Annotated in this window: 51 protein-coding genes and 1 riboswitch (1 of these 52 only partly in view); of the genes, 36 read left to right on the plus strand and 15 right to left on the minus strand. The window is 61.0% G+C overall.

Annotation, left to right across the window (positions count from 1 at the left end; translation table 11 throughout):
- The first annotated feature begins 276 nt into the window (after positions 1–276).
- Positions 277–2,754 carry an IPT/TIG domain-containing protein gene (locus tag CLU92_RS23375; RefSeq protein ID WP_101483800.1) on the plus strand — a complete coding sequence of 826 codons (2,478 nt, stop codon included), beginning with the start codon at positions 277–279 and terminating at the stop codon, positions 2,752–2,754.
- Positions 2,755–2,832: 78 nt separating this feature from the next.
- Here CLU92_RS23375 and fmt read toward each other — a convergent pair whose 3' ends face one another.
- Complete coding sequence (gene fmt, locus CLU92_RS23380; RefSeq protein WP_101483801.1) at positions 2,833–3,789, minus strand: methionyl-tRNA formyltransferase; 957 nt, start codon at positions 3,787–3,789, stop codon at positions 2,833–2,835.
- Between the two features lie 97 nt (positions 3,790–3,886).
- On the minus strand, positions 3,887–4,429 hold the full coding sequence (def, locus tag CLU92_RS23385) for a peptide deformylase (protein WP_101483802.1): 543 nt from the start codon (positions 4,427–4,429) through the stop codon (positions 3,887–3,889).
- A 302-nt stretch (positions 4,430–4,731) separates the two neighbouring features.
- On the opposite strand from def, the gene dprA reads away from it, so the two are divergent.
- The 3 genes from dprA to CLU92_RS23400 all read left to right on the plus strand — a co-directional run bounded on the left by dprA (position 4,732) and on the right by CLU92_RS23400 (position 9,433).
- Positions 4,732–5,835 (plus strand): DNA-processing protein DprA, encoded by a 1,104-nt coding sequence (gene dprA, locus CLU92_RS23390; protein WP_101483803.1) that lies wholly within the window; start codon positions 4,732–4,734, stop codon positions 5,833–5,835.
- A 94-nt stretch (positions 5,836–5,929) separates the two neighbouring features.
- Positions 5,930–6,394, plus strand: coding sequence for a DUF494 family protein (locus CLU92_RS23395; RefSeq protein WP_101483804.1), 465 nt, complete (start codon positions 5,930–5,932; stop codon positions 6,392–6,394).
- Between the two features lie 372 nt (positions 6,395–6,766).
- Positions 6,767–9,433, plus strand: a complete 2,667-nt coding sequence (locus CLU92_RS23400) for a DNA topoisomerase III (protein WP_101483805.1) — start codon at positions 6,767–6,769, stop codon at positions 9,431–9,433.
- Between the two features lie 80 nt (positions 9,434–9,513).
- Here CLU92_RS23400 and CLU92_RS23405 read toward each other — a convergent pair whose 3' ends face one another.
- From CLU92_RS23405 to CLU92_RS23415, 3 genes are all read right to left on the minus strand, one after another.
- Positions 9,514–10,239 (minus strand): hypothetical protein, encoded by a 726-nt coding sequence (locus CLU92_RS23405; RefSeq protein ID WP_101483806.1) that lies wholly within the window; start codon positions 10,237–10,239, stop codon positions 9,514–9,516.
- Positions 10,240–10,312: 73 nt separating this feature from the next.
- Positions 10,313–11,737, minus strand: coding sequence for an alkaline phosphatase (locus CLU92_RS23410; protein WP_243857859.1), 1,425 nt, complete (start codon positions 11,735–11,737; stop codon positions 10,313–10,315).
- 29 nt (positions 11,738–11,766) lie between these two features.
- Positions 11,767–13,218: an alkaline phosphatase gene (locus CLU92_RS23415; protein ID WP_180338577.1), complete on the minus strand. Its 1,452-nt coding sequence runs from the start codon at positions 13,216–13,218 to the stop codon at positions 11,767–11,769.
- A gap of 304 nt (positions 13,219–13,522) precedes the next feature.
- Between CLU92_RS23415 and CLU92_RS23420 the strand changes: the two genes are divergently transcribed.
- The 4 genes from CLU92_RS23420 (at position 13,523) to CLU92_RS23435 (ending at position 17,182) form a co-directional block, all read left to right on the plus strand.
- Entirely contained in the window at positions 13,523–14,392 is an 870-nt protein-coding gene (locus CLU92_RS23420) for an MBL fold metallo-hydrolase (RefSeq protein WP_166674643.1), read from the plus strand.
- A 20-nt stretch (positions 14,393–14,412) separates the two neighbouring features.
- Positions 14,413–15,069: a DsbA family protein gene (locus CLU92_RS23425; RefSeq protein WP_101483808.1), complete on the plus strand. Its 657-nt coding sequence runs from the start codon at positions 14,413–14,415 to the stop codon at positions 15,067–15,069.
- Between the two features lie 93 nt (positions 15,070–15,162).
- Positions 15,163–16,626, plus strand: coding sequence for a catalase (locus tag CLU92_RS23430; RefSeq protein WP_101483809.1), 1,464 nt, complete (start codon positions 15,163–15,165; stop codon positions 16,624–16,626).
- Positions 16,627–16,798: 172 nt separating this feature from the next.
- Positions 16,799–17,182: a hypothetical protein gene (locus CLU92_RS23435; RefSeq protein ID WP_101483810.1), complete on the plus strand. Its 384-nt coding sequence runs from the start codon at positions 16,799–16,801 to the stop codon at positions 17,180–17,182.
- 49 nt (positions 17,183–17,231) lie between these two features.
- Here CLU92_RS23435 and CLU92_RS23440 read toward each other — a convergent pair whose 3' ends face one another.
- From CLU92_RS23440 to CLU92_RS23455, 4 genes are all read right to left on the minus strand, one after another.
- On the minus strand, positions 17,232–20,810 hold the full coding sequence (locus CLU92_RS23440) for a M1 family aminopeptidase (RefSeq protein ID WP_101483811.1): 3,579 nt from the start codon (positions 20,808–20,810) through the stop codon (positions 17,232–17,234).
- Positions 20,811–20,820: 10 nt separating this feature from the next.
- Positions 20,821–21,714: an ABC transporter ATP-binding protein gene (locus CLU92_RS23445; protein ID WP_101483812.1), complete on the minus strand. Its 894-nt coding sequence runs from the start codon at positions 21,712–21,714 to the stop codon at positions 20,821–20,823.
- Between the two features lie 191 nt (positions 21,715–21,905).
- Positions 21,906–23,102: an ABC transporter permease gene (locus tag CLU92_RS23450; protein ID WP_101483813.1), complete on the minus strand. Its 1,197-nt coding sequence runs from the start codon at positions 23,100–23,102 to the stop codon at positions 21,906–21,908.
- 3 nt (positions 23,103–23,105) lie between these two features.
- A complete protein-coding gene (locus CLU92_RS23455) occupies positions 23,106–23,885 on the minus strand; it encodes an ATP-binding cassette domain-containing protein (RefSeq protein WP_101483814.1) in 780 nt (259 codons plus the stop codon).
- A gap of 148 nt (positions 23,886–24,033) precedes the next feature.
- On the opposite strand from CLU92_RS23455, the gene CLU92_RS23460 reads away from it, so the two are divergent.
- On the plus strand, positions 24,034–24,465 hold the full coding sequence (locus CLU92_RS23460) for a hypothetical protein (RefSeq protein ID WP_101483815.1): 432 nt from the start codon (positions 24,034–24,036) through the stop codon (positions 24,463–24,465).
- 85 nt (positions 24,466–24,550) lie between these two features.
- Positions 24,551–25,195 carry a 2-polyprenyl-3-methyl-6-methoxy-1,4-benzoquinone monooxygenase gene (coq7, locus tag CLU92_RS23465; RefSeq protein ID WP_101483816.1) on the plus strand — a complete coding sequence of 215 codons (645 nt, stop codon included), beginning with the start codon at positions 24,551–24,553 and terminating at the stop codon, positions 25,193–25,195.
- 75 nt (positions 25,196–25,270) lie between these two features.
- Here the strand turns inward: coq7 and CLU92_RS23470 are convergent, their stop codons facing one another.
- Positions 25,271–25,693 carry an OsmC family protein gene (locus CLU92_RS23470; RefSeq protein ID WP_101483817.1) on the minus strand — a complete coding sequence of 141 codons (423 nt, stop codon included), beginning with the start codon at positions 25,691–25,693 and terminating at the stop codon, positions 25,271–25,273.
- Between the two features lie 225 nt (positions 25,694–25,918).
- Here CLU92_RS23470 and rplM point away from each other — a divergent pair, with 225 nt between their 5' ends.
- From rplM to erpA, 5 genes are all read left to right on the plus strand, one after another.
- Positions 25,919–26,347 carry a 50S ribosomal protein L13 gene (rplM, locus tag CLU92_RS23475; RefSeq protein ID WP_010393282.1) on the plus strand — a complete coding sequence of 143 codons (429 nt, stop codon included), beginning with the start codon at positions 25,919–25,921 and terminating at the stop codon, positions 26,345–26,347.
- A gap of 9 nt (positions 26,348–26,356) precedes the next feature.
- Positions 26,357–26,749: a 30S ribosomal protein S9 gene (rpsI, locus tag CLU92_RS23480; RefSeq protein WP_010393285.1), complete on the plus strand. Its 393-nt coding sequence runs from the start codon at positions 26,357–26,359 to the stop codon at positions 26,747–26,749.
- A 168-nt stretch (positions 26,750–26,917) separates the two neighbouring features.
- On the plus strand, positions 26,918–27,955 hold the full coding sequence (gene argC, locus CLU92_RS23485; RefSeq protein ID WP_101483818.1) for an N-acetyl-gamma-glutamyl-phosphate reductase: 1,038 nt from the start codon (positions 26,918–26,920) through the stop codon (positions 27,953–27,955).
- 91 nt (positions 27,956–28,046) lie between these two features.
- Positions 28,047–28,436, plus strand: coding sequence for a polymer-forming cytoskeletal protein (locus CLU92_RS23490; protein ID WP_101484855.1), 390 nt, complete (start codon positions 28,047–28,049; stop codon positions 28,434–28,436).
- A 98-nt stretch (positions 28,437–28,534) separates the two neighbouring features.
- Complete coding sequence (gene erpA, locus CLU92_RS23495) at positions 28,535–28,897, plus strand: iron-sulfur cluster insertion protein ErpA (protein ID WP_029496047.1); 363 nt, start codon at positions 28,535–28,537, stop codon at positions 28,895–28,897.
- Positions 28,898–28,962: 65 nt separating this feature from the next.
- Here erpA and CLU92_RS23500 read toward each other — a convergent pair whose 3' ends face one another.
- Entirely contained in the window at positions 28,963–30,057 is a 1,095-nt protein-coding gene (locus CLU92_RS23500) for an anhydro-N-acetylmuramic acid kinase (protein WP_101483819.1), read from the minus strand.
- A gap of 146 nt (positions 30,058–30,203) precedes the next feature.
- Complete coding sequence (locus tag CLU92_RS23505) at positions 30,204–31,571, minus strand: M23 family metallopeptidase (protein WP_101483820.1); 1,368 nt, start codon at positions 31,569–31,571, stop codon at positions 30,204–30,206.
- A gap of 154 nt (positions 31,572–31,725) precedes the next feature.
- Between CLU92_RS23505 and tyrS the strand changes: the two genes are divergently transcribed.
- The 11 genes from tyrS (at position 31,726) to CLU92_RS23560 (ending at position 40,965) form a co-directional block, all read left to right on the plus strand.
- Positions 31,726–32,991, plus strand: coding sequence for a tyrosine--tRNA ligase (gene tyrS, locus CLU92_RS23510; RefSeq protein WP_076568307.1), 1,266 nt, complete (start codon positions 31,726–31,728; stop codon positions 32,989–32,991).
- Positions 32,988–33,437, plus strand: coding sequence for a D-aminoacyl-tRNA deacylase (gene dtd / locus CLU92_RS23515; RefSeq protein ID WP_101483821.1), 450 nt, complete (start codon positions 32,988–32,990; stop codon positions 33,435–33,437). The genes tyrS and dtd overlap by 4 nt, the downstream gene beginning before the upstream one ends.
- A gap of 25 nt (positions 33,438–33,462) precedes the next feature.
- Positions 33,463–34,095 carry a YbhB/YbcL family Raf kinase inhibitor-like protein gene (locus CLU92_RS23520; RefSeq protein WP_101483822.1) on the plus strand — a complete coding sequence of 211 codons (633 nt, stop codon included), beginning with the start codon at positions 33,463–33,465 and terminating at the stop codon, positions 34,093–34,095.
- Between the two features lie 3 nt (positions 34,096–34,098).
- On the plus strand, positions 34,099–34,743 hold the full coding sequence (locus CLU92_RS23525; protein ID WP_101483823.1) for a histidine phosphatase family protein: 645 nt from the start codon (positions 34,099–34,101) through the stop codon (positions 34,741–34,743).
- Positions 34,744–34,905: 162 nt separating this feature from the next.
- The gene (dusB, locus tag CLU92_RS23530) at positions 34,906–35,946 is read left to right on the plus strand and encodes a tRNA dihydrouridine synthase DusB (protein WP_101483824.1); all 1,041 of its coding nucleotides are present in this window, start codon (positions 34,906–34,908) and stop codon (positions 35,944–35,946) included.
- A 178-nt stretch (positions 35,947–36,124) separates the two neighbouring features.
- Positions 36,125–36,358, plus strand: coding sequence for a helix-turn-helix domain-containing protein (locus tag CLU92_RS23535; protein WP_008445162.1), 234 nt, complete (start codon positions 36,125–36,127; stop codon positions 36,356–36,358).
- Positions 36,359–36,464: 106 nt separating this feature from the next.
- Positions 36,465–38,051, plus strand: coding sequence for a bifunctional phosphoribosylaminoimidazolecarboxamide formyltransferase/IMP cyclohydrolase (gene purH / locus CLU92_RS23540; protein WP_101483825.1), 1,587 nt, complete (start codon positions 36,465–36,467; stop codon positions 38,049–38,051).
- A gap of 182 nt (positions 38,052–38,233) precedes the next feature.
- Positions 38,234–38,773 (plus strand): crossover junction endodeoxyribonuclease RuvC, encoded by a 540-nt coding sequence (gene ruvC / locus CLU92_RS23545; RefSeq protein WP_101483826.1) that lies wholly within the window; start codon positions 38,234–38,236, stop codon positions 38,771–38,773.
- Between the two features lie 42 nt (positions 38,774–38,815).
- Positions 38,816–39,394, plus strand: coding sequence for a Holliday junction branch migration protein RuvA (gene ruvA, locus CLU92_RS23550; protein ID WP_070222695.1), 579 nt, complete (start codon positions 38,816–38,818; stop codon positions 39,392–39,394).
- A 6-nt stretch (positions 39,395–39,400) separates the two neighbouring features.
- Positions 39,401–40,456: a Holliday junction branch migration DNA helicase RuvB gene (gene ruvB, locus CLU92_RS23555; RefSeq protein WP_101483827.1), complete on the plus strand. Its 1,056-nt coding sequence runs from the start codon at positions 39,401–39,403 to the stop codon at positions 40,454–40,456.
- A 32-nt stretch (positions 40,457–40,488) separates the two neighbouring features.
- Positions 40,489–40,965, plus strand: a complete 477-nt coding sequence (locus CLU92_RS23560; RefSeq protein WP_101484856.1) for a YaiI/YqxD family protein — start codon at positions 40,489–40,491, stop codon at positions 40,963–40,965.
- A gap of 52 nt (positions 40,966–41,017) precedes the next feature.
- Here the strand turns inward: CLU92_RS23560 and CLU92_RS23565 are convergent, their stop codons facing one another.
- The gene (locus CLU92_RS23565) at positions 41,018–41,485 is read right to left on the minus strand and encodes a DUF2147 domain-containing protein (RefSeq protein WP_101483828.1); all 468 of its coding nucleotides are present in this window, start codon (positions 41,483–41,485) and stop codon (positions 41,018–41,020) included.
- 114 nt (positions 41,486–41,599) lie between these two features.
- Complete coding sequence (locus tag CLU92_RS23570; RefSeq protein ID WP_101483829.1) at positions 41,600–44,407, minus strand: valine--tRNA ligase; 2,808 nt, start codon at positions 44,405–44,407, stop codon at positions 41,600–41,602.
- Between the two features lie 493 nt (positions 44,408–44,900).
- Here CLU92_RS23570 and CLU92_RS23575 point away from each other — a divergent pair, with 493 nt between their 5' ends.
- Positions 44,901–45,950 carry a porin gene (locus CLU92_RS23575; RefSeq protein ID WP_101483830.1) on the plus strand — a complete coding sequence of 350 codons (1,050 nt, stop codon included), beginning with the start codon at positions 44,901–44,903 and terminating at the stop codon, positions 45,948–45,950.
- Here CLU92_RS23575 and CLU92_RS23580 read toward each other — a convergent pair.
- Positions 45,947–48,031, minus strand: a complete 2,085-nt coding sequence (locus CLU92_RS23580) for a bifunctional diguanylate cyclase/phosphodiesterase (protein ID WP_101483831.1) — start codon at positions 48,029–48,031, stop codon at positions 45,947–45,949. The two genes, CLU92_RS23575 and CLU92_RS23580, sit on opposite strands and share 4 nt — an antisense overlap.
- Positions 48,032–48,268: 237 nt before the next feature.
- Here CLU92_RS23580 and CLU92_RS23585 point away from each other — a divergent pair, with 237 nt between their 5' ends.
- The 9 genes from CLU92_RS23585 to thiE all read left to right on the plus strand — a co-directional run.
- Positions 48,269–49,009, plus strand: a complete 741-nt coding sequence (locus tag CLU92_RS23585) for a Crp/Fnr family transcriptional regulator (protein WP_101483832.1) — start codon at positions 48,269–48,271, stop codon at positions 49,007–49,009.
- A gap of 56 nt (positions 49,010–49,065) precedes the next feature.
- Positions 49,066–51,309, plus strand: a complete 2,244-nt coding sequence (locus tag CLU92_RS23590) for a PAS domain-containing hybrid sensor histidine kinase/response regulator (protein ID WP_101483833.1) — start codon at positions 49,066–49,068, stop codon at positions 51,307–51,309.
- A 28-nt stretch (positions 51,310–51,337) separates the two neighbouring features.
- Positions 51,338–52,144, plus strand: a complete 807-nt coding sequence (locus CLU92_RS23595; RefSeq protein ID WP_101483834.1) for a response regulator — start codon at positions 51,338–51,340, stop codon at positions 52,142–52,144.
- 39 nt (positions 52,145–52,183) lie between these two features.
- Positions 52,184–52,438 carry a hypothetical protein gene (locus CLU92_RS23600; protein ID WP_101483835.1) on the plus strand — a complete coding sequence of 85 codons (255 nt, stop codon included), beginning with the start codon at positions 52,184–52,186 and terminating at the stop codon, positions 52,436–52,438.
- 107 nt (positions 52,439–52,545) lie between these two features.
- Positions 52,546–52,661: riboswitch (TPP riboswitch) on the plus strand.
- A 90-nt stretch (positions 52,662–52,751) separates the two neighbouring features.
- A complete protein-coding gene (gene thiC, locus CLU92_RS23605) occupies positions 52,752–54,665 on the plus strand; it encodes a phosphomethylpyrimidine synthase ThiC (protein WP_101483836.1) in 1,914 nt (637 codons plus the stop codon).
- 20 nt (positions 54,666–54,685) lie between these two features.
- A complete protein-coding gene (gene thiS / locus CLU92_RS23610) occupies positions 54,686–54,889 on the plus strand; it encodes a sulfur carrier protein ThiS (RefSeq protein WP_071079564.1) in 204 nt (67 codons plus the stop codon).
- 14 nt (positions 54,890–54,903) lie between these two features.
- Positions 54,904–55,698, plus strand: coding sequence for a thiazole synthase (locus CLU92_RS23615; protein ID WP_101483837.1), 795 nt, complete (start codon positions 54,904–54,906; stop codon positions 55,696–55,698).
- A 32-nt stretch (positions 55,699–55,730) separates the two neighbouring features.
- Complete coding sequence (locus tag CLU92_RS23620; RefSeq protein WP_101483838.1) at positions 55,731–56,474, plus strand: hydroxymethylpyrimidine/phosphomethylpyrimidine kinase; 744 nt, start codon at positions 55,731–55,733, stop codon at positions 56,472–56,474.
- A gap of 10 nt (positions 56,475–56,484) precedes the next feature.
- Positions 56,485–56,988: the 5' portion of a thiamine phosphate synthase gene (gene thiE / locus CLU92_RS23625; protein ID WP_101483839.1), read on the plus strand. 120 nt of this gene lie beyond the right edge of the window; 504 of the gene's 624 nt are visible here — the first part of the coding sequence; its start codon is at positions 56,485–56,487; the stop codon falls past the right edge of the window.

The following is a 56,988-nucleotide window of genomic DNA, read 5'->3' on the forward strand; positions in this document are numbered from 1 at the left end:
TTTAATGAATTGAATGGCAATAGCTGCAAAGGAAAATAATTGTGACTTAAGTCAATGCAGAGCGAAGCGAATAGTTCTCAACATAGCGATTGCCAATCAGATACGTTATTTATTATCAAAACCAATTGAATCAAAAGCAGCAATAGTTGTCGCTAGGAATCGAGTTAGCCCATAATATTGGTTCCTCGAAAGTAAATTCTCACCAAAAATCTCCAATATGTCACATTTCCTTCGTGTCCTCCCCGGCATCGCGCTACACCAACATGGTTGCCAGCCATGAAAAACCATTTGCTTGTTGCATTGTTTGTCGTGCTGGGCCTGTCCGCTTGCGGCGGGGGAGGCGGTGGCGGTGGCGACACGGTGGTGGCGACCACCTCGGGCAATCCTGTCGTGATTCCTGCCGTGACGGCCGTCTCGGCGGCGAATCTCGCCGTTGGTGGCAGCCTGGTGGTGACGGGTACGAATCTGAGCCGCGTGACGGCCTTCCAGGTGGGCGGCGTGAAGCTTGCCACCAGCGCCGCCAGCGATACCAGCGTGACCCTGGCCATGCCGGGCGTGCCCGTCTCTGGCGCCTTGAGCCTGGTCAGCGCCAGCGGCACGGCGGCCACCAGCTATAACGTCAATGTGTACCTGCCATTGAGTGTGGTCAGCGTCGCACCAGCGACGGGCGGCGTCGGTTCCAGCGTGACGATCGCGGGCGCTGGTATGGGTGCCGTGACGGCGGTGCAGTTTGGCAATGGCGCAGCAGCAACGCCGCAAAGCCAGACGGCCGGCAGCGTGACCGTGCTGGTGCCCTTGGGTGCGGCAACGGGGGCGCTGACGGTGCGCGGTCCTTACAATGATGCCATCAGCAGCGATACGTACAAGGTATTGGCGAGCGTAACCGTGACGTCGATCACCTCGGCCGTCAACGGCGGGACCTTGTCGGTGACGGTGCAGGGCAGCAATCTTGACCAGGTCAGCTCGGCATCGGTGGGCAATACACCGGCCGTGATTGTCAGCGCCAGTGCCAGCCAGCTGCTGTTGACTGCACCAGGCTCGGCAACGGGCGATGTGATGCTGTCAGCCGCTGCGCGCGTTGCCGTCAATGCGGGCGCGGTGTCGGCCTTTACCCTGGGCAGCATTGATTTCGCGCAAGTACTGAATTTGAACGCCAGCAATACGGCCTTGCGCCTGACGCGCGGCAAGCCGGCCGCCGTACGCGTGTCCGTGCTGGCCCCGCAGGCGGGCCAGGCCAGTCCCGCCGTGACCTTGAATGCGACCACCGCCAATGGCAGCAACCTGGGAAGCATCAGCATGAGCGGCCCGTCGGTTTTGCCGACGCAAAAGAACGATGACAGTTTCAACGGCAATTTCAGTGCCATCCTGCCTGCAGGCTGGATCTTGCCGGGCGTGCGCGTGCGCGTGACGGCCATCGGCAATAACGGCGTGCAAGTGAGCCAGGAAGCGGCACCCGTGGTGGCCAGCTTGGCCAGAATCCGCTTGGTGCTCGTGCCCTTGAGCACCGACGATGGCGTGGCGCAACTGCCTGACGCCGCGGTGATCCGCGCCGCGCTGCTGCGCGTGTATCCGTATGCGACGGAAAATATCAGCATCACCACGCGCGCGGCGCTGAGCATGCCTGGCAGCAGCACGGCCGACAGCTGGTGGAGCGATGCCCTGGGCAAGCTGGAAGACAAGCGCGCGCTGGAAGACAGCGGCGCTTATTATTATGGTTTCGTGCCGAAGATGTCTTCCACGCGTGCCGCCGGCCTGGCCTACATCAACCTGACTGGGAATAGCCACGACTTCACGTCGGCCATCGGCCTGGACGCCAAGGCCAGCAACATCGCATCGGTCGATCCCTTCGGTAATCAATGGCCTGAATGGCTGACCACGCTCGTACATGAGCTGGGCCACAACCATTCGCTGCAGCACGTTGCCTGCGGCGGCGCGGCCAATGCGGCTACCGACTACCCGTATGTCAATGGCGATCTGGGCCCGCAACCTCTGTATAACAGCGACTATGCGGGCAACATTGGCCAGCTGAGCAAGGCAGTCTATGGCAGCACGCCGATGAAGGATGTGATGAGCTATTGCAGCGGCGCCTGGTTCTCCGATTACAGCTATGCGCGGGTACAGCAATTCCTGGAAAAACGCAGCACGCAAGTGACGGGCAGCAATGTGCTGGCCGCCAGCATGTCCGTGGCTGAGCAAGGCTATCTGACCATTTCCGGTCGCATCACGCCGACCGGCGTGGCCTTGCGCCCAGCCGTTGCCTCGTCCACACGTGTGGGCGCAGTGGCCAGCGGCAGCGGCCAGGCGTACACCCTGCGGGTCCTGACGGCGTCGGGAGCGACTATCGACTTGCCCTTTGATGCCGTAACCGTGGCTGACCATGGCGGCAGCGCCATGAGCCACTTCCGCGTCAGCTTCGCCAACCCGGGAGAAATCAGCGACGTGCAGGTGCTGGCAAATGGCAAGGCCTTGGCCAAGCTGGAGCGCCCGGCGCGCCGCAGCAAGGCCGCCGCCAACGATGCCACGTTTGATGCGAGACAAAGCGGCGGCAAGCTGGTGCTGACCTGGAATGCCCAGGCGGAACCGTACGCCGCCGTGCTGCACGTAGCCGCTGATGGCCGCAAGACGGTGGTCGCCAGTGACTTGACTGGCGGAAACGCCAGCGTCGATGTCAGCGCCTTGCCGGCCGGTGGCCGCTTCGAGGTCAGTCTGTCGTCGTCCCTGGGCGCACGCCTGATGAAAGTGGCGCGCCGGTAAACACGGGTGCCGGATGCAAAAAGGGCTTGCCGCGGCAAGCCCTTTTTTGATGGCCGTCGACAGGACGACGCCGTGCCATCAAGTAAAACGTTTGCCTTCCAGCGGGAAGCCCTTGATGAACTCGGCCGCAGGCAGGCGCTTGCCGCCCGGTTTTTGCAGTTCCGTCAGGCGCAGGGAGCCATTGCCGCAAGCCACGACGATGCCGTGCTGGGCGTCGGCTGCCAGCACCTGGCCAGGCGCTTCCTTGCTGTCCGCTTCGAGCACGTCGGCGGCCCAGATCTTGATGGTTGTGCCATCAACCTGGCCGCAGGCGCCGGGAAATGGATTGAAGGCGCGGATTTTCAGGCCCAGTTCCAGCGCAGGCTGGCTGAAATCGAGCGCCGCCTCGTCCTTGGCGATCTTTGCCGCGTAGGTCACGCCTGCTTCCGGCTGCGGCACGGCTTCCAGCGGCTGATGCTGCATCTTGCGCAGGGTCTCGACGATCATTCTGCCGCCCAGGGCGGCCAGCTTGTCGTGCAGGCTGGCGGTGGAATCGCCCGCCTCGATGGGCGTGCGCTCGATGGCCAGCATGGGGCCCGTATCGAGGCCTTCTTCCATCTGCATGATGGTCACGCCCGTTTCATCGTCACCTGCCTCGATGGCGCGGTGGATGGGCGCGGCACCGCGCCAGCGTGGCAGCAATGAACCGTGGATATTGATGCAGGGTTTGATGTCGAGCGTGCTGCGCGGCAAGATCAAGCCGTAGGCCGCCACCACCATCACGTCGTAATCCGTGGCCAGCAGGCGCTCGTGGGCCGCTTTTGCCTCGGCGGCGCGCTGCGGGTCCTTGCTGTCCATGCGCAGGGACAAAGGCTGCAGCACGTCGATGCCGTGCTGCTGCGCATATTGCTTGACGGCCGAGGCGTGCAGCTGCATGCCGCGTCCGGCAGGGCGGTCGGGCTGGGTCAATACCAGCGGAATCTCGAATCCCGCTTCGTGCAAGTCTTTCAAGGCCGTGGCGGCGAATTCAGGCGTGCCTGCGAAGATCACTTTCATATGGTTCCTTGACGTGAGGTGCGCAGGCCCGCGCCCGAGGGCGCCAGGCTGGCGTGGTGTAACGAGTACTGTTGTTGCTTAGTCTATCAGCAGTGGCTTAAAAACGGCGGTTCTGTGCGCGCAGGCTCGCTTCGCGCTCGAGACCACGGATTTCCTTGACCATCTTGGTCTTGATGCGGTTGCGCTTGAGCGGCGACAGGTATTCGACGAATACCTTGCCCAGCAGATGATCCATCTCATGCTGGATGCAGACGGCCAGCAAGCCATCGGCTTCCAGCTCGAACTGCTTGCCGTGACGGTCCAGGGAGCGCACCTTGATGCGGGCCGGGCGCTCGACGCCATCGTAGACGCCAGGCACGGACAAACAGCCTTCGTCGTAGACCTGCTTTTCTTCGCTGGCCCAGGTGATTTCCGGGTTGATGAACACTTGCAGCTGGTTTTTCTCTTCGGTGATGTCGATCACCATCATCTGGATATGCTCGTCCACTTGCGACGCGGCCAGGCCGACGCCAGGGGCGTCGTACATGGTTTCGGCCATGTCGTCGATCAGGGTTTGCAGGCGCGCGTCAAATTCGGTGACGGGCTTGGCGATCGTGTGCAGGCGAGGATCGGGGTAACGCAGGATATTTAATATGGACATACTGATTCGACTGGTTAAGGTGGACGCCGGTGCGCCGGATTATTCATGCCTGGGCCATGCGAACGATGGCAGGGCTATTTTATTTGAGTACGCTACGGTTGGGCGCGTATGGCACAACGGCGCGGCAGATGCGTTTGCCAGTGCGCTTCGTTTGCTGCAAAGGGAAATTTTATCACAGACGCCCATGGCCCTGTGGACGGCGGGCCGTTTGGCACGGCCATTGCACGCATCCTTGCGCGCGTCGGTATCGCGTGCGCGCCATGGCGCTAGCATTGGGGGGCACAGTACACAGTGAGGTTGTCATGCATGCAATTGCAACGACGGCAGACACGGCCACGGAACTGGCGGGCTGGCTGCGCCTGCAGCATCTGCCCGGCGTGGGGCCGGTGGCGGCGCGCGCCTTGCTGGCCCGCTTCGGCTTGCCGCCGCAAATCTTTGCCGCGCCGTTCGATGCCTTGCGCGCTGTGGTGCCGGCCAGCTTGGCGCGTGCCATCGTGCAACCGCCCAAACCGGTGGCCAACAGCCAGCTGGCGCTCACACTGCAGTGGTTGCAGCGGCCCGGCAATGCCGTGCTGACCCTGGCCGACGCCGCGTATCCGCCCCTGCTGCTGGAAATTGCCGATCCGCCGCTATTACTATATGTACGGGGGCGGGCGGAACTGCTGTCGCGCCCCGGCGTGGCCATTATTGGCAGCCGCAATGCCAGCGCGCAAGGCATGCAGAATGCTGCCGCCTTTGCCCACGCCCTCAGCGCGGCAGGCTTGACCATCATTTCCGGGCTGGCGCTGGGCATCGATACGCATGCGCACGAGGGCGGTTTGCGCGGCGCGGGCGCCACCGTGGCCGTGATCGGCACGGGCGCCGATCTGGTGTATCCACGACGCAACCTTGATCTGGCGCAAAGAATTGCCGAACAAGGCTGCATCGTCAGCGAATACGCGCTGGGCTTGCCGGCCATGCCAGCTAACTTTCCGCGCCGCAACCGGCTGATCAGCGGTCTGGCGCGCGGCGTGCTGGTGATCGAGGCGGCGGCCCAATCGGGTTCCCTGATCACGGCGCGCCTGGCCGGTGAACAGGGGCGCGACGTGTATGCCTTGCCCGGTTCCATCCATGCCACCCTGTCCAAGGGTTGCCATGCGCTGATCAAGCAGGGCGCCAAGCTGGTCGAGTCGGCCGATGACGTGCTGCAAGAGTTGCAGTGGCGGGTCGGCGTGCCCGTTGTACCGCCCGCGGTGGAAGACGAAACACCGCTGCTGGCCGCACTGGGCCACGATCCCCTCGATGCCGATACCCTGGCCGCGCGCAGCGGCCTGGCCATGGGTGCGCTGATGGGCGAATTGCTGGCGCTGGAGCTGGCGGGCCTGCTCGAACGCTTGCCAGGAGGACTGTTTCAACGCTGCAAATGACAGCTTGTCACTTGTGTGGCGGCCTTGCCGCACGGGGGCGCTTTGTCGGCGCGCACCCTTGTGTCGCAGCGAACTTAGCTGATAGAGTAGAGCCATGTTCGATATCCTGGTGTACCTCTACGAGACTTACTATCGCCCCGACGCCTGCCCCGAGCCGGCAGTCCTGGCGCGCAAACTGTCGGCCGTCGGTTTCGACGACGTGGAGATTTCGGAAGCGCTGGTCTGGCTGACGGACTTGAACGCCATGGCTGGCGTCGAGCAAACCCTGACGTCCAGTTCCACGGGCACGCGCTTCTATGTGCAGCAGGAAAGCGACGTGCTGGGCACGGCAGCCATCGGTTTCATCCAGTTTCTGGAAAGCGCCAAGGTGCTCTCGCCGCTGCAACGTGAAATCGTCATCGAACGGGCGCTGGCGCTCGACGAGGCGCCCGTGTCGCTGGGCAAGCTGAAAGTCATCGTGCTGATGCTGCTGTGGAGCCAGGGCAAGGAACCGGATGCCCTGATGTTTGACGATCTGTTCGTAGACGACGAAGACCTGCCTCCCCGCCTGCTACACTAATAAAAATGTCCATGGCGGCGTTACAGCGTCTTGCCGTACTAGCGTACTGTCTGCGACGCTGCGCCTTGCCCTGAACATTTTTATGCTGTCTTGCTGGCTGCCACGCAGCCGTTGGCTCGACCCTGGCGTCGCTGCCGCGCCATCCCCTCCAAGATGCACTGCACCGGCGCGCACGCCAGACCATTGTGTTTGCGCCTGCGCATTCTTGCTTGCAGATAACTTGCCGAATTCTTCAATAGGCGCTTATCATTGGCCGCTTGACAAGACCACAAGTCACAAGGCCTTGCGCAGACAAAAGCGTCGGCGCCTGGCAATGCACTGTATGATGCGCATGCTGAAACTATCCTAGAGCATTTTTCGAGACCAAAAAATATGACAAAAACCCTCATCATCGCCGAGAAGCCTTCTGTCGCGAACGATATCGCGAAGACGCTTGGCGGCTTCACCAAGCACGATGAGTACTTTGAATCGGATGAATACGTCCTGTCGTCGGCGGTTGGCCACTTGCTGGAGATCGCCGTACCGGAAGAATTCGACGTGAAGCGCGGCAAATGGAGTTTCGCGCACTTGCCGATGATTCCACCGTATTTCGCGCTGAACCCGATCGCCAAGACGGAAGCGCGCCTCAAAGTATTAAACAAGCTGATCAAACGTAAAGACGTCACTACCCTCATCAACGCATGCGATGCGGGGCGCGAAGGCGAGCTGATTTTCCGCCTGATCGCGCAAAACGCCAAGGCCAAGCAACCGGTCAAGCGCCTGTGGCTGCAGTCGATGACGCCGGGCGCTATCCGCGACGGTTTCTCGCATCTGCGCAGCGACGAAGAAATGCTGCCGTTGGCGGACGCGGCCCGCTGCCGCTCGGAAGCCGATTGGTTGATCGGTATCAATGGCACGCGCGCCATGACGGCGTTTAATTCGAAAGAAGGCGGCTTCTACCTGACCACCGTGGGCCGCGTGCAGACGCCAACCTTGTCCATCGTGGTCGAACGCGAAGACAAGATCAAGAAATTCGTGCCGCGCGACTTCTGGGAAGTGCGCGCCGAATTCGTTTGCGCAGCCGGCATCTATGAAGGCCGCTGGCTCGACACCAAGTTCAAGAAGGACGAGAACGACCCCGAGAAGCGTGCCGAGCGCCTGTGGAGCAAGACGGCTGCCGATTCGATCGCCACCGCCTGCCGTGGCCGCCAAGGCATCGTCACGGAAGAGTCGAAACCGACCACCTCGATGGCGCCGGGCCTGTTCGACCTGACCAGCTTGCAGCGCGAAGCAAACTCGCGTTTTGGCTTCTCGGCCAAGAACACCCTGGGCCTGGCCCAGGCGCTGTATGAAAAGCACAAGGTATTGACCTATCCGCGTACCGATTCGCGCCACCTGCCGGAAGACTACATGCCGACCGTGCTGCAGGCGCTGGAAACGGTCAAGGAAAACAGCAACTACCACCAGTTCGCCAAGCAGATCATCGACAAGGGCTGGGTCAAGCCGAACAAGCGCATCTTCGACAATACCAAGATCTCGGATCACTTCGCGATCATCCCGACGACGATCGCGCCGAAGAATTTGTCCGAGCCGGAACAAAAATTGTATGACCTGGTCACGCGCCGCTTCATGGCCGTGTTCTTCCCGCCTGCAGAATTCCAGGTCACCACGCGCTACACGGAAGTGTCCGGCCATCAGTTCAAGACTGAAGGCAAGGTCATGACCAATCCGGGCTGGCTGGCCATCTACGGAAAGGAAGCATCGACGGACGCGGACAAGGAAAGCAATGGCAACGGCAACCTGGTGCCCGTGGCCAAGGGCGAGAAAGTGCAGACGGAAAGCGTCAGCGCCAACGGCCTGGTAACGAAACCGCCAGCGCGCTTCACGGAGGCGACCTTGCTGTCGGCCATGGAAGGCGCCGGCAAGCTGATCGACGACGACGAGCTGCGCGATGCGATGGCCGGCAAGGGTCTTGGAACCCCGGCAACGCGCGCAGCCACCATCGAGGGCTTGCTGACAGAACGCTATCTGATACGCGAAGGCCGCGAACTGATTCCGACGGCCAAGGCTTCGCAGTTGATGACTTTGCTCAAAGGCCTGGGCGTCAATGAATTGACGGCACCGGAACTGACGGGCGAGTGGGAATACAAGCTGTCGCAGATGGAAAAAGGCAAGATTTCGCGCGAAGAATTCATGCGTGAAATTGCGCAGATGACGCAAATCATCGTCAAGCGCGCCAAGGAATACGACAACGATACTATCCCCGGCGACTATGCCACCCTGGAAACGCCTTGCCCGAATTGCAGTGGCGTGGTGAAGGAAAACTACCGTCGTTTCGCCTGCACCAAGTGCGAATTTTCGATGAGCAAGACACCGGGTTCGCGCCAGTTTGAAATCGCCGAAGTGGAACAATTGCTGAAGGACCGCACCATCGGCCCGCTGCAAGGCTTCCGCTCGAAGATGGGCCGTCCGTTCGCCGCCATCCTGCGCATCGTGCGCGATGAAGAGATCAAGAATTTCAAGCTGGAATTCGATTTCGGCCAAAACGACGAGAGTGAAGATGGCGAAGGCGTCGATTTCACGGGCCAGACGCCCGTGGGACCTTGCCCCAAGTGCAATGCCGGCGTGTATGAAATGGGCCTGGCCTATGTGTGCGAACACAGCATGGCCAAGCCGAAGACGTGCGATTTCCGTAGCGGCCGCATCATCTTGCAGCAGGAAATCTTGCCGGAACAAATGGCAAAACTGCTCAACGATGGCAAGACGGACTTGCTGCCAGGCTTTGTTTCGCAGCGTACCCGTCGCCCGTTCAAGGCTTTCCTCGTACGGGGCAAGGATGGCAAGGTGAGCTTCGAGTTTGAAGAGCGCAAGGCCAAGCCGGGCGCCAAGTCCAAAGCGGCAGCGACCGAGGTCGAAGGCGAAGAAGGCGCGGCGCCAGCGAAGAAAACGGCCGTCAAGAAAGCGGCAGCCGTCAAAAAAGCGCCAGCCAAGAAAGCCACGGCCGTGAAAAAGCCGGCCGCCAAGAAGGCGCCGGCAAAGAAAGCGGCAGCGGCGGAGTAATCCGGCGCCGGCCAAACAAAAGCCAGGGATTTTCCCTGGCTTTTTTTACGTCCCGATGCTGCCTGTTGCTAGCCTGGCGCTTAGTCCAGGTAGTCGGAATACTCGCGCTGCGCGTAATGCTGCAGATTGGCCCACGGCTGCGCCTTGCTGACGGTTGGCTGCAACTTGACGTCGACTCTGCGATAGAAGGTATTCGCGCGGTCGCCGCTTTCGATGACCAGGGGAATCTGTTTTTGCTCGTCCCACAGGATGCGCTGGAACACGCCATTCTTTTCCACTTCGCGCCAGCGCGCGCCCGTCACAGTCGACGCCTGTTTCGACAGCGGCATGGCGGTCACCAGTTTCGGGTCCAGCAGATAGAAACTGTTTTCCCAGGAACCGTCGAAATTGACGTTTTCGTACTCGGCTTTCGGGATGGAGACGACGATCTTGTCATGCGCATCGATGTATTCCACGCGCACGGTGTTCTTTTCCAGCATCACGTGGCGTGGTATCAGCACGGGATTGAAATGCTTGTGTTCATGCTGGGTGGCCTTCAGCGCCACTTTGGTGTTTTCTCCATGCTTGTGGCCGGCATGCGCGTCCGTCGATGGCGCCAGCACGCGCTCGACCCACACGTGGCCGGGGCGGCGCAGCATCTTTTCTTCGTAGCGGCTCTCGCGCGTCACGCCTTCGGGCGTCAGGACGCGGCTGTAATAAGTGATGCCGAGGTCCAGGTCGACAGGGGCGGAAGGCGTGGCAGGAGCTGCCTGGGCGCTGGCGGCAAAGCCGGCGGCAAGGAGGACGGCGATCAGGGACGATTTCATGGTGTTGCCTTTACGTGCAGAGGGGCGGAGGGCAGTGCCATCCGCCCCGGTGGGGTTACCGTGTTGATGCGGATCAGAAGCCGAAAGCCGCCTTCAGCAAGTCGAACACCTTGGTGTTGTCCAGGGTGCCCTTGAAGGTCTTGGCGCCGGCGCCCGTGGCCAGCAGCTTGACGTCGCCGCCGCCGTGGGTTTCGCTGGCCAGGCGCACGCCTGTTTCTTGCAGGTAGTTGTCTTTCAGGGCCGTGGCGCTGTCGACGTTGCTGCGCAGGGCAGGGCGGTTCGGGCCGTTGCCGAACACCAGGGTGGTGTAGGTATTGCCGTCCGCATCCTTGCTCGGCTGGTTATCCTTGTAGCCGCGGTTGATGTCGAGGATAGGGTTGCCGCGCTTGCCGTAGCCGTTGAAGGCCAGCGTGTGGTCATGGTCGGCCGTGACGACGATCAGGGTATTGGCCAGGGTCGGATCGGTTTCCTTGATCTTCGCGATGGCCGCCTTGATGGCGTCGTCGAAGGCGATGGTGTCGGTCAGCGCGCGCTTGGCGTTGATGCCGTGCAAGGCGTGGTCGATACGGCCGCCTTCGACCATCAGGAAGTAGCCGTTCGCGTTTTTCGACAGCAAGTCGATGGCTTTCAGCGTCATTTCCGACAGGCTAGGCTGGGTCGCGCCTTCGCCCAGTGGCGGCGTGGCGGTGCGGTCCAGTTCATATTCCAGGTGGCTGCGCGTGCTGTACAGACCGATGAACTTCTTGCCGCTCGGCGCTGCCGCCATTTCCGCTTTCGTCGCGGCCACGGTGTAGCCCTTGGCGGCAAATTCCGTCAACAGGTTGCGGCCATCGGCGCGGCCATACTTGTTGCTTGCCGACCATGGGGTGAAGTGGTTGCGTCCGCCACCCATCAGCACGTCCACGCCGTCGCCCAGGGCGGCGTTGTAGCCTGCGCCGCCTGGCGCCGTTTGCGCGGCGATCGCGTATTGGGCATTGCGGTTGCAGATGTGCGAGAAAGTCGTCGCTGGCGTGGCGTGCGTCAGTTCCGTGGTGGTGATGGCGCCCACGGCCTTGCCCTTGGCTTTTGCCAGTTCCAGGATGGTCGGCACGGTCTTGCCGCCGGCCGGGCAGTTGTCCACGCCCAGGTTGCCGTTGGCGTCGCGGCCGGGTTCCTTGGCGATGGTGTCCTGCGCCATCGAGATGACTTCATTGTTCATCTTGACGCCGGTCATGTAGGCGGCCATCGATGGCGCGCTGTCCGTCGTTTGCGCATCGTTCGAGAACGTTTTGATGCGCGCCGTGCGCTCCAGCGTGTCCATGGTCAGGCTGCCTTCTTCCTTGTACTGGTAGATGCGCGCCGCCGTCACGACGGACGGGCCCATGCCGTCGCCCAGGAAGAAGATGACGTTTTTGGCGTCGGCGGCGTAGGCGCTGGTAACGCTGGCGGCCACGAGCGTGGTCAGCAAGGAGAGTTTCAGGGCCGATTTCAGTGCGGCGGGTTTCGATGCAAGTTTCATGTGCTTGTCCAATTCTTGTCTCTTGGGGATTACAGACCGCCGGCGGTCTTGACCAGGCCGAATACTTTGGTGTTGTCGATGGTGCCAAGGAAGGTTTCCGAACCCTTGCCGATGGCGCCCAGGAAGACGTCGGTGCCGCCGTGGGTTTCATTGCCTGCCGTGGTGCGGATTACCGCTTCCTGGTGGTAGGTGTTGGCGCTGGTGACGGTTTCATCGAGGCTGGCCATGGCGGCGCGGCTCGATTGCGTGCGGTTTTCGCCATTGCCGAAGCCGATGATCGAATACGGTGCGCCGTCCAGGTCTTTCTCGACCGCGCCGGTCACGTAGTTCTTCACCACGCCCAGCACGCCAGCGTTGCCGGCAGCCGTCTTGCCCGTGCGCTTGGCGTAGCCGTTCAGCACCAGCGTGTGATCATGGTCGGCCGTGACGACGATCAGGGTATTGGTCAGGGTCGGATCTGTCACCTTGGCTTTTTCGATGGCGGCCTTGATGGCGTTGTCGAAGGCGACGGTATCTTGCAGCGCTTTCTTGGCCGTGGTTTCGTGCAGCGCATGGTCGATGCGGCCGCCTTCGACCATCAGGAAATAACCCTTCTTGTTCTTGGCCAATACATCCATGGCCTTGGTGGTCATTTCCGCCAGGCTAGGCTCCTTGGCTGCATCGCGGTCCAGGTCGTAGCTCATGTGGCTGGAAGTGAACACGCCGAACAGGCGGTCCGTCTTGGCAGCATCGACAGCCTTGAAGTCGGTGGCGTTGTTGGCCACGGTGTAGCTCTTCGCTTTCAGCTCGGCCACCAGATCGCGGTCGTCGGAACGCTTGCCGCCATTCTTGAATGGCGTAAAGAATTGCGCGCCGCCACCGAGGACTACTTCCAGGCCGGTGGCGCCCAAGGCGCTGTTGTAGCCCGTGCCGCCTGGCACGAGGGCCGCAGCGATATCGTTTTCCAGGTCGCGGTGGCAGATGTGCGAATAGGTCGCGGCCGGCGTGGCGTGCGTCACGCGCGCCGTGCTGACGACGCCGGCGGCAAAGCCCTTGGCCTTGGCCAGTTCCAGCAGGGTGGTGGCGGGCGTGCCGTTACCGGTACCGCATTTGTTGACCAGCTTGTTGCCGTTCGCATCCGTGCCCGGATCGATGGCAACCGTGTTGGCCGACATGGAAATGACTTCGTTGTTCATCTTCACGCCCGTCATGTAGGCAGCCATCGATGGCGCGCTGTCGGTGACTTGCGCGTCGTTCGAGAAGGTCTTGACGAAGGCCGTTTCCGGCAGGGTGTCCATGGTCAGCGCACCGTCTTCGCCCACCGAATAGATGCGCGCGGCCGTCATGGTGGTCAGGCCCATGCCATCGCCGAGGAAGAAGATGACGTTTTTCGGTGGCGCTTCTGGCGTCACATCTTCTTTTTTGGCGTCGCTGCCGCAGGCGGCCAGCATCAGGGTAATGGCGACGCTGCAGCCAGCGACGGAAATTTTTCTGCGTGTCATGTGGTTCATCCGGCTAGGTTTGAAAGAGCTAGCAAGATAACAATCCAATGTGACACCCTCATGACGTTGTGACACGTTTTGCGACGGCGCTACGCCGACGCCTGTGGCGCGGTTTTTGCGCACGTTATCGCTGGAAAAATACAGCGTATCGCGCAAGCGGTCCTGCCCGCCTTTGCCTGCCATTTCTCTGTTGTATCGTTTATTGCACCGAAATATGCAACAAACTATTGCGTTTTATTGGGTTTTTCTACCGGATTAGGCAACGTAAGATGCAGGCATCCCAATCATCTTGTGAAGGCACATCATGTTCTCCAAATCCATCAGCAGCGTTCTTGTTTCCACCCTGTTTGCCGCCGGCGCCGCCTCGGCCGCCGCCAGCGCCCCCCTGACCCTGGACGTGTTCAATCCGGGCGAAGCGGCCATCTTCCCCGTCGCTTCCGTGCTGGTCGCGGGCAAGCATGATGCCGTGCTGATCGATGCGCAGTTTTCGCGCGCCGAAGCGCAAAAACTGGTGGAGAAGATCCGCGCCAGCGGCAAGAAACTGACGACGGTGTACATCAGCCACAGCGATCCCGATTTTTACTTTGGCCTCGACGTGATCAAGGCTGCGTTCCCGCAGGCAAAAATCGTCGCCACGCCGGAGACGGTGGCGGAAATCCGCCGCAAGGCCGATGCCAAGGTCGCCTACTGGGGCCCGATTTTGAAGGATAACGCGCCGCACAGCATCGTCATTCCCGAAGCGCTGAAAGGCCATCGCATCAGCCTGGAAGGCCAGTCGCTGACCATCTCGGGGCCGACGCCATCGCGTACCTATGTGTGGATTCCATCGATCAAGGCCGTCGTCGGCGGCGTGGTGCTGTTTGGCAATCTGCACGTGTGGACGGCCGATACGCAAAGCCTGCAATCGCGCCAGGACTGGCTCAAGACACTCGATGGCATCGCCGCGCTGAAACCCGTCACCGTCGTGCCGGGCCACTTCAAGGTCGGTTCCAGCTTGACGCCCGACAGCATTGGTTTTACGCGCGACTACCTGGTGACGTTTGAAGCGGAAACGGCCAAGGCCGCCAATTCGGCCGCCCTGATCGAGTCCATGAAACAGCACTACCCGAGCCTGGGCCTCGATGGCGCCTTAGAGACCAGCGCGAAGGTCGCCAAAGGTGAAATGAAATGGTAAGCGGAAACAAGGAGGTCGTCATGCCCACACTGCACTACATTTTCGATCCCCTGTGCGGCTGGTGCTACGGCGCCGCGCCGCTGGTCGAGGCGGCGCAAGCCGTGCCTGGCCTGACGGTGGCCTTTCACGGCGGCGGCATGATGACGGGCAGCAATCGCCGCCAGATTACGCCCGCCTGGCGCGGCTACGTCTTGCCGCATGACCGCCGCATCGAGCAATTGTCTGGCCAGCCATTTGGTGACGCCTACGTCAACGGCTTGCTGAACGACACCACGGCCATGATGGATTCCGAACCGCCGATCACGGCCATCCTGGCGGCCGAATCGCTGGCCGGCAAGGGCCTGGACATGCTGCAGCGCGTGCAGCGCGCCCATTACGTGGACGGCTTGCGCATCGCGGACCTGCCCGTGCTGGTGGCGCTGGCGCAAGAACTGGGCATGGATGGCGCTGCCTTTCAGGCCGAATATGCGCAGCAGGCGGGTACCGCCACGCAGCAGCATATCGATGCCAGCCGCGCCTTTCTGGCGCAGGTGGGCGGGCAGGGCTTTCCCACGTTCGTGCTCGACGATGGCAGCGGCGCACTGTCCGTGATCGATATCGGCGATTACCTGGGCCAGCCGGCGAAGCTGCAGGCGCAGCTGGGCGGCGTGTGCGACGCTCACGGTTGTACATTGTAAATATCTATCGCTTCGATAAAATCAATTATCTTTTCCTTTGTTGTCGACCTCGCTACACTGCTTTCATCAGTCAACAACGAAGGAAAAGCAGCCATGAGCCAACAGCCGCCATTCAGTACCGCCTCGGGCATCCCCGTCGCCGACAATCAGAATTCCATCAGCGCCGGCCCCCGCGGCCCCCTGCTGCTGCAAGATTTCCACCTGATCGAAAAACTCCAGCATTTCAACCGCGAGCGCATTCCCGAGCGCGTGGTGCACGCGAAAGGCTCGGGCGCCTATGGCACCTTTACCGTGACGCATGACATCGCGCGCTACACCAAGGCCAAGCTGTTCAGTGAAGTTGGCAAGCAGACGGCGACTTTCGCCCGCTTTTCCACCGTTGGCGGCGAACGCGGCAGTGCCGATACGGAACGCGACCCGCGCGGCTTTGCCGTGCGCTTCTATACGGAAGAAGGCAACTGGGATTTGGTAGGCAACAACACGCCGATGTTCTTCATCAAGGACCCGATCAAGTTCCCCGATTTCGTCCACACGCAAAAGCGCGATCCGCAAAGCAATCTGAAATCGGCCGAGATGATGTTCGATTTCTGGAGCCATGCGCCGGAAAGCCTGCACCAGGTCACCATGCTGTTCTCGGACCGCGGCACGCCGGACGGCTACCGTCATATGGATGGTTTCGGCAGTCACACGTATAGCCTGATCAATGCCGACGGCCAGCGCGTGTACGTGAAATGGCATTTCAAGACACGCCAGGGCATCAAGAATCTGCCTGCCTCGGAAGCGGGCCGCCTGGCCGGCCTTGATCCCGACTACGCCCAGCGCGACCTGTTCGGCGCCATCGAACGCGGTGATTTCCCGCAGTGGGAAGTCAAGCTGCAGGTGGCAACGCAGGAGCAGCTCGATGCATGGGAGCAGCGCACGGGCTGGAACCCGTTCGACCTGACGAAAGTGTGGCCGCATGCGGACTTCCCGCTGCTGCCGGTGGGTATTTTTGAGCTGAACCGCAACCCGGACAATTACCACGCGGAAGTCGAGCAGGCGGCCTTTTCGCCGGCTAATGCCGTGCCGGGCATGGGCTATTCGCCGGACAAGATGCTGCAAGGCCGGCTGTTCGCCTACCACGACGCCCAGCTTTACCGAGTCGGCACCAACCACCAGCATCTGCCCGTGAATGCGGCCCGCTGCCCCTTCCATAACCAGCAGCGCGACGGCAGCATGGCGATCAACAATGGCGGCGCGGCGCAGAATTACGCGAACGTGGCGGCGGCAGGCACACAGCCGCAAGGCCTGGGCCATGGCGAGGGGGCGCTGGCGCTCGATGGTGGCGCGGCGCGCTACGATGGGCGCGGCGTGGAAGACGATTACACGCAGGCCGGCAATTTGTTCCGTCTGATGTCCGTCCAGGCGAAACAGAACCTGTTCGACAACCTGGCCGGTCCCTTGAGCCAGGTGCGCGCAGAAACCTTGCAGCGTCAGCTGGCTCACTTCGACCAGGCCGACCCGGCCTATGGCACCGGCGTACGGGCAGCCTTGCAGGCGCGTGGCGTGACCCTGTAAGTGTGTCTGTGGCAGACGGACCTACCCTGTTCCGTCTGTTGTTGATATAGCACAAATTGGTGGTTGATATTAAATATTGCCGTATGGACATATTTGTCTTCCATGCGTAGACTTGTCGGTCTGATGATTGCGCCGTCTTCCTGGCGGCATCCTGACTAGAAAGTCTTGCAATATGAATATGGTGAAGCTGTCGGTGCATGGGGATGACCCCACGCTCAAATCCATTCTCGAAGTCTTGCCCACTGATCCGGAACGGCAATGGCGCAAGGGCGAGGCGAAGGGCGCGGGCCGCGTGCATCTCGATTCCGGCTTTGAAGTGCTCATCGCGCAGGCGTCCAAAGCGCAAGTGCTGCCCTCGCGCATACGCACCTACCTGGCCGAATGCCGTTCGCGCGGCGTCACGTTCACCATGCCGCGCATTGTGGCCGAGCTGCAACTGGAGTTGAATGGCGATGACACGGTCGATGCGCCGCTGGACCTGACCCTGGCCGACATGCAGCACCTGACGGAAATGGGCATCAGCCTGAGCCTGGTGACGCGCTGCGCCGCAGTCTGACATCCAATGATACCGAAAATGGCCGCCCTGAACAGGCGGCCATTTTTCGTCACGGTTCTTCGAGCTCGACGGTGACCATATTGTCGTCCGGCTTGCGGTCGATCAGCTTGTTGTCGGGATCGATGCCCGCCTTGCCGGGCCGGCTGCTGACGATGACGGTATAGCTCGCTTCACGGGCCGTCATGCGCAGGCGTTCGCGCAGCAGCGGATAGCCATTCGCATCGTCGACGCCGATCTCGATCCAGTCGTGCAGGGGGGCGTCGTGTTCCTCTCCTTGTTCGCCGGCCGTCAACTTGCTCGCCTGCACCTTGAGGGTGACTGCATACTTGCCATCGCTGCGTTTGATGGCCGTGGCCGACAGGGCGCGGTTGTCAAACAGCACGATTTTCTCGAACAGATCGTCGATCAGGTAAGCCTGCTCGGGCGGCGTGACCTTGCGCAAGCCGTTGATCAGCGCCGTCACGCTCGCATACGGCGGCCCCTTCTGGCCGTAAGTCTTCAGCAGCTCGCGCAGCACGCCGTTGACCTTGTCTTCGCCGATGATGTCCTGCAGCAAATACATGGCCAGGCTGCCCTTGTTGTAATGGATGTAGGTCTGGTTTTCATTCTCGGCCAGCGGCAGTTCCTTCTTGCGTTCTTCGCTGCGCCCCATCAGGTATTGATTCAGGTCATAGCGCAGGAAGCGGCGCATCTTTGCCGGCCCCGTGGTTTTTTTCATGACCATCAGGGCCGAATACTCGGCCAGTGTTTCGCTGAGCACGGTGGCGCCGCGCGTGTTGCCGCCCACCAATTGATGCGCCCACCACTGGTGCGCCACTTCATGCGCCGTGACGTAGAACGGATAGTCGAGGTCTTTCGGATTTTTGTCGTCTACCTTGGCGATGAAGCCCAGGCCTTCCGAGTACGGAATCGTGTTCGGGAACGATTGCGCAAACGTGGCGTAGCGGGGGAATTCGACGATGCGCAGGACCTTGTGCTGGTAGGGACCAAAGTTTTTCGTGTAGTACTCAAGCGCTTCCTTGCTGCCACGCACGAAACGATCGAGGTTGTATTCATGGCCAGGATGGTAATACACGTCGATGGCCACATCCTGCCAGCGCTCATGCCTGACGGCGTAGCGGGCCGACTGGAACGCGTAGAAATTCAGGATCGGCTGGTCCATTGTGTAATGGAAGTAATGGCGGCCCTTGGCGATCCAGTCATTGTCCAGCATGCCCGGCGCAATGGCCGTCTGGCCGTCGACGGTGCTGACGGTGGCGTCAAAGTTGATGCGGTCGGCGTCAATGCTGACGTAATTGTCTGCCAGTCCCCGTGCATCGTCGCGCGGCAAGGCCCGTTCGCGCGCCGGCAAGCCGTGTTTCTTGCGGTCGCGCGGGTCCGTCAATTCCAGCTGCGGCTGGTAGCCGATGTGCGGCAGCACGGCATTCGTGAAGAAGGTGCCGTTTGCCACCACGGGCGTGTCCTGGCCCAGGCCGAAGATGCCGCGCGGCGCATAGGAAATGTCGAAATCGAGGCCCAGGCTGGCGCCCGGCGCCAGCGGCGCGGCCAGGCGGTAGCTGTAAAAGCCCAGCTTGCTGTCATCGAGGCCGGGATGTACGCGCGCATCGAAACGCAGCCGCATGGTGGAAGTGGGGTCTTGCTGCACAAAAATGTGGCTGATCGGCAAGCTGGTCTTGTTTTGCAGCATATAGCGGCCCGTGACGGCCAGGCTGCGCTGCGCCGGATAGATGGCCACGTCGAGTTTCACGTCGGTGATTCTCGGCTGCGGCGTGGCGGCAAACTTGCGGTACTGGCGCTCGGCACTGGCGCGGTCCGCATCGCGGGAAAATTCGGATTTGTAATCGTTGGCCACGTGGAAGACGTAGAACAGCACGCCGCCTGCGCCGACGAAAATCAGGGCGCCGCCGGCAAAGCTGGCCAGCACGCCCTGCGTCAGGCCGTGGCGCGCCAGGCGCAGCCGGATGCGCCAGCTATCGTGCGCGCCGCGAGGCCAGAACAGCAGCGACAGCACCGCCAGCATGACGGCCGCGCCGCTCCAGTACAGCAAGTACCAGCGCTCGCGCAACACATAGTGGCCGGCGCCGTTCATGGCCGAATACACAAAATCCGGTGTGCTGCCGTACAGCAGCAGCGGGTCGCCCAGGCCCAGCGAGGCAAAGCTGATGCTGGCGATGTGGTACAGAATCATGGCGAAATACGCCAGATACTTGTGATTGATCACCACCTGCAAAAAGATGGCCAGCACGGCGATCAGAGCGTAGTAGGGCAAGTGCGACAGGAACAGCGATTCCAGGTACAGGCCGGGATCGAGGCGGTAATAGCCCTTGAAGACCTGGATCGACATGCCGCACAGCATGATGACCAGGCTCAACAGTGCTTGCAGGCCGATCAGGGCGAACAGCTTTGACAGCAGCGGCAGCCAGTTCGGCACGGGCAGGGCGTCGAGCATCAGGTGGATGCTGGTCTCGCGTTCGCGCCACACCAGCTCTCCCGCGTAGAAGGTGGTAATGATCAGCATGAACAGGGCGAACGAGGCGCTGACCATTTCCAGCACTTTTTCCGTCACCGGATAGGTATTCGTGCCGTAGATGGAACCCATGTCGAGCGCGCCGCCATACATGGTCAGCACGCCGGCCAGCACGATGACGACAAAATAAATGTTCTTGATGGTTTCGCGCAGGTTCAGCCAGCTCATCTTGACGAGCAAGGCGGCCAGGTTGCGCTGCGCGAAGTCCGGCGCTTCTTGCGTGGACAGCGAGGCGTTCGACATGCGCAGCGGCACGTCGCCATCGCTGCGGCGCTTGCTGGCGCCCGCGTCCGTCGTGGCGTGGAACTGGAAGCGCCAATAGCCGAGCAGCAAGGCCACCAGGGCGAAGCCGGACCAGATGGCGCGGTTCAGCAAATACACGCCCTCCAAGGTCACCAGGCGCGTGTTGCGCTCCGCGTTCGGCCAGTATTCCGTCAGGCGTATCAGTGCCGTGGTGCCGAAGGGGTCGATCAGGGCGGCCAGGGTCTTGTAGTCGAGGTCGCGCGCCAGCGAGGGCGCCACCAGATAGCCGATCAGCATCACCACCGAGCTGATGTACACAGGCAGCATGCGCCGCGTCAGGGCGGCGATGACGAAGAAGATGGCGCCGAAGATGAACAGGTTGGGCAGCAGGGTAAACACGTAGGGCATCAGGTAGGCCAGCGCGCGCTGCGGCCCCAGGCGCTCCGGGTCGATGCCGGGCAGCCAGGCGCCGAGCCAGGCGCCGATGATGATGCTGGAAAACACCACGGCCAGTACCAGGTAGGCGCCGAGGAAACGGCCAAATACATACTGATATTTTTTGATCGGCGCGCTGAAGAAGAAATGCTGCATGCCGTATTCGAAATCCTGCTGTACCGAGCGGCCCATCATGGCGGCCACCACCACGGCGCCAAAGCAGCCCAGCAGGCTGCACGTGAACGCCAGCGAGCGGGGCGCGTTGATCAGGAACTTGCCGCCAAAACTGATGCTCGCTTCCTTGAAGACGCCGCCGGCGGCAGCCATCCACAGCATGGCCAGGGCCAGGAACATGGCAAAATACACCCAGGTGGACAGCAGCTTGAGCCGCTGTCGCGCTTCAAAGCGGGCGATGGCAAACATGGCAGCCCCCTCAGTCGCACTGCGGGGCGACGCGGTGGCGCCCTGCAATGGTGGCGAAATACAGGTCTTCCAGGTCGCCGATGGCTTCCTCGAAGCCGTCGCCCGGGTCGTCGTCGCTGTAGACGTGGATCAGGGTGCGGCCTGATAGCAATCGCGTGGAAATGACGGCGTGGCGCTGCTGGAAGCTGGCCAGTTCTTTCTTTTCGACAAAGCGTGCCCAGATCTTGCAGCTGACTTCATCGATGAGTTCCTGGGTCTTGCCGCACAGCAGCAAATGGCCCTTGTTGATGATGGCCATGTTGGCGCACAGGTCGGCCACGTCGGACACGATGTGGGTCGACAGGATCACCGTCTTGTCTTCGCCGATGTCGGACAATAAATTGTGGAAGCGCACGCGCTCCTGCGGGTCAAGGCCAGCCGTCGGCTCGTCGACGATGATCAGTTTCGGGTCGCCCAGCAGGGCCTGGGCGATGCCGAAGCGCTGGCGCATGCCGCCGGAAAAGCCGCCCAGGCGCTGGTGGCGCACGTCGAACAGATTGGTTTGCTGCAACAGGCCATCGACGACCTCGCGCCGGCGCGCCTTTTGCGACAGCCCTTTTAACATGGCGAAGTGGTCGAGCAATTCGTAAGCCGTCACTTTCGGGTACAGGCCGAAGTCTTGCGGCAGGTAGCCCAGCATGCGGCGGATCTCGTCCTTGTCGTCGAGCACGTCGTAGTCGCCGAAGAAGATGGAGCCGGAATCGCATTCCTGCAGTGTGGCCAGGGTGCGCATCAGGGTCGACTTGCCGGCGCCATTCGGGCCCAGCAAGCCAAACATCCCGGGCGGTATTGTCAGCGATACGTTATCCAGCGCCACCACGCCATTCGCGTAGGTCTTCGACAATTTGCGAATCTGCAATTCCATACAACTCCTAACTCATGCGTTGCAGCCCGATGGTGCAGGGCTTCTCTATGCTGGCATTGTATTGAATTTAAGACGTACTGGGCAGTTGCATGCGATACACGGCATTTTCGCGTGCCCAGAGTGCGGATGGGCGGGGTGGATGGCGCGCCATATCGGGGACTGTTGTACCCCGCTGGCGCGCCGCGTGACTATCAATTACGGAAGAGGACCGATTCGCGGTTAAACCACCAGCGGCACAGCATCAAGAGGGCGCCTGCGATCACCGTGGTCGAAGCCAGGATCACGCCGAACATGCGGTAATCCATGGTGCCTTTCACCAGTTCCTTCATGGCCAGAGACACGTTCGTCAGCGGCACCATGGCCCAGATCCAGTTCAGCTCCACGCCGGGCAGCATGGCCGCTACCGTGGGCAGGATGACGAACAGCATCAGCGGCGTGATCATGCCGGCCGCCTCCTTGTAGCTTTTTGCGTAGATCGAGATCGACAGCAGCAGCGAGGCGAAGATGGCGGCCGTCGGGACCAGCATCAGGGTCACCATGGCCAGGTCGGGCAAGCCGATGCTGCGCACCATGACGGCCATGTGGCCCTCGAGCGAGCTGCCGAAGATGGCCAGCAGGGCGCCCATGCTGCCGACCATCAGCACGGCGGACGTCATGCCGACGGTAAATAGCACGAGGAACTTGGCCAATACGATGGCGCTGCGCGGCACGGGCGCCAGCAGCAGGGTTTCCAGGGTGCCCCGCTCCTTTTCGCCGGCGCCCAGGTCGATGGCCGGATACATGGCCGCCGTCAGGCACACCATCAGCAGCAGATAGGGCAGCAGGCCGCCGATGACGGCGCCCATCTGCTCGCGCTCGTTGGCGGTCGATTGTTTGTCGAGCACGATGGGGTGCAGGGCGAAGGCCAACTGGGCCGGACTCAGGTTCAGGGCCGACAGCGCCCCTTCGCGCAGACTGGCGTTGTAGGTGTCGACGATTTCGCGCACCCTTTGCTGGGTCACGTCGACCGTGCTGGCGCTGTTGTAATGCAGGGTCACCTTGGCTTGCTGTTGTTGCTGCAGCGCTTCTTCAAAGTGGGGTGGGATGACGACGGCAAACTTGATGGTGTCGTCGCCGATGGCGCGGCGGATGTCCCCCTCGCTGGCCAGCGGCACTTCGCGCAGGTTGTTCTGTTGGGCAAAACGCGCGCTCAGGCCCGGCGAATGGTCCTTGCCGAACAAGCTGTAGCGCATTTCCGCCGTCTTGGCGTTCTTGAACATATTGTTCGAGACGTAGGCGAAGCCGCCAAAGATCAGCGGCATGGCAAAGATGGGGATGAGGATGGTGAAGATCAGCGTCTTGCGGTCGCGCGTGAGCTCCAGCAACTCTTTCAGATAAATGGTCCACATGGCTCAGGCTCCCTGGTTGATGACGCTGACAAAGGCGTCGTACAGATCGGTACTGCCGCCCAGGTGGCGCAGTTCCTTGACTGTGCCATTGAAAGCGGTGGTACCGCGGTTGATGATGCAGACGCGGTCGCACAGCTTTTCCACCTCGTGCAGGTGGTGCGTGGAAAAGATCAGTGGCACGCGCAGCGCCTTGTAACTGGCGATAAAGTCGAGCAGGATCTTGGCCGACATCACATCGAGGCCTGTCGTCGGCTCATCGAGGATCACCACCTGCGGCTCATGCACGACGGTGCGGGCGATCGCGCACTTCTGTTTCATGCCCGTCGACAACTGATCGGCCCGCTTGCCGCCGTATTCCTCCATTTGCAGCAGGGAAAACAGCTCATCGCAGCGGCGTTTCAGCTTGTCGGCCGGCATGCCATGCAAGCGGCCAAAGTACTCGACGTTTTCGCGCGCCGTCAGGCGGCCATACAAGCCCGTCGAACCGGAGAGGAAACCGATGCTCTGGCGCGCCACCAGCGGCTGGCGCAGCACATCGACGCCGTTGACGAGGGCGCTGCCGGCGTCCGCCTGCAGGGCCGTCGACAGCAGGCGCAAGGTGGTGGTCTTGCCAGCGCCGTTCGGACCCAGCAGGCCCAGCACCTCGCCCGGGGCGCAGCTGAAACTGACGTCGCGCACGGCGTGAAACCAGCCATCATGTTCGCGCGGATCGCTGACGTGCACGCCCTTGCCCTTGTGGGGCGGCATGCGGAAACGTTTTGCCAGGTGTTTGACCTCAATCATGTATTTCATCCATTCAAAGGTGAAGAACGAGAGTAGCATGCAAAAAATGTAACTTGCAAGATGGAAATATCGTTTGGTCTATTGAAAAAAACAGCATCTTCATGCAAGCTGGCCCGGTAGGCGCCGGCGGACGGCGCGGGAGAGCGCAATGCAAACGATCGATCAGGCAATGCAGGACAAGGTACTGGCCGTGGCGCGCGCCGGCATGACCAGTGCCGAAGCCATCGGTTTCTTCCGCGTCAGCCTGGGCTTGTACTACCTGGCCGGCCTGATGACGGAAGAAACGCTCGACTTCAAGCAGATCGACGCCAGGTACAACCGCTTTATTTATCACTCGATAGGTGGCGGGCACAGCATCGCCAGCGTGCTGCAATTCATGAGCGGCGAGAAAGTCTTGCGCGTGCTGCAGTCGGAGCGCTTTCTCGCAGCGTTTGCCGCGCACTGCCCGGATATTCCCGTCGACAGCATTTCCTTCCTGGTTTCACTGAACCTTGGCGTGGCGAAAAGCCTGTCCGGCCTGGACGCCGTCGGCCCCGTGGTCGATTGGATCGAGCGGGAAAAAGCGCGCACAAGTCAATAAAGCCCCGTTCACCCTGCGCGCGGCGTGGGTACGGCTGGCCCTGATCGTCCTATAATCCATGTTTTCCCTTACATGAATAGCCACGATGACCGCGAACCGCCATTTTGACCCCCTGGATCGTTTGATTGTTGGCGCCGACAAGGCCCTGCGCGTCATCGCGGGCGTGGCTTCGGCCTCGCGCCCCACGCCGGCCGCGCACGCGCCCGATGCGGAGCTGAGCACGGCCGAGCAGCGCCACAGCGCCGGCTTGATGCGCGTCAATCACGTGGGCGAAGTATGCGCGCAAGCCCTGTACAACTCGCAGGCGCGCTTTGCGCACAGCCCGGCCATCCGCGCCCAGTTCGATGAGGCGGGACGCGAAGAGGAAGACCACCTGGCCTGGACGGCGCAGCGTTTGACGGAGCTGGGCTCGCGTTTGAGTCTGCTCAATCCTCTGTGGTATGCGGGTTCCTTTGCGTTGGGCACCATCGCCGCGCGCATGGGCGACGGCCGCAGCCTGGGTTTTGTGGTGGAAACAGAGCGACAGGTGGAAGCGCACCTGGCCAGCCATTTGCAGGAATTGCCGCCGCAGGACGCCAAGTCGCGCGCCATCGTCAAGCAGATGGCGATGGACGAAGTGGAACACGGCGCCGCCGCCCAGCGCCTGGGCGCCATCGATACCCCGGCGCCCGTGAAGGCGCTGATGGGCATCATGGGTAAAGTGATGACAAAAACGGCTTACTATATTTAGGCGCAGAAAATAGCCGGGGTCAGACCCGTCGGGTCTGACCCCATTTTTCTGCTGCATCCAAGCAAATTGTGCCGATTATTCCTCGATGATTTCGAACGAGTGCGTGATTTCCGCCGTCTTGGCCAGCATGATCGACGCCGAGCAATATTTGTCGTGTGACAACGAAACGGCCCGTTCCACGGCCGCCGGTTTCAGGGCCTTGCCCCGCACGGTGAAATGGAAGTGGATCTTGGTAAATACTTTCGGATCGGTGTCGGCGCGCTCGGCCTTCAGGCTCACTTCGCAGCCACTGACGGCTTCGCGCCCCCGTTTCAGGATCAGCACCACGTCATAGGCGGTGCAGCCGCCCGTGCCCAGCAAGACCATTTCCATGGGGCGTGGCGCCAGGTTGTGGCCGCCGCCATCGGGCGCGCCATCCATGGTCACCATGTGGCCGGAACCGGTTTCTGCCCGAAAACTCATGCCCGACGGGCCATTCCAGCTGACTTTGCATTCCATCGTACTCTCCGAAAATTGTAGGCGTTTTGTATTGTAATAGAGGAATGCCAGTCCATGTGCCGCCCGCCAGCCCGCAGCCGGTCTGCATAGTGGCTTGACGCGGCAAGGCAAAGCCGCTTATACTTGTCGGCTTTCCGTTCGCTCAGGAAAAGTAAATAAGGCAGAGTCCGCATAGCAACATCGGCGGAACCACCATTTGAGCGTGTAATCTATTAGGAAGTCAACATGAAAACATTTTCCGCTAAAGGACATGAAGTCCAGCGCGATTGGTTCGTGGTTGACGCGACGGACAAAGTCCTCGGACGTGTTGCCAGCGAAGTGGCACTCCGACTGCGCGGCAAACACAAACCAGAATTTACTCCTCACGTCGATACCGGCGACTTTATCGTCGTCATCAACGCAGGCAAACTGCGTGTGACCGGTACCAAAGCTACTGAGAAAATTTACTACCGTCACTCTGGCTATCCAGGCGGCATCTACGAAACCAACTTCCAGAAAATGCAACAGCGTTTTCCAGGTCGCGCGCTTGAGAAAGCGGTCAAGGGCATGCTGCCTAAAGGCCCACTCGGCTACGCAATGATCAAGAAGCTGAAAGTGTACGCGGAAGGTTCCCATCCGCACGCTGCTCAGCAACCTAAAGCACTTGTTCTCTAAGGAACTGACATGATCGGTAATTACAATTATGGAACCGGCCGTCGCAAAAGTGCAGTGGCTCGGGTTTTTATCAAAGTTGGCACAGGCTTGATCGTTGTTAACGGCAAACCAGCAAACGAATACTTTTCGCGCGAAACGGGTCTGATGGTCATCCGTCAACCACTGGAACTGACCGGCAATGTCGAGCGTTTCGACATCAAAGTCAACGTCCATGGCGGCGGTGAGTCGGGCCAGGCTGGTGCAGTTCGTCACGGCATCACCCGCGCTCTGATCGACTACGATGCAGCGTTGAAACCGGAACTGGCTAAAGCCGGCTTCGTTACCCGCGATGCACGTGAAGTCGAGCGTAAAAAAGTTGGTCTGCGCAAAGCACGTCGCGCAAAGCAATTCTCGAAGCGTTAATTCTTACGCTACAGCACCTTCGGGTGCTGGTCGAAAAGCCGCTGGACTTTGGTCTCGCGGCTTTTTTGCATTTCAGCGGGATGCGCCGTTGCGCTGTAAAATACGCGGAAAACCCGCTGGGGTAGCATTTCCCCTCATCTTTATGCAATCTATACACAAGGAAAGAACATGATCAAAGTTGGCATCGTCGGCGGCACTGGATACACGGGCGTGGAATTGCTGCGCTTGCTGGCAACCCATCCAGATGTCGAGTTGACGGCGATTACCTCGCGCAAGGAAGATGGCTTGCCCGTTGCTGACATGTATCCTTCCCTGCGTGGCCACGTGAGCCTGGCGTTCACTTCGCCAGACAAAGCCAACCTGGAACAGTGCGACGTGGTTTTCTTTGCCACCCCGCATGGTGTTGCCATGGCGCAAGCGCCAGCCCTGCTGGCCGCCGGTGTGAAAGTCATCGACCTGGCGGCTGATTTCCGCCTGAAAGACCAGGCCAAGTTCGAGCAATGGTACAAGATTGCCCACACTGCGCCCGAGCTGATCGAGCAAGCCGTGTACGGCTTGCCTGAACTGAACCGCGAAGATATTAAAAAAGCCAGCCTGATCGCCAATCCCGGTTGCTACCCGACCACCATGCAGCTGGGCTTTTACCCCTTGCTCAAGGCGGGCCTGGTCAACGCGGGCGGCTTGATCGCCGACTGCAAGTCGGGCGTGTCGGGTGCCGGCCGCAAGGCGGAAATCGGCATCCTGTTCTCGGAAAGCAGCGACAGCTTCAAAGCATACGGCGTGGCCGGCCACCGCCACCTGCCGGAAACGGCGGCGCAATTGCAGCGTTTCACGGATGAGAAAGTGGGGCTGACCTTTACACCGCACCTGGTGCCGATGATACGCGGCATGCATTCGACCCTGTACGCGCAGCTGAACAAGGACGTCAGCAATGAAGCATTGCAAGCCTTGTTCGAAGAGCAATACAAGGATGAGCCTTTCGTCGACGTGATGCCATTCGGCTCGCACCCGGAAACCCGCTCCACGCGCGGCTCGAACATGCTGCGCCTGGCCTTGCACCGTCCGGAAGGCGGCAATACCGTCATCGTGCTGGTGGTGCAAGATAATCTGGTCAAGGGCGCGTCGGGCCAGGCTGTGCAATGCATGAACTTGATGTTTGGCTTGAAAGAGACGGCCGGTTTGCAACATATCGCCGTGATGCCTTAAATATAGGCACTAGCGTTTGCGGAGGTCCGGCGTCTTTTTGCCGGACCTGTGATAAATTGGGCTGCCACGTACACCGGATAGGATGACGTTCATGTTCGAGCGCAACGCGAAAAACCCCATCGATACCCTGATCGGCGCCTCCACGCGGATCGAGGGTGACTTGCTGTTTTGCGGCGGCCTGCGCATCGATGGTCAGGTGCGCGGCAATGTCACGGGCGAGCCGGGCGAGCCCACGTATGTGGTGCTGGGCGAGGCGGGGCGCATCGATGGCGAAGTGCGCTGCTCCAGCCTGGTCGTCAGCGGCGAGATCAACGGCCCCGTGTACGTGTCCGAAATGCTTGAAATCCAGCCGAAAGCCCGCATTGTAGGAGAGGTCTATTACAAGGTGCTGGAAATGCACAGCGGCGCCCTGGTGCAAGGCAGGCTGAGTCGCCACGACAGCGCCGACCCCGTGCTGCACCTGGCCGTGTCGGAAATGTGAGCAAGAACAACACCGTCCAGCCGCCTCAGTGGCTGTCGCAGCGCGAGTTGCGGCAACAGTCTATAATGAGTTAATGTTTTCTAGTAGGAGTGTCCAATATGAATGCCGTCGCTGAAATGCAAGATGTGATCCCTTCACCCATTATCTTTACCGATAGCGCCGCTGAAAAAGTCGCGCAGTTGATCGAAGAAGAAGGTAATCCCGACCTGAAATTGCGCGTTTTCGTGCAGGGTGGCGGCTGTTCCGGCTTCCAGTACGGTTTCACCTTCGACGAAATCGTCAATGAAGATGACACCACCATGGTCAAGAACGGCGTCCAGCTGTTGATCGACTCCATGAGCTACCAGTACCTGGTCGGCGCGGAAATCGATTACAAGGATGACCTGGAGGGTGCGCAGTTCGTGATTAAAAATCCAACGGCTACTTCTACCTGCGGTTGCGGCTCGTCCTTCTCCGTTTAAGTATTAGGCGGAGCAAGCAAGAAAATAGCGGATCGTTGATCCGCTATTTGTGTTTCTACGCATGATCAACGGGGATACAGCGCACCCAGTACTCGCAAACCCTGCGCGCCCGTCACGGCAGGCAAGTTGCCAGGCTTGCGCTGTGTAAAACGCCAGGCCAGCCAGGCAAAGGCCAGCGCTTCGACCTGGCTGGGCGCCACGCCCAGCGCTTCCGTCGATGCCACCGCCATGCCCGGCAATTCAGCGGCCAGGGCCGCCATCAGGCTGGCGTTCTGAGCGCCGCCGCCGCATACATACACGTTTTCCGCCTGCGCCCCGTCGCGCGTGATGGCTTGCGCCAGGCTGGCGGCCGTCAGCTGCGTCAGGGTCGCTTGCACGTCGGCCGGCCGGGCAGCTGGATGCCTGACCAGCTTGGCTTGTAGCCAGTCGGCATGGAACAGGTCGCGCCCCGTGCTTTTTGGCGCCGGCAAGTCAAAATACGGTTCATTAAGCAATTCTGCCAGCAGGGCGGGGATGACCTGGCCTGTAGCGGCCCAGGCGCCGTTGGCGTCGTACGGTTGGCCTTGGTGCTGCAAGACCCAGCCATCCATCAGCGCATTGCCCGGGCCTGTGTCGTAGCCCGTCACCGTGCCATCCGCATGCAGCACGCTGATATTGCTGATGCCGCCGATATTGGCCAGCACGCGCGTGTCGCCGGGAAGATTGAAAATGGCTTGATGGAAGGCTGGTACCAGCGGCGCGCCCTGGCCGCCGGCAGCCACGTCGCGGCTGCGCAAGTCGGCAATGACATCGATGCCCGTCAGTTCGGCCAGCAGAGCCGGGTTGTTCAGCTGGCGCGTAAAACCCAGTTCGGGGCGGTGGCGGATGGTCTGGCCATGCGCGCCGATGGCGGTGATGGCGTCCGGGGCAATGCCGGCGTTGCTCAATAGCATGGCGACGCAGTCGGCGTAATGGCGCACCAGTTGATTGGCCGCCAGCGCTTCGCGTTCGATTTCATTCTGGCCCGCACTTTGCAGGGCCATCAGGTCGGCGCGCAGGCTGGCGGGAAAGGCAATATAGCTGTCGCCAAGGCTGCGCACGCCGCCATCATCGGAAAAATCGACCAGCGCGCCGTCGACGCCATCGAGGCTGGTGCCCGACATTAAACCGATATACAGCATGGGTGTTTCCTCGCGTGCGTAAGTGATGAGGTGCATTGTGCCGCATTTGTGCCGTACGCAAAAGCGCGGGGGAAAAAACAAAGGCACCGGCCATCTGCATGGGCGGTGCCTTTGTGTATTGCCCGAAGGCAGTGTCGCAGTGTTGCTTAGCGCGACGCCAGTGCCGTGTCGTTCGGACGCAGCAGGGTGAAGCGGTGCATCATGTCAGCGGAGACCATGCGGAAGCGGCTCAGCTCGGCGGCCGTCAGCGGCGCCTGGGCTTGCACGTTCAGCTTGCTTGGGTCTTGTGCCACGCCGCCGACGCGGAATTCATAGTGCAAATGGGCGCCCGTGGACCAGCCGGTGGTGCCGACATAGCCAATCACATCGCCCTGGCTTACTTTTTGACCCTTTTTCAAGCCCGAAGCGAAGCGGCTCATGTGGGCGTAGGCGGTGCTGTAGTTGGCCCAGTGTTTCAGGACAACAACATTGCCGTAGCCATTTTGGCTGCCAACGGAATCGACCACGCCGTCGCCCGAGGCGCGGATAGGCGTGCCAGTTGCTGCGGCGAAATCGATGCCCTTGTGCGCTTTCCAGTTGCCGGAAATCGGGTGCACACGCATGGAGAAGCCGGACGAGATGCGGGAAAATTCGAGGGGGGATTTCAGGAAGGCTTTTTTGAGGGACTTGCCGTCAAAACTGTAGTAGCCGCCGCCTTGCTTGCTGGCTGGGTCTTCGAACCAAACGGACTGGTAGGTCTTGCCGCGGTTGGTGAATTCACCGGCCAGGATGCGGCCCGCGCGGACAAATTCGCCATCTTGCCAGAATGTTTCGTAGACAACGTTGAACGAATCGCCTCGTTTCAGATCGGAGCGGAAGTCGATATTGGTGGAGAACATTTCCACGATTTGCGCGGAAATCGTGTCTGGCAGGCGGGTGCCGTCCAGGCTGGAATCGGTGGCGGCAAACAGAGTGGAGGTAATCTTGCGCGCGTGCATTTCAACGCGGCGTTCCAGCTGGGCTGCCACTTCCGTGGCCACGAACTTGTCGCCCTTGCGGGTGATCAGGATGTTCTTGACCGATTTGTCCGTGCCATCGACGAGAGTGGCGCGCATCCAGTTGAGGTCGCCGTTTTCGGACGTTTGCGCTTGCACGCGCTTGCCCGATTTGAGCAACATCACGCCGCGCGCAATCTTGTCGGTCTTGATGAAATTGGCGGCCGCCGAATCATTCACGCCGAGACGGGTCAGCAGGGTGGCGAGGGTATCGCCAGCGCGGACTTTTTCTTCGTGGGTGAAATTCTGGTCTACCTGTTCCATCGCGGAAATTTGCGAGGCGAGATCAGGCATTTCCAGGTTCTGGGCGATGGACGTGACCGGCAAGTCGGATGCGTCTGGCGCCATGGGCGACACAGCGACAGCGCCGAAGGCGGCGACGGCGAGCAGCACTGCGGACGCGCCGATAATGCGTGCCTTGCGTGTCGTCGTCAGCTGTGTGTACAAGCGTGAGCTTGTGATTTTATGTATAGGGTTCATGCAATCAGTTAAAATTTGCCCTTGAACGATTCGTGAACTAGTGCTCTTTGTTATTGTTATTTTGGTTCGTTTTCATACGGCAAGATTGATGGGATCGAGCATTATAGCAAACTCCGCAAACCTACTACCATTTTGAGATCTACAGTCAAATTTTATGGAAATCAACACCACCGCATCGCCTACAAAGGCTAACGCCGCTCAGACCGCGCTTGTGCTGTCGGACAGAGTACAAGAAGCCCTCGCGATTACCAAGCGTGGCGTCGACGAACTCTTGATCGAAAGCGAATTTGCGCAAAAATTAGCACGCTCCGAGAAAACCGGTGTTCCACTGCGCATCAAACTGGGCCTAGACCCGACTGCACCCGACTTGCATCTGGGCCACACTGTCGTGCTGAACAAGATGCGCCAGTTGCAAAACCTGGGCCATCAAGTCATTTTCCTCATTGGCGACTTTACTTCGATGATCGGCGACCCTTCGGGCCGCAACGTCACGCGCCCGCCTTTGACCAAGGAACAGATCGAGATTAACGCGATGACGTATTTCGCGCAAGCATCTTTAGTGCTGGACGCCAGCAAGACCGAAATCCGCTATAACTCCGAGTGGTGCGATCCGCTGGGCGCGCGCGGCATCATTCAGCTCGCTTCCCACTACACGGTGGCGCGCATGATCGAGCGCGACGACTTCACCAAGCGCTTCCAGGGCGGCATTCCTATTTCCGTGCATGAATTCCTCTACCCGCTGATGCAAGGCTACGACTCGGTGGCTCTGAAGTCGGACCTGGAACTGGGCGGCACGGACCAGAAGTTCAACCTGCTGGTGGGCCGCGAACTGCAAAAGCAGTATGGACAGGAGCAGCAATGTATTTTGACCATGCCGCTGCTGGAAGGTTTGGACGGCGTGGAAAAAATGTCCAAGTCGAAGAATAACTACATCGGCATCACGGAACCGGGTAACACCATGTTCGCCAAGCTGATGAGTATTTCCGACGTCATGATGTGGCGCTACTACGAGTTGCTGTCGTGGCGTTCGATCGCCGAACTGGCCCAGCTGAAGCGCGAAGTCGAGGAAGGCCGCAATCCACGCGATGCCAAGGTTGCGCTGGCGCAAGAAATCGTCGCCCGTTTCCATTCGCAGCAGGCGGCGGAAGATGCGCTGGCCGACTTCGTCAACCGCTCGAAGGGCGGCATTCCCGACGATATCCCGGCAGTGACGCTGGCTGGCGCACCGCTGGGCATCCCGCAATTGCTCAAGCAAGCAGGTCTGTGCCCATCGACCTCGGAAGCCATGCGCAAGATCGACCAGGGCGGCGTGCGCATCGACGGCACCGTCATCAGCGACAAGGGCTTGCAAGTGGCGGCCGGCGAATTCGTGTTGCAAGTTGGCAAGCGCAGTTTCGCGCGCGTCACCTTGACGGCATGATTGCGCTGCTGCAAAGAGTCACGCAGGCGAAAGTCGACGTTGCCGGCGCCACCATCGGCGCCATTGACGCCGGCCTGATGGTGCTGGTGTGTGCGGAGCGGGGCGATACGGAGAAGGAAGCGGACGCCCTGCTGACCAAATTGCTTGGCTATCGTGTGTTTGCCGACGAAGCGGGCAAGATGAACCGCAGTGTCACGGACGTGGCCGGCGGCTTGCTGCTGGTGCCCCAGTTTACGCTGGCGGCCGATACCAAGTCCGGTACGCGCCCGTCGTTTACGCCGGCAGCCGCGCCGCAGGATGGCTTGCGCCTGTTTTCGCATTTCGTGGAACAGGCGCGCAGCCGCCATGCGACCGTGCAAACGGGACAGTTTGGCGCCGACATGCAAGTGTCGCTGACGAATGACGGACCCGTCACCTTTTGGCTGCAAGTGAATGCAAAGCAATAACTAAAAAGATAAAAGGGAGCAAGCGATGATATTGTGGAGCGAGACGTTTCGTGATGGCGGCCTGATGCCGGCCGACTATGCGTTTGCCGAGATCGATCCGGCCAGCCGCGTGCGCCTCGCCGGCAACCGCAATCCCCATCTGGCCTGGGATGAGGTGCCTAGCGGCACCGAATCGCTGGCCCTGTTCTGCATCGACCCCGATGCGCCGCAAGACGCCAGCCTGGCCAACCGCGATGACCAGGCTCTGCCGCTGACGGCGCTGCGCGGTGACTTTTATCACTGGAGCTTGCTCGACTTGCCGCCGGACATGCGGGTCATAGCCGCCGGAGAGTTTTCCAGCGGCATCACGCCGCGCGGCAAGCCTGCTGGTACGGTGTTGCGCCAGGGCATCAACGACTACACGGGCTGGTTTGCCGGCGATCCTGACATGGCCGGCGATTATTACGGTTATGATGGCCCGTGCCCGCCGTGGAATGACGAGCGCATCCACCACTACATCTTCCGCCTGTATGCGCTCGACGTGCCGCGCCTGGCCTTGCCCGAGCGTTTTACGGGGCAGCAAGCCCATGCCGCTCTCTACGGCCACATCCTCGACGAAGCCCAGCTCGTCGTTGCCTACTCGCTCAAGCCCGAGCTGGCACTTACCCTGAAGAAATAAAGCATGAGCACCACGATTTTACTGATACGCCATGGCGAAACGGCCTGGAACGCGGGTCGCCGCCTGCAGGGCCATATCGACATCGCCTTGAACGAGGCGGGCTTGGCCCAAGCGGCCGCGCTGGGGCAGGCGCTGGCGGATGAACCGCTGGCCGCCATCATTGCCAGCGACTTGCAACGCGCGCAGCATACGGCGCAAGCCGTAGCCGATGTGAAAGACCTTCCCGTGCAGGCAGACCCCTTGCTGCGCGAGCGCTGCTATGGCGCTTTCGAAGGCTTGCTGTATGCGGATATCGCCGCGCGCTATCCGCATGAGTATGCGCAATGGCAATCGCGGCAGATCGATGCCGTGATGCCCTCCGGCGAGCGCGTAGCGGAGAGCTTCCGCCAGTTCTATGCGCGCGCAAATGGCGCCATCGCGCGCTGGGCCCAGCGCTATGACGGCCAGACGATAGCCATCGTGGCACACGGCGGCGTGCTCGAATGCGCCTACCGCGAGGCGATCGGCATGGCGCTCGACAGTCCGCGCGACTTCCAGGTTCAAAATGCCAGCGTCAACCGTTTTTCGTATGCGGATGGCAAGCTGCAATTAAAGCACTGGGGAGACATCGACCACCTGAGCGTGCCCGCAATGGACGAGCTGAGCTGACAGTCGGGGCGAGCTGCCGGACCGGGCCGCCAGCGGTCCATTTTGCTGTGCTGCACAAGCGCGGCGCCCACTCTGGCGCACTGAAACAAAAAAATAGTGCTTATTAAATAGGCAGGGAATCGGTTAAAATAGCAGGTTCCTCCGTCCATTCCAGGTTCTTCAGTGCAAATCGGCCCTTACATTCTGCGCAATAACGTTTTCGTCGCTCCCATGGCGGGCGTGACGGATCGGCCTTTCCGCCAGTTGTGCAAGCAGCTGGGTGCCGGCTATGCCGTGTCGGAAATGGCGGCGTCGAATCCACGCCTGTGGGCGACGGAAAAAAGCGCGCGCCGCACGGACCACGAAGGCGAAATGGAGCCGAAAGCCGTGCAAATCGCCGGTGCCGATCCGCAAGACCTGGCCGATTGCGCCAAGTTCAACGTGGACCGGGGCGCGCAGATCATCGACATCAACATGGGTTGCCCCGTGAAGAAGGTGTGCAACAGCTGGTGCGGTTCGGCCCTGCTGCAAAACGAAAGCCTGGTCGAAAAGATCCTGCACGCCGTCGTCAATGCCGTCGACGTGCCCGTCACCCTGAAATTTCGCACGGGCTGGAACCGCGAAAACAAGAATGCCCTGAAAATCGCCCGCATCGCCGAGCAGGCTGGCATCCAGATGCTGACCTTGCACGGCCGTACGCGCGCCGATGGCTACAAGGGCGATGCCGAATATGAAACCATTGCCGCCGTGAAAGCATCAGTGGGTATTCCCGTGGTGGCCAATGGCGACATTACCAGTCCGCAGAAGGCCCGTTTTGTGCTCGATCAAACGGGTGCCGATGCCGTCATGATCGGCCGCGCGGCGCAGGGCCGGCCGTGGATTTGCCGCGAAATCGACCATTTCCTGCGCACCGGCACCGTGTTGCCGGCACCCTACGTGGATGAAGTGCGTACCTTGATGGATGAGCATTTGCGCGCCCATTACGCGTTTTACGGAGAATTTCTCGGTGTGCGCACGGCGCGCAAGCACATCGGCTGGTATGTGAAAGACCTGGAAGGCGGCGAAGCGTTCCGCCAGCAAATGAACTTGCTGGAGTCGACGGACGCGCAATTGCTGGCCGTCGATCAATTTTTTGAGTCGCAATGGAAATTTGGCGAGCGGTTACAATACCGCCTCTCCGAATCCAGTGAAAGTGGCCTGCTAGAAACGGCCACGGCAGCATGAGCAGATAGCAACGCAGTGATATAAGTTACAAGCAATAGTTGCGAGAAGTACAAGGGCGAGCGCCTATACAGAGCGTCATGCAATATTAATTACAACACCGAGGCAAGAGGGCAGCACGCGGACCGCATGAGCGGCGCGGCACCGCATTGCCAGGTGTTCAGCCGGTTGAAGCATAAAAATGAGCAAAGAAAGCATTCAGGAAGTCGTACAGAAAAGTCTAGAAGATTACTTCAATGACCTGGGCGAACAGCAAGCATCGAATATCTATGACATGGTCGTGCTGACCGTGGAAAAGCCCATCCTGGAAGTCGTGATGACACGCGCCGATGGCAACCAGTCGCACGCCGCGCAGATGCTGGGCATCAACCGCAATACCCTGCGCAAGAAATTGCAGGAGCACGGTTTGCTGTAATGCCGGCATGCAAGTGACGCCAAGATTTGAATCCGCCGCAGCGGGCTTAGCCTGAAGCTGAGCGCTGCGCCATTCGCCAAGAACACTTAACCACCTAGCCACAGCCATGATCAAACAAGCTCTCCTCTCCGTTTCCGACAAGACCGGCGTTCTCGAATTCGCCCGTGCCCTGTCGGCCCTCGGCGTCAACCTCCTGTCCACCGGCGGTACCGCAAAATTGCTGGCAGACAACGGTGTTCCTGTCACGGAAGTTGCCGATTACACGGGTTTCCCGGAGATGCTCGATGGCCGTGTGAAAACCCTGCACCCGAAAGTGCATGGCGGTATCCTGGCGCGCCGCGATTTCCCTGAGCACATGTCGAAACTGGTCGAGCACGACATGCCGACCATCGACATGGTGGTGGTCAACCTGTACCCGTTCCAGGGCACGGTTGCCAAGGCCGATTGCACGCTGGAAGACGCCATCGAAAACATCGATATCGGCGGCCCGACCATGCTGCGTTCGGCGGCCAAGAACCACAAGGACGTGGTCGTCATCTGCGATCCGACCGACTACGACGCCGTGCTGGCGGAAATGCGCTCGGCCGACGGCAAGGCAGGCGACGTCAGCTACGACACCAAATTCATGCTGGCGAAAAAAGTCTTTGCGCACACGGCGCAATACGATGGCGCCATCACCAACTACCTGACCAGCCTGGGCCCGACGAAGGTGCACGCCGAGCGCGGCGCTTATCCGCAAATCCTGAACGTTGCCTTTGAAAAAGTGCAAGACATGCGCTACGGTGAAAACCCGCACCAGAGCGCCGCCTTCTACCGCGACCTGGTGACCATCGATGGCGCGCTGGCCAACTATCGCCAGCTGCAAGGCAAGGAATTGTCGTATAACAACATCGCCGATGCCGATGCAGCCTGGGAATGTGTGAAGAGCCTGGGCGGCTTCGAGCAAAGCGCCGCCTGCGTGATCGTCAAGCACGCGAACCCATGCGGCGTAGCCCTGGGCAAGGATGCGGCCGAAGCGTATGCGCGTGCCCTGCAGACGGACCCGACCTCCGCGTTTGGCGGCATCATCGCCTTCAACACGGAACTCGATGGCGCCACCGCCGGCGAAATCGCCAAGCTGTTCGTGGAAGTGCTGATCGCCCCATCGTTTTCAAAGGAAGCGAAACAGATTCTGTCGAGCAAGCAAAACGTGCGCATGCTGGAAATCCCACTGGGCAATGGCGTCAACGCCATGGACTTCAAGCGCGTGGGTGGCGGTCTGCTGGTGCAATCGCCGGACGCGAAAAACGTCGGTATCGGCGACTTGCGCGTGGTCAGCAAGCTGCAGCCAACGCCGCAGCAATTGTCGGACCTGATGTTCGCCTGGAAAGTGGCGAAATTCGTCAAGTCGAACGCCATCGTCTTCTGCGGCAATAACATGACCCTGGGCGTGGGTGCTGGCCAAATGAGCCGTATCGATTCGGCCCGCATCGCTTCCATCAAGGCGCAAAACGCGGGCCTGTCGCTGACCGGTTCCGTGGTGGCGTCGGATGCCTTCTTCCCGTTCCGCGACGGCCTCGACGTCGTCGTCGATGCGGGCGCGACCTGCGTCATCCACCCGGGCGGCTCCATGCGCGACCAGGAAGTGATCGATGCGGCGGACGAGCGCGGCGTGGTCATGCTCTACACGGGCACGCGTCACTTCCGTCATTGATCGATGGAGAAAGTAGGTCGGATTAGCGGGGCCGCAGGCCGCGCGTAATCCGACAAGCGCAGTTGGCAACGCATGTCGGATTACGCGTACCGCTAATCCGACCTACAGGCTCTCTAAAAAGTACTCAGCGGCAGGCATCGGTTATTCACCGGTGCCTGCCGTATTCATTATAGAATCTGGCGATGATTATTCTTGGCATCGATCCTGGCCTGCGCACGACCGGCTTTGGGGTCATTGAAAAACACGGCAACAAGCTGCGCTATATCGCGTCAGGGACCATCAAGACGGGTTCCGAAGGGCAATTGCCACCGCGCCTGAAGATCATCCTGCAGGGCGTGAGCGAAATTGTCGGTACCTACCAGCCCGATTGCGCGGCCATCGAAAAAGTGTTTGTCAACGTCAATCCCCAATCGACCCTGCTGCTGGGCCAGGCGCGCGGCGCGGCCATCTGCGCGCTCGTGCATGCCGACCTGTCGGTGGCCGAATATACGGCGCTGCAAGTGAAACAGGCCGTCACGGGCCACGGCAAGGCGGCCAAGGAGCAGGTGCAGGAAATGGTGTCGCGGCTGTTGTCACTGCCCGGCTTGCCCGGCACGGATGCGGCCGATGCCCTGGGCGTGGCCATTTGCCACGCCAACAGCATCGATGCGCTGGCCATGATAGGCGCACTGGCGCCCCAGCTGCAGGGCTTGCGCATGAAGCGCGGCCGTTTAGTGGGGTAAACGCATGGCCCATAACTATATACACAACATTAGGAACACGCGATGATAGGTCGTCTCTCCGGTATTTTGCTTGAAAAGAATCCGCCACAATTGCTGGTCGATTGCCAGGGCGTAGGCTATGAAGTCGACGTGCCGATGAGCACGTTTTACAACTTGCCGCACGTGGGTGAAAAAGTCGTGCTGTTCACGCACCAGGCCATCCGCGAAGATGCGCATCTGTTGTTTGGCTTCGGCAATGCGGCTGAGCGGGCCGTGTTCCGCCAGTTGATCAAGATCACGGGCGTGGGCGCGCGCATGGCCTTGTCCATCCTGTCGGGCATGACGATTGCCGACCTGGCGCAAGCGATCACCTTGCAGGATTCGGGCCGCCTGGTCAAAGTACCTGGCATCGGCAAGAAGACGGCCGAGCGTCTGCTGCTGGAATTGAAGGGCAAGTTGGGTGCCGATATCGGCGCCGGTGGCGCACACGCGGCGCCGGACGCGCAATCGGATATTTTGAACGCGCTGGTGGCGCTCGGTTATTCGGACAAGGAAGCGCTGGCCGCCGTGAAAAACGTGCCGGCTGGCAGCGGCGTCTCGGACGGCATCAAACTGGCGCTGAAAGCGCTGTCGAAAGGCTGATAAGGCATGAGCATCCAGACCGACAGCTTCACGGAACAGCGCATCATCGACGCGGCGCCCATCTCGCACAACGAAGAAGCCATCGAACGGGCTTTGCGCCCCAAGCAGCTAGACGAGTATGTGGGGCAGGAAAAGATCCGCGACCAGCTGGAAATCTTCATCACGGCGGCGCGCCAGCGCAAGGAAGCGCTCGACCATACCTTGCTGTTCGGGCCGCCGGGCCTGGGCAAGACGACCCTGGCGCACATCATCGCGCGCGAAATGGGCGTCAACCTGCGCCAGACGTCCGGCCCCGTGCTGGAGCGCCCGGGCGACCTGGCGGCGATTTTGACGAACCTGGAAGCGAACGACGTCCTGTTCATCGATGAAATCCACCGGCTGTCGCCTGTCGTGGAAGAGATTTTGTATCCGGCGCTTGAGGATTATCAAATCGATATTATGATCGGCGAAGGCCCGGCTGCCCGTTCCGTGAAACTCGATCTGCAACCGTTTACCCTGGTCGGCGCCACCACGCGGGCCGGCATGTTGACCAACCCGCTGCGCGACCGCTTCGGCATCGTGGCGCGCCTGGAGTTTTACAACACGGGCGAACTGACGAAGATCGTCACGCGCAGCGCCGCCTTGCTGAAAGCGCCCATCGACCCGGAAGGCGCGCACGAGATCGCCCAGCGCGCCCGTGGCACGCCGCGTATCGCCAACCGCTTGCTGCGCCGCGTGCGCGATTTTGCGGAAGTCAAAAGCAATGGCGAGATCACCAAGGTGGTGGCCGACCGCGCCTTGGCCATGCTGGACGTCGATTCTGTGGGCTTCGACGTGATGGACCGCAAGCTGCTCGAAGCCGTGCTGTTCAAGTTTGGCGGCGGTCCCGTCGGCATCGGCAACCTGGCGGCCGCTATCGGTGAAGCGGCCGATACCATCGAAGACGTGCTGGAACCGTATCTGATCCAGCAAGGCTTCTTGCAGCGCACGCCGCGTGGCCGCGTTGCCACGCCGGCCGCCTATTTGCACTTCGGCGTCAGCGCACCGCGCATGGGTCCCGGCGGCGAAGCGTGGGAACTGTGATGGCGGACGGTAGTCAGCAAGCCATGCCGGGCATGCAAATCTGGATCGACGCCGATGCCTGCCCCGTGGTCATCAAGGAAATCCTGTACCGCGTGGCCGATCGCCTGGAGTTGCCGCTCATCCTGGTGGCCAACCAGGGCTTGCGCGTGCCGCCGTCGCGCTTCATCCGCACCGTGCAAGTGCCGTCCGGCGCCGATGTTGCCGACCAGGAAATCGTGCGGCTGCTCAATCCCGGCGACCTCGTCATCACCGGTGACATCCCGCTGGCTGCCGACGTGCTGACCAAGGGCGGTTTTGCGCTGAATCCCCGCGGCGAGTTTTATACGAAAGATAATATCGCCCAGCAACTGACGATGCGCGCCTTCATGGAAGAATTGCGCAGCGGTGGCGTGGACACGGGCGGCCCGACCGCCTTCAGCCAGTCCGACCGGCAGCAGTTCGCCAACAGCCTGGACCGGCATCTGAGCAAGCATCACCGCAAGCCGGCGCCAGCCGTGCGTCAGACGTAAAAAAGCCGGCGCTGAGGCCGGCTTCGACAGGGCGGGGCAGGGCGTGCGCTGCTTATTCTTCGCGCACCCACGTCTGCGAGCGGCCAAACATTGGTACACCGATGTAGCCGCGCACTTGCAACTTGGTGCCGCCTTCCATCAGTTCGGCCTTGCTCTTGTAAGTCTTGCCATTGGCCGGGTCCGTGATTTCGCCGCCCGTCCATTCCTTGCCGTCATACTTCAGGCCGGACAGGATTACCAGGCCGATGATGGGCTGGTCCTTGTTGGCGCCCGTGCACTTGTCGCACTTCGGGTTTTGATCTTCATTCGGGGCGCGGAACAGCTTGTCGATCTTACCTTGCAAGACACCGTTGTTTTCCGTGATGACGACGAGCGATTTCGGCTTGCCGGTGGCGTCGTCGATGGTTTTCCACGTGCCTACGGGCGTGTGGTTATCGTCGCGCGCTGTGGCGCTGCCGGCGATGGCCAGGGCGGCCATCATGATGCTTGCTGTGACGCTTGCTTTGAATATTTTATGCATTGCTAGTCTCCAATGGTTTTTTTGATCGGGTCACGAACAGTTTATATACCAAGGCAAGACCAGCGGTACTGCGCGGCGTCACGGATGACGCCGCGCAATCCTTCCAAACTTGCCTTATGCGCTGGCTAGTTTAGCAAACTGTTCGCGCAATTTTTCAATTGTGGCCGAAAAACTGAGCAAACGCTCGTTTTCTTGCGCAACGATGGCGGCCGGGGCGCGCGCGACAAAGCTCTCATTGCCTAATTTGCTATTTACTTTGGCAATTTCCGCTTCGATGCGGGCGATTTCCTTGCCCAGGCGTTCGCGTTCGGCGGCCACGTCGATTTCCACTTTCAGCATCAGCTTGGTGGTGCCGACGATGGCGACGGCCGCAGGCGAGTCCGGCAGCGCATCGACGATCTGCACTTCGGCCAGCTTGCCCAGCGACTGGATGTAGGGCGCATACGATGCCAGCGCTTCTTTCTCGCTGGCATTGCCCGCTTCGACGATCAGCGGCACGCGCACGGAAGGAGAAATTTGCATTTCGCCGCGCAGGTTGCGCGTCGCATCCGTCAAGGCTTTCAGTTGCTGCATCCACGCTTCGGCCGACTCGTCGATCTTGTCGGTATTGGCGATCGGATACGGCTGCATCATGATGGAATCACCTTCCGCCTTGAGCGTCTTGCCGGCCAAAGGCGCCACCGTTTGCCACAGCGCTTCCGTGACAAACGGGATGATCGGATGGGCCAGGCGCAATACCACTTCCAGCACGCGCAGCAGGGTGTGGCGGGTGGCGCGTTGCTGGCCTTCCGTGCCCTGTTGCACTTGAACTTTCGCCACTTCCAGGTACCAGTCGCAATACTCGTCCCAGACGAATTTGTAGATGGTGGCGGCGATGTTGTCGAAACGGAAGTCTTCAAAGCCCTTGGCCACGTCCAGCTCGGCCTTTTGCAGCAGGGAGATGATCCACTTGTCCGCTTGCGACAGGTCGGCGTCATTCGGCGTGCAATCCTTGCCTTCCGTATTCATCATGACGAAACGGGTAGCGTTCCACATCTTGTTGCAGAAGTTGCGGTAGCCTTCGCAGCGGCCCAGGTCGAAGTTGATGTTGCGGCCCAGGGAGGCATAGCTGGCCATGGTGAAGCGCACGGCGTCCGTGCCGTAGGCCGAAATGCCTTCCGGGAATTCCTTGCGCGTCGCCTTGGTGATTTTTTCCGCGTCGCGCGGGTTCATCAGGCCCGTGGTGCGCTTGACGATCAAGCCTTCCAGGTCGATGCCGTCGATCAAGTCGATCGGGTCCAGCGTATTGCCCTTCGACTTGGACATCTTCTGTCCCGTCGAATCGCGCACCAGGCCGTGCACGTAGACAGTTTCAAACGGTACCTTGCCCGTGAAGTGCGCCGTCATCATGACCATGCGCGCGACCCAGAAGAAGATGATGTCGAAACCCGTCACCAGCACGGACGACGGCAGGAAAGCCTTCATGTCCGGCGTTTCTTCAGGCCAACCCATGGTAGAGAATGGCACCAGGGCCGACGAGAACCAGGTGTCGAGCACGTCGTCATCGCGCTTCAAGGGCCCCGTGCTGCCGGCGGCCACGGCCTTGGCTTGCGCCTCAGCTTCCGTCTTGGCAACGAAGATATTGCCCTTGTCGTCGTACCAGGCCGGGATTTGATGGCCCCACCACAGCTGGCGCGAGATGCACCAGTCCTGGATGTTGTTGAGCCACTGATTGTAGGTGGTGCTCCAGTTTTCCGGCACAAACTTGATTTCGCCATTGGCAACCTTGTCCAGTGCCGTTTCGGCGATCGACTTGCCTGGGAAGAAAGTGCCTTCCGGGGCCGGCTTGCTCATGGCGACGAACCACTGGTCCGTCAGCATCGGCTCGATGACGACGCCAGTGCGGTCGCCGCGCGGCACCATCAGTTTGTGCGGCTTGACTTGCTCGAGCAAGCCTTGCGCATCGAGGTCGGCGACGATCTGCTTGCGTGCGGCGAAGCGGTCCATGCCGCGGTAGGCTTCAGGTGCGTCGTCGGTGATCTTCGCGTCCAGGGTCAGAATGACGATCTGCGCCAGTTTGTGGCGCTGGCCGACGGCGTAATCGTTCATGTCATGCGCGGGGGTAATCTTCACGCAGCCCGTGCCGAATTCCTTGTCGACGTATTCGTCGGCGATGATGGGAATTTCACGGTCCGTCAGCGGCAGTTTCAGCATCTTGCCCACCAGCGCTGTGTAGCGCTCGTCCGTCGGATCGACGGCCACGGCCACGTCGCCCAGCATGGTTTCAGGACGGGTCGTTGCCACCGTCAGGAAACCGCTGCCATCGGCCAGCGGGTACTTGATGTACCACATGGAGCCGTCTTCTTCTTCGGACACCACTTCCAGGTCGGACACGGCCGTGCCCAGCACGGGGTCCCAGTTGACGAGGCGCTTGCCGCGGTAGATCAGGCCTTGCTCGAACAGGCGCACGAAGACGTCGGTGACGACTTTCGAGCGCGGTTCATCCATCGTGAAGTATTCGCGCTGCCAGTCGGCCGAGGCGCCCAGGCGGCGCATCTGGCCGGTGATGATGGAACCGGATTTTTCTTTCCATTCCCACACTTTTTCCACGAATTTCTCGCGGCCCAGGTCATGGCGCGAAATCTTTTGCGCGTCCAGCTGGCGTTGCACGACGATTTGCGTGGCGATGCCCGCGTGATCGGTGCCGGGAATCCAGGCCGTGTTGTGGCCCAGCATACGGTGGTAGCGGGTCAGGCCATCCATGATGGTCTGGTTGAACGCATGGCCCATGTGCAGGGTGCCGGTGACGTTCGGCGGCGGCAACTGGATGCTGAAGGAAGGTTTTCCGGCATCGAGGGTGGCGGTAAAGTAACCGCGCTGTTCCCACTCGGTGCGCCAGAATTGTTCAATGTCGGCGGGCTCGAAAGACTTGGCTAATTCCATGATTTGGCGTGTGATTGGCAAAAGGAACCATTATAGATGACGCGGCATCGCCCGCAGCGTGGCAACTGGCCTTTTTCAGTGTTTTGGCGGCTTTGCGGGCCGTTTTCCCGCAACAGAACGGGGATAAACGCGCTGCCGATGTTATAATGCCGGCCTCGGCGCCTCCTGCCCCATCTTTGCGGACGGCGCCTGCAGACGCAGTTTTATCCAACTCCCGTCCGCGCCACAAGGCCAGCGCATCAGCGATGCCAGCCATTTCAGAGCGTCCCCTTCGGGCCGGGCGCCTGAGCCACGCGCACCCTCAGCGGTGCACCATTCACGGCGGAATCAAAGCGGCTCGTTATTGCGCGCCGCTGCCGCCACAGCTTAGCCAGGAATGTTGTTATCTGGCCCGTCGTCTTTCGATACGGCATGTCACTACAGCGCGCCTTGACGCCTGTGGCCATGCCATGGCCGCGCGCTTTCCCGGTTTTGCTTTTACAAGGAAACCACCATGAAGAAAATCTCGTTCACCATCCGCCTTGTTTCGACCATCGCCAGCCTGGGCGCCATTCCCCTTGCCTATGCTCAGTCCTCCGTCGACGTGTACGGCCTGATGGATGCGGGCCTGGTGCAGGAAGGCGGCATTAGCAAGCTCACCAGTGGTGTGTCGGCCGGCTCGCGCCTGGGCCTGCGCGGCACGGAATCGCTGGGCGACGGCTGGCAAGCCGTGTTCACCCTGGAAGCGGGTGTGCAGGGCGATACGGGCCGCTCGGACCAGGCGGGGCAATTGTTCGGCCGCCAGGCTTTTGTCGGCCTCGACAGCCCGCTGGGCATGCTGACCGTGGGGCGCCAGTACAACCTGCAAAGCCAGGCGCTGACTGACGTGGCCGATCCGTTCGAGGGCGGCCTGGCCGGGGCGGCGACCAACCTGGCCGGCTATTCGGCCACGCGCATCGACAACACCGTGCGCTACACCTCGCCCGAGCTGCGCGGCGTCACGGCCACCGTCATGTTTGGCTTTGGCGAACATACGGGTGTTGTGGCCGATCAACGTTCGCTGGGTCTGGCCCTCGGTTATGTCAACGGCCCACTGACCCTGCGCCTGGCGCGCCAGAGCCGTGCCGGCGAGCCGGGCAAGGCCGACGTGAACAACACCATTTTGGCCGGCAACTACAACTTCGGCGTGGCCACCGCGTTTGCCGGCTATGGCCGCAACACGGGCGATGGCAGCACCATGTTCTTTGCGGAAAACCCGTATGGCGCGGCGCAGGCGCCAACCCGCTCAAGCGACAGCCGCGACGCCATCGTCGGCGTGTCCGTGCCGCTGGGCGCGACCACCTTGCTGGCCTCGTACGTGCGCAAGGATGACCGCGACGCGGCCAACCGCGATGCGCAGCAGCTGGCCATCGGCGCCACGTATGCCTTGTCCAAGCGCAGCAAGGTGTATCTTGCTTACGCGCATATCCGCAACCGCAACGACGCTGCCTACATGGTGGGCAATGCCACGGAAGTGGGCACGGGCAACCGCGCGCTGAATATCGGCTTGCGTCACGCGTTTTAAGCGGCCAGCATTTTTCTCTGCAGCAACAGTTCCTCGAAGGCGTCTGCGGTCAGCGGGCGGCTGAACAGATAGCCCTGCATCTGGTCGCAGCCGTGCTGGCGCAGGAAGGCCAGCTGCTGCGGCGTTTCCACGCCTTCGGCGATCACTTTCAGGCGCAGGCTGTGCGCCAGCGAAATGATGGCGCGCACGATGGCCACGTCATCGTCGCTGTTTGTGATGTCGCTGACGAAGGTCTTGTCGATTTTCAGCACGTCGATGGGGAAGTGGCGCAGGTAAGCCAGGCTGGAATAGCCGGTGCCGAAGTCGTCGATGGACAGTTGCACGCCCAGCGCCTTGAGGTTGCTCATGATGGCCGTGGCTTGCTCCACGTCATGCATGACCATGCTTTCCGTTAATTCCAGTTCCAGATGGGTGGCATCGAGGCCTGTCTCGGCCAATGCCTGCGCCACCGCGTGCAGCAGATTCCTTTGTTTGAATTGCCGCGCCGACAAGTTGACGGCCAGGCGCAGCCGGCCATGGCCGGCCAGTTGCCAGGCGCGCGTTTGGGCGCACGCCGTGTGCAGCACCCAGTCGCCGATGGGGGTGATCAAGCCCATTTCCTCGGCCAGGCTGATGAAGCTGGCAGGTGGAATACGCCCCAGTTGCGGATGGTGCCAGCGCAGCAGTGCTTCCATGCCCACCACCTTGCCGCTGGCCAAGTCCAGCTGGGGTTGATATTCGAGGTGAAACTGTCCCCGTTCCAGGGCGTGGCGCAACTCGCTTTCCAGTCCCAGCCGCTCCAGAGTGCCCGCGTTCATGCTCGATGCATAGAATTGCCAGTGGCCCCGTCCCTGTTCCTTGGCGCGGTACATGGCGATGTCGGCATGCTTGATCAGGGTGTCGGCATTCTGGCCATCGTCGGGATACACGGCCACTCCCATGCAACAGCTGAGAAAAAATTCATATTCGCCCAGTTGCAGCGGCTGCGCCACGGCGTCCTGGATGCGCTGCAGGATAGCCGCGCCCGGTTCTCCATTGCCATGCTGGGGCAGCAGCAGCACGAATTCGTCGCCGCCCAGGCGCGCCACCGTGTCGACTTCGCGCGTGGCGCCGCGCAGGCGCTCGGCCACGTTTTTCAGCACGCTGTCGCCCGCATCGTGGCCCAGGGTATCGTTGACGAATTTAAAGCGGTCGAGGTCGATGAACACCACCCACAGGGGCATGCCGCTGCGCCGCGTCACGGCCATCGCCAGTTCCAGCCGTTCCCGCAGCAGGGCCCGGTTGGCCAGGCCCGTGAGGATATCGTGCCGCGCCTGGAATTCCAGCTCCTGTTCGAAGCGCATGACGGTGCTGATGTCGTATTGCTCCACGACAAAGTGGCTGACGGTGCCATCGCCATCGTCGCGCACGGGAGCGATGAACAGCTCGCTCCAGTAGCAACTGCCATCCTTGCGGAAATTGCGCACGATGGCCTTGCCTTCGCGCTGTTCGCGCAGGGCCGCCGTAATTGGGTGCATGTCTTGCCGCCCTTGCGCGGGACCCTGCAAGTCTGCCAGGCGCTGGCCGATGACTTCCGCGGCCACATAGCCGGTGATGCGTTCGAAGGCGGGATTGACGTATTCGATCAGGTAGCCCGGTGCGTCGGCGCTGCACAGGATGATGGCATTGGCCGACACTTCGATGATGCGTTCGCGCAAACGCAACGACTTCTCATTGTGCATGCGCGCGGCAATGTCTTCGGACAGGCGCAAATTGGCAAACTGCAGCGCCACCGTGCGTTCGCCCGTGATGCGGGCAATCACGGAATTGCGCGTCACAAGCTGAAAGACATAGGCGGTTGCCAGCAGGCTCGACAGTAATCCACCCAGCAGTACATACAGGGAGCCGCGATGGTTCGCATTGAAGCTCATGCCGCTGGCTGGCAGCAGGGCGGCGCCCAGCGTGTGCCCGCTGGCGTGGTACTCCAGCAGCAGCCGGGTGCTTTCCGACTCGATCTGGAGCGCCGAGACATAGCACAGGGCCGTCAGGCACAGCCCGACCGCCAGGGTGATCAGGGCCGAGGTGGAAACGGAAGTGGAAATACGTTTGAAGAATGATTGCATGATGGCGTCCGGTAGCAGCGCCGGTGCCGATCCATGATCCGGCAGCCCTGGCAGTGATGCCCACTGTAGGGCGCGCGGCACATGGCAGTCCGTTCGCTGGCGAACGGACAAGCATGCCTACAAGAAATATAGTGGGCACTGTGCAAGCGCTGTGTTACGCTGCTGCATATGGCGCCCCTCGTTCGGACGTCTTACCTCTATCCCCTAGCTGACGACTGGAAACCAGGAAAACTGCCCATGTCGAGTCCGCATGCCCAGCTGCACAACCCGAATCAAAACCATTTGCTCGCCGCCATGCTCGACGCCGATTTCGCGCGCCTGGCCCCTCACCTGGAGCAAGTCTCCATGTTGCTCGGTGACGTGATCTACGATTCGGGCGATAAGCTCCAGCATGTGTACTTTCCCACCACGGCCATCGTTTCACTGCACTATCTGCTGGAAAACGGCGGCTCGTCGGAAATCGCAGGCGTGGGCAATGAAGGCGTGGTGGGCGTGTCTCTGTTCATGGGCGGCAACTCGACACCGAGCCGCGCCGTGGTGCAGACGGGTGGCGTCGGCTATCGCCTGAAGGCGCATTTGCTGATGGAAGAATTCGACCGCGCCGGTCCCGTCATGCGTTTGCTGCTGCGCTATACGCAAGCCTTGATCACGCAAATGTCGCAGACGGCCGTGTGCAACCGCCACCATACGGTAGAGCAGCAGCTGTGCCGCTGGCTGCTGCTGACCATGGACCGGCTGCCGAACCGCGAGCTGACCATGACGCAGGAACTCATCGCCAACATGCTGGGCGTGCGCCGCGAAGGCGTGACGGAAGCGGCGGGGCGCTTGCAGGCGCGCGGTTTCATCAGTTACCGGCGCGGCCATATTTCCGTGCTGGACCGCGCCGGCCTCGAAGGCCATGTGTGCGAATGCTATGGCGTGGTCAAGAAGGAATTCACGCGCCTGCTGTCGGACGTGCGCCAGCGCCAGGCGCACTGAACACCGCACCTGATACCGCATTTCCCTTCTTATCGTTGTCATTGCCCAGGCTCATCATGCAATCTATCGAAAACATCCCCCCGCGCGCGCCGTCGCGCTGGCCCATGGCGCTGGCGTTTTCGTTCAGCGCCGTCGTGTTGCTGGCCGTCGGCGTGCTGGCCTGGCGCGCGCCGTTCGAGACGGCATGCGTCATTGACGCGCTGGTATTTTTGCTGCTGATGCTGCTCGCGGCGCTGTACCGGCGCACGGTGTCGGCCAGCCTGCCGCGCCAGTTGCTCAAAGCGGGTGCCTTGCAGGATGCGATTTTCAACAGTGCCAATTTTTCCTGCATCGCCACCGATGCGCAAGGCGTGATCCAGATTTTCAATGTGGGCGCCGAACGCATGCTCGGCTATGAAGCCAGCGACGTGGTCGACAAGCTGACGCCGGCCGGCATTTCCGACGCGCAAGAAATCGTTGCGCGCGCTGCCGCCCTCAGTGCCGAACTCGACACCGTTATCACGCCGGGCGTGGAAGCGCTGGTGTTCAAGGCCTCGCGCGGCATCGAAGACATTTACGAATTGACCTACATCCGCAAGGATGGCAGCCGCTTCCCGGCCATGGTTTCCGTGACGGCCCTGCGCGACGCGCAGAGCAAGGTCATCGGTTACTTGCTGATCGGCACCGACAACACGGCGCGCAAGCAGGTCGAGGCGGAACAGGCGCAGCTGGACCAGCGCTTGCGCGAGCAGCAGTTCTACACGCGCTCTCTGATCGAATCGAATATCGATGCCCTGATGACGACGGACCCGCGCGGCATCATCAGCGACGTCAACCAGCAGATGGAAGCGCTGACGGGCTGCACGCGCGACGAATTGATCGGCGCGCCGTGCAAGAATTATTTTACGGAACCAGAACGGGCCGAGGAAGCCATCGCGCGCGTGTTGCGTGAAGGAAAGTTGACCAATTACGAGCTGACGGCCCTGGCGCGAGACGGCAAGCAGACGGTGGTGTCGTACAACGCGTCGACCTTCCATGACCGCGACCGCAAGCTGCAGGGCGTGTTTGCCGCCGCCCGCGACGTGACGGAACGCAAGCAGTTCGAGCAAGCCTTGCAAGACACGAATATCGAAATGGAAAAGGCCCGCCAGGCGGCGGAAAAGGCGAACCTGGCGAAGTCCGAGTTTCTATCGAGCATGAGCCATGAATTGCGCACGCCCTTGAACGCCGTCCTGGGCTTTGCCCAGCTGATGGCGTCCGAGACGCCGGCGCCAAGCTTGCCGCAACAGCGCTCGATCGACCAGATCCTCAAGGGCGGATGGTATCTCTTGCGCTTGATCAATGAAATCCTCGACCTGGCCATGATCGAGTCGGGTAAGGTCACCATGTCGCAAGAGGCGATGTCCCTGCTCGACGTGCTGCAGGATTGCCAGGCGATGATCGCGCCGCAGGCGGAAAAGCGCGGCATCAGCATGCATTTCCCCCGCTGCGGCAAGGCCTTCTATGTGCATGCCGACCGCACGCGCGTGAAACAGGTGATGATCAATCTGCTGTCGAACGCCATCAAATATAACCAGAGCGGCGGCAGCGTGAAGGTCGAGTGCAGCCGCCACGGCGACCGGGTGCGCGTCAGTGTCACCGACAGCGGCGCCGGCCTGAATGCCGAACAGATGAGTCAGCTGTTCCAGCCCTTTAACCGCCTGGGCCAGGAAAGCAGCACGGAAGAGGGCACGGGCATCGGCCTGGTCGTCACCAAGCAGCTGGTCGAATTGATGGGCGGCACCATCGGCGTCGACAGCACGGTGGGCGTGGGTACCACTTTCTGGGTCGAATTCAAGGCCTCGCGCGCGCCGGAGCTGCATCTGGAAGAGGGGTCAGTGCTGCCGGTGGTGCCGGAGAACCAGGAAAGCCAGCGTACTCTGCTGTACGTGGAAGACAATCCCGCCAACCTGGCACTGGTGGAGCAACTGATCGCCCGTCGCAGCGATTTGAAATTGCTGACGGCCGTCGATGCGCACCTGGGCATCGACCTGGCGCGCACGTATCAACCGGACGTGATCTTGATGGATATTAACCTGCCCGGCATCAGCGGCTATGGCGCCCTGCACATCCTGCACGACGATCCGCTCACCAGCCACATTCCCGTGATGGCCCTGTCCGCCAACGCCGTGCCGCGCGACATCGAGAAAGGCCTGGAAGCGGGCTTCTTCCGCTACCTGACCAAGCCGATCAAGGTCGTCGAATTCATGGATGCGCTTGACGTGGCCCTGCACCATGCGGCCGAGCACGGCCTGGCCGACGACATTCACACAGTACGCTAATTCAGCACTTCATTTTAGGAACACCGCCATGCTTCAAGCCACCGAGATCCTGAACGCCAGCATTCTCATCGTCGATGACCAGGAGGCTAACGTCATGCTGCTGGAACAGGTGCTGCGCAATGCCGGCTATACGCGCATCACTTCCACCATGGACCCGCAAGCCGTGCGCGCGCTGCATCAGCAGCACCGCTACGACTTGATCCTGCTCGACTTGCAGATGCCGGAAATGGATGGCTTCGAAGTGATGGAAGGCTTGCGCGACATCGAGGCCGGCAGTTATCTGCCCGTGCTGGTGATCACTGCCCAGCCAGGCCACAAGCTGCGCGCGCTGCAGGCGGGCGCCAAGGATTTCGTCAGCAAGCCCTTCGACCTGGTGGAAGTGAAGACGCGCATCCACAATATGCTGGAAGTGCGCTTGCTGTACCAGAAGCTGGCCGAATACAACAAGTCGCTGGAACTGATGGTGGAAGAGCGCACGGCGGAGTTGCGCGAAAGCGAAGCGCGCTTCCAGCGCTTCACGGAACTGTCGTCCGACTGGTACTGGGAACAGGATGCGCAAGGCAATCTGACGCGCTTTTCCGGTCCCGTGGCTGAAATGCTGGGCATCGGCAGCGAGGAAGAGCCGCAGCGCTGGAACGCGGCCGAGCGCGCCTTGCTCGATGCCAAGATTGCTGCGCGCGAACCGTTTCTCGACTTCATCTACAGCCGCGCCAACCTCGATGGCAGCACGCAGTACCTGCAGGTCAGCGGCGAACCGATGTTCGACAATGGCAGCCGCTTCATCGGCTACCGCGGTATCGGCCTCGACGTCACGGAGCGTCATCGCAGCGCCTGATTTATACTTGCTGCTATCGACATCCACAAGGAAAGCACCATGGCTGACAAATCTCCCTCCTACTGGTTTCCCGCCAAGACCTATGGCTGGGGCTGGGGCTTGCCCATCACGTGGCAGGGCTGGCTGGTGTTCCTGGCCGCGTTGGCGCTGTTCGCCTGCGGCGCCTTCCTGTTTCCCCCGCAAACCATGCTGGCAGGCTATATCGTGTATGAAGTGGCCATCGTTGCCGCGCTGATCGCCGTGTGCCAGTGGAAGGGCGAACCGACCGCCTGGCGCTGGGGCAAGAAGAAATAGACGTGCCGGCATCTGCTGCATTGCAGCAGATGCACATAGGAGACAAAGCAAGAAATCATCTGGCCACGCGGCGCGAACCGCGTATAATTGGCTCGCTGCCGCAAGGCGGCAAACGCTAGGGGTCCTGCCTTTCGCTGTGGAAACACAGTGCAAGCGCGGGTGAGAAATACCCTCCGAACCTGATCTGGATAATGCCAGCGAAGGGAAGCTTTAGGATGAACGCACCTCGCTTTTCCGCGTGCGCAATTCCGAACCTCCTTAGCTGGCTCCAGGCTATAAATAGTCTAGCTGCAAGTCTAGCCAAGGAGCCAAAATGAACGCCAACCCGAAATTCCTCTCTGCCACCGCCACGGTCGACGAAGCCGCCATCGCGCCACTGCCCAATTCGCGCAAGATCTATGTGGAAGGCAGCCGCCCCGACATCCGCGTGCCCATGCGGAGAATCAGCCAATCCGACACGGAAGCGTCGTTCGGTGGCGAAAAGAATCCGCCGATCTACGTGTACGACACGTCCGGCCCCTACACGGACCCGGACGTGCAGATCGATATCCGCTCGGGCCTCGATACGCCGCGCCTGCCGTGGATCATGGAACGTGCCGACACGGAAGAATTGCCCGGTCCGACCTCCGACTACGGCATCGCTCGCCTGGCGGACCCGAAGCTGGCCGAGCTGCGCTTCAATTTGCACCGCAAGCCGCGCCGCGCCATCGCCGGCAAGAACGTGACGCAAATGCATTACGCGAGGCGCGGCATCATCACGCCGGAAATGGAATTCGTGGCGATCCGCGAAAACATGCGCCGCCAGGAGTATTTGCGCGAACTGAAAGCCTCCGGCCCCATGGGCGAACGCTTGGCCGAGCTGATGGGCCGTCAGCACCCTGGCCAGTCGTTCGGCGCCAGCATACCTGCGGAAATCACGCCGGAATTCGTGCGCGAGGAAATCGCCCGCGGCCGCGCCATCATCCCCGCCAACATCAATCACCCTGAAGTCGAACCGATGATTATCGGCCGCAATTTCCTGGTAAAAATCAACGCCAATATCGGCAATTCGGCCGTCACCTCGTCGATAGGCGAGGAGGTGGAAAAAATGACCTGGGCCATCCGCTGGGGCGGCGATAACGTGATGGACCTGTCTACCGGCAAGCACATCCACGAAACGCGCGAATGGATCGTGCGCAACAGCCCCGTGCCCATCGGCACCGTGCCCATCTATCAGGCGCTGGAAAAGGTCAATGGCAAGGCTGAAGACCTGACGTGGGAAATTTTCCGCGACACTCTGATCGAGCAGGCAGAGCAGGGTGTCGATTACTTCACCATCCACGCGGGCGTGCTGCTGCGCTATGTGCCGATGACGGCCAAGCGCCTGACGGGCATCGTCTCGCGCGGCGGCTCCATCATGGCGAAATGGTGTCTGGCGCACCACCAGGAATCGTTCCTGTACACGCATTTCGAAGACATCTGCGAAATCATGAAGGCGTATGACGTGTCGTTCTCGCTGGGCGACGGCCTGCGCCCCGGTTCCATCTACGACGCCAACGATGAGGCGCAGCTGGGCGAACTGAAAACCCTGGGCGAACTGACGCAAGTGGCCTGGAAGCACGACGTGCAAGTGATGATCGAAGGCCCGGGCCACGTGCCCATGCAATTGATCAAGGAAAACATGGACTTGCAGCTGGAGCAGTGCGGCGAAGCGCCGTTCTACACGCTGGGGCCGTTGACGACCGACATCGCGCCTGGTTATGACCACATCACGTCGGGCATCGGCGCGGCCATGATCGGCTGGTATGGCACGGCCATGCTGTGCTACGTGACGCCGAAGGAACACCTGGGCCTGCCCAACAAGGCCGACGTCAAGGACGGCATCATCACCTACAAGATCGCTGCGCACGCGGCCGACCTGGCAAAAGGCCATCCGGGCGCACAAATCCGCGACAACGCCCTGTCGAAAGCCCGCTTCGAATTCCGCTGGGACGACCAGTTCAACATCGGCCTGGACCCGGACAAGGCGCGCGAATTCCACGATGAAACCTTGCCCAAGGATTCGGCCAAGGTGGCGCATTTCTGCTCCATGTGCGGCCCCCACTTCTGCTCGATGAAGATCACGCAGGAAGTGCGTGAATACGCGGCCGGCATGGGCATCGCGGAAGACAAGGCGCTCAAGCAGGGTATGGAAATCAAGGCCATTGAATTCATCAAGAACGGCGCCGAGCTGTATCGCAAGGTCTGAAGGGGAGCGTGATGCCTGCATTGATATCCATCACGCTCAACGGCGCGCCGCACCAGGTGCCGCCGGGGCAAACCCTCGATCAACTGATCGCCGCGCTGTCGCTGGAAAACCAGGCGCTGGCGCTGGCCGTCAACCGCAATGTGGTGCCGCGCAAGGCGTGGCCGGGACAGGTCTTGCAGGTACAAGACCAGGTTGAAATAGTCCGCGCCATCGGCGGCGGCTAGACTAAGGAAAAGCAATGACAAGTAATAACAACGACGACTTGCTGACTATCGCAGGAAAACAGTACCAATCGCGCTTGCTGGTGGGTAGCGGCAAGTACAAGGACTTGCCACAGACGCGCGAGGCGACGGACGCGGCGGAAGCGCAGATCATCACGGTGGCGATTCGCCGCGTGAATATCGGGCAAGATCCGAACGCGCCCAGCCTGCTCGATGTTGTGCCGCCGGACCAGTACACGATCTTGCCGAACACGGCCGGCTGTTACAACGCGAAAGATGCCGTCTACACCCTGCAACTGGCGCGCGAGCTGCTGGGTGGGCGCAATCTGGTCAAGCTGGAAGTGCTGGGCGATGAAAAGACCCTGTTTCCGCATATGCCGGAAACCCTGATCGCGGCCGAAGCGCTGGTCAAGGATGGCTTTGACGTAATGGTCTACTGCAGCGACGACCCCATCCAGGCGAAGATTTTGGAAGACATCGGCTGCGTGGCCGTCATGCCGCTGGCGTCACTGATCGGTTCGGGCATGGGCATCTTGAATCCGTGGAATTTGTCGCTGATCATAGACCAGGCGAAAGTGCCCGTGCTCGTCGATGCTGGCGTGGGCACGGCGTCGGATGCGGCCATTGCCATGGAACTCGGTTGCGATGGCGTACTGATGAATACGGCCATTGCCGGCGCGCGCGACCCTGTGCGCATGGCGCATGCGATGAAGCTGGCCGTGCGGGCCGGGCGTCTAGCGTTTCTGGCGGGCCGCATGCCCCGTAAATTCGCCGCTTCGCCCTCGTCGCCGATGGCCGGCCGCCTGGCGTGACGGGGCGACAGCGTCTGCCGTGTCGTCCGGTTGTGCTGGTGTTTGCCGGCCTAGATCCTTCCGGCGGCGCCGGCATCGCCGCCGACATTGTTGCCATTGCGGCGCAGGGCGCGCATGCCTTGCCCGTCATCTCGGCGCTGACGGTGCAGGACAACGACCGCGTGTTTGCTGTCGAACCGGTGGCGCCGGAATTGCTGCGGCGCCAGGCGCAGGCGCTGATAGCCAAGATCGCCATTCACGCCGTCAAGATCGGCATCCCCGGCAGTGCCGCGAATGCAGCCGTCATCGCGCAACTGATCGCGCAATTGCGGCTGGCTCGGCCGGATTTGCCTGTGGTGCTCGACCCCGTGCTGGCCAGCGGCCATGGCGATGTGCTTAGCCGTGACGACGCGGTGATGGCGCTGGCGCCCTTGCTGCCGCTGACGACCGTCATCGTGCCGAACGGGCCGGAAGCGCTGGCACTGGGCGGCGAAGAAAACCTGCGCGCGCAAGGCTGCAAGCACGTGCTGGTGACGGGCGGCCATGGCGAGGGCGAGGTGATCGTCAACCGCTGGATAGACGCGAATGGCGGCGAGCGAGCGTGGCGCTGGCCGCGCCTGCCTGGCCAATTCCACGGCAGCGGCTGCACTCTGGCGTCCGCCATCGCAGCGCGTCTGGCGCTGGGAGAGGCGCTGCCGGACGCGCTTGATCTGGCGCAAGCCTATTGCCATGCGGCCTTGTCCGATGCGTATGCCATTGCGCCAGGCCAGCTCATGCCCCAACGATTCATTCAATAAGGAAAACATCATGCGTGGACTGTATCTGGTCACTCCGAACTGGGATGACACCGACCGCCTGCTCGACGTGAGCGAGCAAGCCTTGCAGGAAGGCGTGGCTCTGCTGCAATACCGCCACAAGAGCGCCGAGGCGCAACAACGGCGCGAACAGGCGGGCGCCCTGCTGGCCCTGGCCCGCAAGTATGGCGTGCCCTTCATCATCAATGACTTTATCGAATTGTGCGAAGAGCTCGACGCCGATGGCGTGCACGTGGGCGGCACGGATGCATCCGTCGCACAGGTGCGCGCGCACCTGGGCAAGGACAAGATCGTTGGCGCTTCCTGCTATGGCGACATGGCCCTGGCACGGACTGCCGAGGCGGGCGGCGCCAGCTATGTGGCCTTCGGCGGTTTTTATCCGTCGCTGGTGAAAAAATATCCGGTAACCACGCCCCTGGATATGGTGCTGCAAGCCAAACGCGAGATAGCCTTGCCGTGCGTGGTGATCGGCGGCATGACGCCGGAAAACGCGGCA

The organism is Janthinobacterium sp. 61, assembly GCF_002846335.1.
Classification (GTDB): domain Bacteria; phylum Pseudomonadota; class Gammaproteobacteria; order Burkholderiales; family Burkholderiaceae_D; genus Janthinobacterium.

Excerpts from the sequence above, each read along its gene's own strand:
- CLU92_RS23375 (WP_101483800.1), top strand. The coding sequence starts at position 277 with ATGAAAAACCATTTGCTTGTTGCATTGTTTGTCGTGCTGGGCCTGTCC.
- fmt (WP_101483801.1), bottom strand. The coding sequence starts at position 3,789 with ATGAAAGTGATCTTCGCAGGCACGCCTGAATTCGCCGCCACGGCCTTG.
- def (WP_101483802.1), bottom strand. The coding sequence starts at position 4,429 with ATGTCCATATTAAATATCCTGCGTTACCCCGATCCTCGCCTGCACACG.
- dprA (WP_101483803.1), top strand. The coding sequence starts at position 4,732 with ATGCATGCAATTGCAACGACGGCAGACACGGCCACGGAACTGGCGGGC.
- CLU92_RS23395 (WP_101483804.1), top strand. The coding sequence starts at position 5,930 with ATGTTCGATATCCTGGTGTACCTCTACGAGACTTACTATCGCCCCGAC.
- CLU92_RS23400 (WP_101483805.1), top strand. The coding sequence starts at position 6,767 with ATGACAAAAACCCTCATCATCGCCGAGAAGCCTTCTGTCGCGAACGAT.
- CLU92_RS23405 (WP_101483806.1), bottom strand. The coding sequence starts at position 10,239 with ATGAAATCGTCCCTGATCGCCGTCCTCCTTGCCGCCGGCTTTGCCGCC.
- CLU92_RS23410 (WP_243857859.1), bottom strand. The coding sequence starts at position 11,737 with ATGAAACTTGCATCGAAACCCGCCGCACTGAAATCGGCCCTGAAACTC.
- CLU92_RS23415 (WP_180338577.1), bottom strand. The coding sequence starts at position 13,218 with ATGACACGCAGAAAAATTTCCGTCGCTGGCTGCAGCGTCGCCATTACC.
- CLU92_RS23420 (WP_166674643.1), top strand. The coding sequence starts at position 13,523 with ATGTTCTCCAAATCCATCAGCAGCGTTCTTGTTTCCACCCTGTTTGCC.
- CLU92_RS23425 (WP_101483808.1), top strand. The coding sequence starts at position 14,413 with ATGCCCACACTGCACTACATTTTCGATCCCCTGTGCGGCTGGTGCTAC.
- CLU92_RS23430 (WP_101483809.1), top strand. The coding sequence starts at position 15,163 with ATGAGCCAACAGCCGCCATTCAGTACCGCCTCGGGCATCCCCGTCGCC.
- CLU92_RS23435 (WP_101483810.1), top strand. The coding sequence starts at position 16,799 with ATGAATATGGTGAAGCTGTCGGTGCATGGGGATGACCCCACGCTCAAA.
- CLU92_RS23440 (WP_101483811.1), bottom strand. The coding sequence starts at position 20,810 with ATGTTTGCCATCGCCCGCTTTGAAGCGCGACAGCGGCTCAAGCTGCTG.
- CLU92_RS23445 (WP_101483812.1), bottom strand. The coding sequence starts at position 21,714 with ATGGAATTGCAGATTCGCAAATTGTCGAAGACCTACGCGAATGGCGTG.
- CLU92_RS23450 (WP_101483813.1), bottom strand. The coding sequence starts at position 23,102 with ATGTGGACCATTTATCTGAAAGAGTTGCTGGAGCTCACGCGCGACCGC.
- CLU92_RS23455 (WP_101483814.1), bottom strand. The coding sequence starts at position 23,885 with ATGATTGAGGTCAAACACCTGGCAAAACGTTTCCGCATGCCGCCCCAC.
- CLU92_RS23460 (WP_101483815.1), top strand. The coding sequence starts at position 24,034 with ATGCAAACGATCGATCAGGCAATGCAGGACAAGGTACTGGCCGTGGCG.
- coq7 (WP_101483816.1), top strand. The coding sequence starts at position 24,551 with ATGACCGCGAACCGCCATTTTGACCCCCTGGATCGTTTGATTGTTGGC.
- CLU92_RS23470 (WP_101483817.1), bottom strand. The coding sequence starts at position 25,693 with ATGGAATGCAAAGTCAGCTGGAATGGCCCGTCGGGCATGAGTTTTCGG.
- rplM (WP_010393282.1), top strand. The coding sequence starts at position 25,919 with ATGAAAACATTTTCCGCTAAAGGACATGAAGTCCAGCGCGATTGGTTC.
- rpsI (WP_010393285.1), top strand. The coding sequence starts at position 26,357 with ATGATCGGTAATTACAATTATGGAACCGGCCGTCGCAAAAGTGCAGTG.
- argC (WP_101483818.1), top strand. The coding sequence starts at position 26,918 with ATGATCAAAGTTGGCATCGTCGGCGGCACTGGATACACGGGCGTGGAA.
- CLU92_RS23490 (WP_101484855.1), top strand. The coding sequence starts at position 28,047 with ATGTTCGAGCGCAACGCGAAAAACCCCATCGATACCCTGATCGGCGCC.
- erpA (WP_029496047.1), top strand. The coding sequence starts at position 28,535 with ATGAATGCCGTCGCTGAAATGCAAGATGTGATCCCTTCACCCATTATC.
- CLU92_RS23500 (WP_101483819.1), bottom strand. The coding sequence starts at position 30,057 with ATGCTGTATATCGGTTTAATGTCGGGCACCAGCCTCGATGGCGTCGAC.
- CLU92_RS23505 (WP_101483820.1), bottom strand. The coding sequence starts at position 31,571 with ATGAACCCTATACATAAAATCACAAGCTCACGCTTGTACACACAGCTG.
- tyrS (WP_076568307.1), top strand. The coding sequence starts at position 31,726 with ATGGAAATCAACACCACCGCATCGCCTACAAAGGCTAACGCCGCTCAG.
- dtd (WP_101483821.1), top strand. The coding sequence starts at position 32,988 with ATGATTGCGCTGCTGCAAAGAGTCACGCAGGCGAAAGTCGACGTTGCC.
- CLU92_RS23520 (WP_101483822.1), top strand. The coding sequence starts at position 33,463 with ATGATATTGTGGAGCGAGACGTTTCGTGATGGCGGCCTGATGCCGGCC.
- CLU92_RS23525 (WP_101483823.1), top strand. The coding sequence starts at position 34,099 with ATGAGCACCACGATTTTACTGATACGCCATGGCGAAACGGCCTGGAAC.
- CLU92_RS23535 (WP_008445162.1), top strand. The coding sequence starts at position 36,125 with ATGAGCAAAGAAAGCATTCAGGAAGTCGTACAGAAAAGTCTAGAAGAT.
- purH (WP_101483825.1), top strand. The coding sequence starts at position 36,465 with ATGATCAAACAAGCTCTCCTCTCCGTTTCCGACAAGACCGGCGTTCTC.
- ruvC (WP_101483826.1), top strand. The coding sequence starts at position 38,234 with ATGATTATTCTTGGCATCGATCCTGGCCTGCGCACGACCGGCTTTGGG.
- ruvA (WP_070222695.1), top strand. The coding sequence starts at position 38,816 with ATGATAGGTCGTCTCTCCGGTATTTTGCTTGAAAAGAATCCGCCACAA.
- ruvB (WP_101483827.1), top strand. The coding sequence starts at position 39,401 with ATGAGCATCCAGACCGACAGCTTCACGGAACAGCGCATCATCGACGCG.
- CLU92_RS23560 (WP_101484856.1), top strand. The coding sequence starts at position 40,489 with ATGCAAATCTGGATCGACGCCGATGCCTGCCCCGTGGTCATCAAGGAA.
- CLU92_RS23565 (WP_101483828.1), bottom strand. The coding sequence starts at position 41,485 with ATGCATAAAATATTCAAAGCAAGCGTCACAGCAAGCATCATGATGGCC.
- CLU92_RS23570 (WP_101483829.1), bottom strand. The coding sequence starts at position 44,407 with ATGGAATTAGCCAAGTCTTTCGAGCCCGCCGACATTGAACAATTCTGG.
- CLU92_RS23575 (WP_101483830.1), top strand. The coding sequence starts at position 44,901 with ATGAAGAAAATCTCGTTCACCATCCGCCTTGTTTCGACCATCGCCAGC.
- CLU92_RS23580 (WP_101483831.1), bottom strand. The coding sequence starts at position 48,031 with ATGCAATCATTCTTCAAACGTATTTCCACTTCCGTTTCCACCTCGGCC.
- CLU92_RS23585 (WP_101483832.1), top strand. The coding sequence starts at position 48,269 with ATGTCGAGTCCGCATGCCCAGCTGCACAACCCGAATCAAAACCATTTG.
- CLU92_RS23590 (WP_101483833.1), top strand. The coding sequence starts at position 49,066 with ATGCAATCTATCGAAAACATCCCCCCGCGCGCGCCGTCGCGCTGGCCC.
- CLU92_RS23595 (WP_101483834.1), top strand. The coding sequence starts at position 51,338 with ATGCTTCAAGCCACCGAGATCCTGAACGCCAGCATTCTCATCGTCGAT.
- CLU92_RS23600 (WP_101483835.1), top strand. The coding sequence starts at position 52,184 with ATGGCTGACAAATCTCCCTCCTACTGGTTTCCCGCCAAGACCTATGGC.
- thiC (WP_101483836.1), top strand. The coding sequence starts at position 52,752 with ATGAACGCCAACCCGAAATTCCTCTCTGCCACCGCCACGGTCGACGAA.
- CLU92_RS23615 (WP_101483837.1), top strand. The coding sequence starts at position 54,904 with ATGACAAGTAATAACAACGACGACTTGCTGACTATCGCAGGAAAACAG.